The sequence below is a fragment of the Dactylosporangium sp. NPDC049742 genome, from assembly GCF_040674675.1.
Lineage (GTDB): Bacteria > Actinomycetota > Actinomycetes > Mycobacteriales > Micromonosporaceae > Dactylosporangium > Dactylosporangium maewongense.
This window is the reverse complement of the sequence record NZ_JBFANF010000004.1, coordinates 281,062-337,130: the sequence shown is the minus strand read 5'-3', so window position 1 is coordinate 337,130 and position 56,069 is coordinate 281,062. Positions and strand designations below refer to the sequence as shown.

General features: G+C 73.9%; 52 protein-coding genes, 1 pseudogene and 1 riboswitch (2 of these 54 only partly in view). Of the genes and pseudogenes, 18 read left to right on the top strand and 35 right to left on the bottom strand.

What is annotated here, in order from left to right:
- On the bottom strand, positions 1–76 hold the beginning of the coding sequence (locus AB0J72_RS08535; RefSeq protein WP_363396215.1) for a hypothetical protein. It extends 1,697 nt beyond the left edge of the window; the window shows 76 of its 1,773 coding nt (coding positions 1–76); the start codon lies at positions 74–76; its stop codon lies off the left edge, out of view.
- A gap of 1,552 nt (positions 77–1,628) precedes the next feature.
- Between AB0J72_RS08535 and AB0J72_RS08530 the strand changes: the two genes are divergently transcribed.
- Complete coding sequence (locus AB0J72_RS08530) at positions 1,629–2,054, top strand: cupin domain-containing protein (protein WP_363396212.1); 426 nt, start codon at positions 1,629–1,631, stop codon at positions 2,052–2,054.
- A 176-nt stretch (positions 2,055–2,230) separates the two neighbouring features.
- Here the strand turns inward: AB0J72_RS08530 and AB0J72_RS08525 are convergent, their stop codons facing one another.
- The gene (locus AB0J72_RS08525) at positions 2,231–2,917 is read right to left on the bottom strand and encodes a hypothetical protein (RefSeq protein WP_363396209.1); all 687 of its coding nucleotides are present in this window, start codon (positions 2,915–2,917) and stop codon (positions 2,231–2,233) included.
- A gap of 123 nt (positions 2,918–3,040) precedes the next feature.
- Here AB0J72_RS08525 and AB0J72_RS08520 point away from each other — a divergent pair, with 123 nt between their 5' ends.
- Positions 3,041–3,613, top strand: coding sequence for a dienelactone hydrolase family protein (locus AB0J72_RS08520; protein ID WP_363396206.1), 573 nt, complete (start codon positions 3,041–3,043; stop codon positions 3,611–3,613).
- Here the strand turns inward: AB0J72_RS08520 and AB0J72_RS08515 are convergent.
- The 6 genes from AB0J72_RS08515 to AB0J72_RS08490 form a co-directional block, all read right to left on the bottom strand.
- On the bottom strand, positions 3,582–4,160 hold the full coding sequence (locus AB0J72_RS08515) for a hypothetical protein (RefSeq protein WP_363396203.1): 579 nt from the start codon (positions 4,158–4,160) through the stop codon (positions 3,582–3,584). The two genes, AB0J72_RS08520 and AB0J72_RS08515, sit on opposite strands and share 32 nt — an antisense overlap.
- 21 nt (positions 4,161–4,181) lie before the next feature.
- A complete protein-coding gene (locus AB0J72_RS08510) occupies positions 4,182–5,063 on the bottom strand; it encodes an ADP-ribosylglycohydrolase family protein (RefSeq protein WP_363396200.1) in 882 nt (293 codons plus the stop codon).
- Positions 5,064–5,196: 133 nt separating this feature from the next.
- On the bottom strand, positions 5,197–5,601 hold the full coding sequence (locus AB0J72_RS08505; protein ID WP_363396197.1) for a VOC family protein: 405 nt from the start codon (positions 5,599–5,601) through the stop codon (positions 5,197–5,199).
- A gap of 23 nt (positions 5,602–5,624) precedes the next feature.
- Positions 5,625–6,614, bottom strand: coding sequence for an NlpC/P60 family protein (locus tag AB0J72_RS08500; protein ID WP_363396194.1), 990 nt, complete (start codon positions 6,612–6,614; stop codon positions 5,625–5,627).
- Positions 6,615–6,621: 7 nt separating this feature from the next.
- Positions 6,622–6,801: riboswitch (cyclic di-AMP (ydaO/yuaA leader) on the bottom strand.
- A gap of 121 nt (positions 6,802–6,922) precedes the next feature.
- Entirely contained in the window at positions 6,923–8,179 is a 1,257-nt protein-coding gene (locus tag AB0J72_RS08495; protein ID WP_363396191.1) for an MFS transporter, read from the bottom strand.
- Positions 8,180–8,249: 70 nt separating this feature from the next.
- Positions 8,250–8,852, bottom strand: a complete 603-nt coding sequence (locus AB0J72_RS08490) for a helix-turn-helix domain-containing protein (RefSeq protein WP_363396188.1) — start codon at positions 8,850–8,852, stop codon at positions 8,250–8,252.
- 65 nt (positions 8,853–8,917) lie between these two features.
- On the opposite strand from AB0J72_RS08490, the gene AB0J72_RS08485 reads away from it, so the two are divergent.
- Together AB0J72_RS08485 and AB0J72_RS08480 are read left to right on the top strand one after the other, a co-directional pair.
- A complete protein-coding gene (locus AB0J72_RS08485) occupies positions 8,918–9,910 on the top strand; it encodes a serine/threonine protein phosphatase (protein WP_363396185.1) in 993 nt (330 codons plus the stop codon).
- A gap of 63 nt (positions 9,911–9,973) precedes the next feature.
- Positions 9,974–12,130 (top strand): SNF2-related protein, encoded by a 2,157-nt coding sequence (locus tag AB0J72_RS08480; protein ID WP_363396182.1) that lies wholly within the window; start codon positions 9,974–9,976, stop codon positions 12,128–12,130.
- Here the strand turns inward: AB0J72_RS08480 and AB0J72_RS08475 are convergent.
- Positions 12,120–13,250, bottom strand: a complete 1,131-nt coding sequence (locus AB0J72_RS08475; RefSeq protein WP_363396179.1) for an Hsp70 family protein — start codon at positions 13,248–13,250, stop codon at positions 12,120–12,122. The two genes, AB0J72_RS08480 and AB0J72_RS08475, sit on opposite strands and share 11 nt — an antisense overlap.
- A 78-nt stretch (positions 13,251–13,328) precedes the next feature.
- Between AB0J72_RS08475 and AB0J72_RS08470 the strand changes: the two genes are divergently transcribed.
- Positions 13,329–14,375: a HEAT repeat domain-containing protein gene (locus AB0J72_RS08470; RefSeq protein ID WP_363396176.1), complete on the top strand. Its 1,047-nt coding sequence runs from the start codon at positions 13,329–13,331 to the stop codon at positions 14,373–14,375.
- Positions 14,376–14,387: 12 nt separating this feature from the next.
- Here the strand turns inward: AB0J72_RS08470 and AB0J72_RS08465 are convergent, their stop codons facing one another.
- The 3 genes from AB0J72_RS08465 to AB0J72_RS08455 are packed head-to-tail and all read right to left on the bottom strand — an operon-like array spanning position 14,388 to position 16,314.
- Positions 14,388–15,857, bottom strand: coding sequence for a hypothetical protein (locus AB0J72_RS08465; protein ID WP_363396173.1), 1,470 nt, complete (start codon positions 15,855–15,857; stop codon positions 14,388–14,390).
- Entirely contained in the window at positions 15,833–16,072 is a 240-nt protein-coding gene (locus AB0J72_RS08460) for a hypothetical protein (protein ID WP_363396170.1), read from the bottom strand. Before AB0J72_RS08460 ends, AB0J72_RS08465 begins: the two co-directional genes overlap by 25 nt.
- On the bottom strand, positions 16,069–16,314 hold the full coding sequence (locus AB0J72_RS08455; RefSeq protein ID WP_363396305.1) for a YciI family protein: 246 nt from the start codon (positions 16,312–16,314) through the stop codon (positions 16,069–16,071). The genes AB0J72_RS08460 and AB0J72_RS08455 overlap by 4 nt, the downstream gene beginning before the upstream one ends.
- A gap of 150 nt (positions 16,315–16,464) precedes the next feature.
- On the opposite strand from AB0J72_RS08455, the pseudogene AB0J72_RS08450 reads away from it, so the two are divergent.
- A pseudogene (locus tag AB0J72_RS08450) lies at positions 16,465–17,268 on the top strand (PAS domain-containing protein); the annotation flags it as partial.
- 157 nt (positions 17,269–17,425) lie between these two features.
- Entirely contained in the window at positions 17,426–17,845 is a 420-nt protein-coding gene (locus tag AB0J72_RS08445) for a response regulator (protein WP_363396167.1), read from the top strand.
- Here the strand turns inward: AB0J72_RS08445 and AB0J72_RS08440 are convergent, their stop codons facing one another.
- From AB0J72_RS08440 to AB0J72_RS08425, 4 genes are all read right to left on the bottom strand, one after another.
- Entirely contained in the window at positions 17,846–19,255 is a 1,410-nt protein-coding gene (locus AB0J72_RS08440) for a TerD family protein (protein WP_363396164.1), read from the bottom strand. It abuts the gene before it with no gap.
- 42 nt (positions 19,256–19,297) lie between these two features.
- Positions 19,298–19,927, bottom strand: a complete 630-nt coding sequence (locus AB0J72_RS08435; protein ID WP_363396161.1) for a hypothetical protein — start codon at positions 19,925–19,927, stop codon at positions 19,298–19,300.
- A 135-nt stretch (positions 19,928–20,062) separates the two neighbouring features.
- The gene (locus AB0J72_RS08430; protein WP_363396158.1) at positions 20,063–22,426 is read right to left on the bottom strand and encodes an EAL domain-containing protein; all 2,364 of its coding nucleotides are present in this window, start codon (positions 22,424–22,426) and stop codon (positions 20,063–20,065) included.
- A gap of 74 nt (positions 22,427–22,500) precedes the next feature.
- A complete protein-coding gene (locus tag AB0J72_RS08425) occupies positions 22,501–24,069 on the bottom strand; it encodes a putative Ig domain-containing protein (RefSeq protein WP_363396155.1) in 1,569 nt (522 codons plus the stop codon).
- Positions 24,070–24,237: 168 nt separating this feature from the next.
- Between AB0J72_RS08425 and AB0J72_RS08420 the strand changes: the two genes are divergently transcribed.
- A complete protein-coding gene (locus tag AB0J72_RS08420; RefSeq protein ID WP_363396152.1) occupies positions 24,238–25,845 on the top strand; it encodes an amidohydrolase in 1,608 nt (535 codons plus the stop codon).
- Here the strand turns inward: AB0J72_RS08420 and AB0J72_RS08415 are convergent.
- The 6 genes from AB0J72_RS08415 to AB0J72_RS08390 all read right to left on the bottom strand — a co-directional run bounded on the left by AB0J72_RS08415 (position 25,833) and on the right by AB0J72_RS08390 (position 34,458).
- Positions 25,833–30,140, bottom strand: coding sequence for an FtsK/SpoIIIE domain-containing protein (locus tag AB0J72_RS08415; RefSeq protein ID WP_363396149.1), 4,308 nt, complete (start codon positions 30,138–30,140; stop codon positions 25,833–25,835). The genes AB0J72_RS08420 and AB0J72_RS08415 overlap by 13 nt on opposite strands.
- Positions 30,137–31,285 carry a VWA domain-containing protein gene (locus AB0J72_RS08410; RefSeq protein ID WP_363396146.1) on the bottom strand — a complete coding sequence of 383 codons (1,149 nt, stop codon included), beginning with the start codon at positions 31,283–31,285 and terminating at the stop codon, positions 30,137–30,139. The genes AB0J72_RS08415 and AB0J72_RS08410 overlap by 4 nt, the downstream gene beginning before the upstream one ends.
- 3 nt (positions 31,286–31,288) lie before the next feature.
- Complete coding sequence (locus tag AB0J72_RS08405; RefSeq protein WP_363396143.1) at positions 31,289–32,230, bottom strand: MoxR family ATPase; 942 nt, start codon at positions 32,228–32,230, stop codon at positions 31,289–31,291.
- On the bottom strand, positions 32,230–33,471 hold the full coding sequence (locus tag AB0J72_RS08400; protein ID WP_363396140.1) for a serine protease: 1,242 nt from the start codon (positions 33,469–33,471) through the stop codon (positions 32,230–32,232). The genes AB0J72_RS08405 and AB0J72_RS08400 overlap by 1 nt, the downstream gene beginning before the upstream one ends.
- Positions 33,468–33,815, bottom strand: a complete 348-nt coding sequence (locus AB0J72_RS08395; protein ID WP_363396137.1) for a CU044_2847 family protein — start codon at positions 33,813–33,815, stop codon at positions 33,468–33,470. The genes AB0J72_RS08400 and AB0J72_RS08395 overlap by 4 nt, the downstream gene beginning before the upstream one ends.
- 103 nt (positions 33,816–33,918) lie before the next feature.
- Positions 33,919–34,458 (bottom strand): hypothetical protein, encoded by a 540-nt coding sequence (locus AB0J72_RS08390; protein WP_363396134.1) that lies wholly within the window; start codon positions 34,456–34,458, stop codon positions 33,919–33,921.
- 134 nt (positions 34,459–34,592) lie between these two features.
- On the opposite strand from AB0J72_RS08390, the gene AB0J72_RS08385 reads away from it, so the two are divergent.
- The 4 genes from AB0J72_RS08385 to AB0J72_RS08370 all read left to right on the top strand — a co-directional run bounded on the left by AB0J72_RS08385 (position 34,593) and on the right by AB0J72_RS08370 (position 37,279).
- Positions 34,593–35,036 (top strand): TlpA disulfide reductase family protein, encoded by a 444-nt coding sequence (locus tag AB0J72_RS08385; protein WP_363396302.1) that lies wholly within the window; start codon positions 34,593–34,595, stop codon positions 35,034–35,036.
- A 361-nt stretch (positions 35,037–35,397) separates the two neighbouring features.
- The gene (locus AB0J72_RS08380; protein WP_363396131.1) at positions 35,398–36,141 is read left to right on the top strand and encodes a hypothetical protein; all 744 of its coding nucleotides are present in this window, start codon (positions 35,398–35,400) and stop codon (positions 36,139–36,141) included.
- Positions 36,084–36,854 (top strand): ATP-binding cassette domain-containing protein, encoded by a 771-nt coding sequence (locus AB0J72_RS08375; protein ID WP_363396128.1) that lies wholly within the window; start codon positions 36,084–36,086, stop codon positions 36,852–36,854. Before AB0J72_RS08380 ends, AB0J72_RS08375 begins: the two co-directional genes overlap by 58 nt.
- Positions 36,851–37,279 (top strand): S26 family signal peptidase, encoded by a 429-nt coding sequence (locus AB0J72_RS08370; protein ID WP_363396125.1) that lies wholly within the window; start codon positions 36,851–36,853, stop codon positions 37,277–37,279. Before AB0J72_RS08375 ends, AB0J72_RS08370 begins: the two co-directional genes overlap by 4 nt.
- A 19-nt stretch (positions 37,280–37,298) precedes the next feature.
- Here the strand turns inward: AB0J72_RS08370 and AB0J72_RS08365 are convergent, their stop codons facing one another.
- Entirely contained in the window at positions 37,299–38,183 is an 885-nt protein-coding gene (locus tag AB0J72_RS08365; RefSeq protein ID WP_363396122.1) for a fructosamine kinase family protein, read from the bottom strand.
- A 173-nt stretch (positions 38,184–38,356) separates the two neighbouring features.
- On the opposite strand from AB0J72_RS08365, the gene AB0J72_RS08360 reads away from it, so the two are divergent.
- Positions 38,357–39,451 (top strand): hypothetical protein, encoded by a 1,095-nt coding sequence (locus tag AB0J72_RS08360; protein ID WP_363396119.1) that lies wholly within the window; start codon positions 38,357–38,359, stop codon positions 39,449–39,451.
- Positions 39,444–40,118, top strand: a complete 675-nt coding sequence (locus tag AB0J72_RS08355) for a DNA alkylation repair protein (protein WP_363396116.1) — start codon at positions 39,444–39,446, stop codon at positions 40,116–40,118. The genes AB0J72_RS08360 and AB0J72_RS08355 overlap by 8 nt, the downstream gene beginning before the upstream one ends.
- A 13-nt stretch (positions 40,119–40,131) precedes the next feature.
- Here the strand turns inward: AB0J72_RS08355 and AB0J72_RS08350 are convergent, their stop codons facing one another.
- Positions 40,132–40,797: a hypothetical protein gene (locus AB0J72_RS08350; RefSeq protein WP_363396113.1), complete on the bottom strand. Its 666-nt coding sequence runs from the start codon at positions 40,795–40,797 to the stop codon at positions 40,132–40,134.
- An 86-nt stretch (positions 40,798–40,883) separates the two neighbouring features.
- Between AB0J72_RS08350 and AB0J72_RS08345 the strand changes: the two genes are divergently transcribed.
- The gene (locus AB0J72_RS08345; protein ID WP_363396111.1) at positions 40,884–41,360 is read left to right on the top strand and encodes a hypothetical protein; all 477 of its coding nucleotides are present in this window, start codon (positions 40,884–40,886) and stop codon (positions 41,358–41,360) included.
- A gap of 2 nt (positions 41,361–41,362) precedes the next feature.
- Here AB0J72_RS08345 and AB0J72_RS08340 read toward each other — a convergent pair whose 3' ends face one another.
- Positions 41,363–41,770, bottom strand: coding sequence for a DUF6069 family protein (locus AB0J72_RS08340; protein WP_363396108.1), 408 nt, complete (start codon positions 41,768–41,770; stop codon positions 41,363–41,365).
- A 118-nt stretch (positions 41,771–41,888) separates the two neighbouring features.
- Here AB0J72_RS08340 and AB0J72_RS08335 point away from each other — a divergent pair, with 118 nt between their 5' ends.
- Positions 41,889–44,081, top strand: a complete 2,193-nt coding sequence (locus AB0J72_RS08335) for a DUF4132 domain-containing protein (RefSeq protein ID WP_363396105.1) — start codon at positions 41,889–41,891, stop codon at positions 44,079–44,081.
- Between the two features lie 27 nt (positions 44,082–44,108).
- Here the strand turns inward: AB0J72_RS08335 and AB0J72_RS08330 are convergent, their stop codons facing one another.
- Entirely contained in the window at positions 44,109–44,573 is a 465-nt protein-coding gene (locus AB0J72_RS08330; protein WP_363396102.1) for an isoprenylcysteine carboxylmethyltransferase family protein, read from the bottom strand.
- A gap of 56 nt (positions 44,574–44,629) precedes the next feature.
- On the opposite strand from AB0J72_RS08330, the gene AB0J72_RS08325 reads away from it, so the two are divergent.
- On the top strand, positions 44,630–45,298 hold the full coding sequence (locus tag AB0J72_RS08325) for a helix-turn-helix domain-containing protein (protein WP_363396099.1): 669 nt from the start codon (positions 44,630–44,632) through the stop codon (positions 45,296–45,298).
- A gap of 55 nt (positions 45,299–45,353) precedes the next feature.
- Here the strand turns inward: AB0J72_RS08325 and AB0J72_RS08320 are convergent, their stop codons facing one another.
- From AB0J72_RS08320 to AB0J72_RS08285, 8 genes are all read right to left on the bottom strand, one after another.
- Positions 45,354–46,415 carry a glycoside hydrolase family 11 protein gene (locus tag AB0J72_RS08320; protein ID WP_363396096.1) on the bottom strand — a complete coding sequence of 354 codons (1,062 nt, stop codon included), beginning with the start codon at positions 46,413–46,415 and terminating at the stop codon, positions 45,354–45,356.
- 191 nt (positions 46,416–46,606) lie between these two features.
- The gene (locus tag AB0J72_RS08315) at positions 46,607–47,599 is read right to left on the bottom strand and encodes an ABC transporter permease (RefSeq protein ID WP_360574339.1); all 993 of its coding nucleotides are present in this window, start codon (positions 47,597–47,599) and stop codon (positions 46,607–46,609) included.
- Entirely contained in the window at positions 47,596–49,101 is a 1,506-nt protein-coding gene (locus AB0J72_RS08310) for a sugar ABC transporter ATP-binding protein (RefSeq protein ID WP_363396093.1), read from the bottom strand. Before AB0J72_RS08310 ends, AB0J72_RS08315 begins: the two co-directional genes overlap by 4 nt.
- A complete protein-coding gene (locus AB0J72_RS08305) occupies positions 49,101–50,141 on the bottom strand; it encodes a sugar ABC transporter substrate-binding protein (protein WP_363396090.1) in 1,041 nt (346 codons plus the stop codon). Before AB0J72_RS08305 ends, AB0J72_RS08310 begins: the two co-directional genes overlap by 1 nt.
- 20 nt (positions 50,142–50,161) lie before the next feature.
- Positions 50,162–51,478, bottom strand: a complete 1,317-nt coding sequence (locus AB0J72_RS08300) for an enolase C-terminal domain-like protein (protein WP_363396087.1) — start codon at positions 51,476–51,478, stop codon at positions 50,162–50,164.
- 519 nt (positions 51,479–51,997) lie between these two features.
- Positions 51,998–52,489, bottom strand: a complete 492-nt coding sequence (locus AB0J72_RS08295; RefSeq protein WP_363396084.1) for a hypothetical protein — start codon at positions 52,487–52,489, stop codon at positions 51,998–52,000.
- A 25-nt stretch (positions 52,490–52,514) separates the two neighbouring features.
- Entirely contained in the window at positions 52,515–53,291 is a 777-nt protein-coding gene (locus AB0J72_RS08290) for an alpha/beta fold hydrolase (RefSeq protein WP_363396081.1), read from the bottom strand.
- 85 nt (positions 53,292–53,376) lie between these two features.
- On the bottom strand, positions 53,377–53,664 hold the full coding sequence (locus AB0J72_RS08285) for a hypothetical protein (RefSeq protein WP_363396078.1): 288 nt from the start codon (positions 53,662–53,664) through the stop codon (positions 53,377–53,379).
- A gap of 45 nt (positions 53,665–53,709) precedes the next feature.
- Here AB0J72_RS08285 and AB0J72_RS08280 point away from each other — a divergent pair, with 45 nt between their 5' ends.
- Positions 53,710–55,299, top strand: a complete 1,590-nt coding sequence (locus tag AB0J72_RS08280; protein WP_363396075.1) for a penicillin-binding transpeptidase domain-containing protein — start codon at positions 53,710–53,712, stop codon at positions 55,297–55,299.
- A 24-nt stretch (positions 55,300–55,323) separates the two neighbouring features.
- Here AB0J72_RS08280 and AB0J72_RS08275 read toward each other — a convergent pair whose 3' ends face one another.
- Positions 55,324–56,069 carry the 3' portion of a GNAT family N-acetyltransferase gene (locus tag AB0J72_RS08275; protein ID WP_363396072.1) on the bottom strand. It continues 169 nt past the right edge of the window, so only the last 746 of its 915 coding nucleotides appear in the window; its start codon lies beyond the right edge, outside the window; the stop codon is at positions 55,324–55,326.

Below are 56,069 nucleotides of genomic sequence, written 5' to 3'. Positions count from 1 at the left end.
CGGCCGAGGCCGGGCACGGTGCGGGAGTACTGCAGGAACACCTCGGCGGCCCGGTCGACGGCCGCGGCGCCGGCATCCGGGCGGTTCGCCGCGTCGAGCGCGACCGCCGGCGTCCGGCCGAGCCAGTCGTCGAGGTGCTGCCGGGAGCGGGGCGCGCCGTCGGGGCGGGTGAGCGTGGCGTGCGCGACGGCGGCGACGAGCGGCACCGGCACCGCGTCCACGCTGCGGGCGGGCGCCGCGGCGAGCCGGTCCAGCACCTTCTGCTGCACGTCGTGCTGGTCGGTCCAGGCGCGGCCGGCGCGGCCGATCGCGTCGGCGAACGCGGTCCGGTCCGGGTCGAGCGTCGCGCTGCGCAGCAGGGCCGGCCAGCCCGCCTCCCGCTGTTCGGCGCGGTGGCTGCGGGTCAGGGCGAGCAGCGGGTCGCGCACCTCCGCGTACGGCAGCAGCGCGAGCATCTCGGGATCCTCCGGGCGCCGCGCCAGGCGGTCCCGTGCCGCGGCCACCCGGTCGGCGTACGGCAGCACGCACAGCTCCGTCGTGAGCGCCTGGCCGTCGGGGGCCATGCGTCGAGGGCGGTCCGCCGGCGGGCGGGAGGGAGCGCGTCGAGCGGCGCGGCGCGGCCGTCGCCGTCGGTGCGGCGGGCGAGCCCCGCCAGGTCGGCAGCCGGCAGCGCGCGGACGATCCGGCGGGCGCGGCGGGGCAGCCGGCCCGGCCCGTGCGGCCGCGGCTCGACCGACCAGAACTGGCCCGCCCGCAGCGCGGCGCGGCCACGGCGTCCGGGGTGCCGTGATCGTGCCAGCGCAGCCCCGCCGCGACGATCGCGGCCGCCACCGGATCCCGCCGCACCGCCGCCTCGAGGTCGGCGCGCCCCGGCGACCAGCGCCGCCGGCCATCCGTGCCGCCGTCCTCGGCGAGCCGCCGCGCGACCGCGACCGGCGCCGTCCTGGCGAGCCGGCGCAGGTCGTCGATCGTCACCGGCAGCGCCGGCAGCCACCGCTCGACGACCCCGGCGGCGCAGGCCGCCAGCAGCAGCGGCCGGTCGCGTTCGGGCACCTCCGGCAGCAGCGACCCGGCGAGCCCGCGCCGTCCGGAGCGGCGCAGCACCGCGTACACCTGCCGCCTGGTCGAGAACGGCGTGGTCAACGCCAGCCGTCGCAGCGTCGCGTCGGACACCGGCAGGCGGATCGCCGCCGACAGCGCCCGCCCCCGCACCTCACCGTCGCCGAGCGCCCGCTCCACCGCGGCGACGTCCCGCCGCACGACCGCGACGAACAGCCCGTCGTGCCGCTCGTCGACGTCCCCGCCGTCCAGGCGCGCGTGCAGTCCCGGTACTCCCGCTGGCTCATGCTCAGCGCGATCCGGGCGATCGCCCGCCTCCGCGCCGGCGCGTCGAGACCGCCCGGAATGGCGTCGAGAAGGCTCAAGGCGCCCACGATACGGAGCGGCGGACGTCCGCACCGCACACGATTGGATCGGGCCCGCCGGGGTAGCCGGTGAACGGTCCGCCGGCATCGCGGGAAGGAGTTCACCGTGCAGCATCGACCGCTCGGCCGGACGGGCGTCTCATGCGGCGACCCCGCCGGCAACGGCTGGGCCAGCCCGTCCCTGCGGCCGGAGGCCCGCCGCCGATGATCACCCGCTACGGCTCGCAGCCGTCCACGCCCGGCCCGGCGGAGAACTTCACCGGCGAGGTCCGCGTCCAGCCGCTGTTCACGCCCGAGGAGACGGCGCCATACAGCGGCGCGTACGTCACGTTTCAGCCCGGTGCGCGCTCGGCCTGGCACACCCACCCGGCCGGCCAGCGGCTGATCGTCACGGACGGCGTCGGCCGCACCCAGCAGGAGGGCGGGCCCGTCGAGGAGCTGCGCCCCGGCGACGTCGTCTGGTGCCCGCCCGGCGTCAGGCACTGGCACGGCGCCGGGCCGGCGTCGCCGATGACCCACCTCGCCCTCACCGGCGTCCGGGACGGCCGGGCCGTCGAGTGGCTGGAGCAGGTCACCGACGAGGAGTACGACCCGGGGCCACCGGGCCCGGGCGGCACCGCAGCCGCGTGACGGGGGTCAGGCCACCGGGAACGCGACGTCGAAGACCTCGTCGCCGGCGTCACCACGTGCAGCTCAGGCACGTCCCGCAGCTGGATCTGCATGCTGGTCGTCTCCGCTCCCGGCGGGTGCCTCCCGCCGCCGCACGCCAGGATGTGCCCTGCCCCAGGGACAAGGTCAAACCGCCGTCAGATCAGGAACGACCGGCGGGTCTCCGCGCCCACGTTGATGGTGCCGACGAGCGTGCCGGCGTGGTCGTACACGTCCGTGCTCCGGTTGCTGCGCATCACCTCGCGGATGCCCGGCGGCAGCGCCGGCGGGTCGTCCTCGGTCAGGCGCATCCGGGTCGCGGCGGCGATGAGCAGCGACACGAGCCGGGCGGCGTCGGCGGTGGCCGGGACGCGGCCGTACTCCCAGCCGGACACGGTGAGGTCCAGCAGCTCCAGCGTGTGCACCAGGAGCAGGTTGGGGTCGGTCAGCACCATGGCCCGCTTGGCGTCGGCCTCGACGGCCGTCAGCGCCGCCGCCAGGTGCACGTACGGGAACAGCCCCGTCGGCAGCTCCGTCAGGCGGTACCGCAGGTGCGGCCCCATCTGCCGGTACAGCGCCCGGTAGTCGCGCCGGTCCACGCGGTGCCCGCGGACCTGCGCCTGCACGTCGGCGTACGTGTGCTCGGCCGTGTCGTGCACGATCCGGGTCGCCACCGACAGCCCGTCGTCGCCGGCGAACACCTGCGCCAGCGAGGCCGCCTGCTGCTGCCACCCGCCGGCCACGTGCGGCCCGTACCGCTGCCGGACGTCGGCCAGCAGCGCCTCCTGCCGTGCCGGGTCGACCAGGACAGCCCTGCCGGCCGCCTTGCGCCGGAACCACCGCATGCCCCGCTCCTCACCTCACGCCGATCGATCATGATGTCGGTACGACCAGTACACCATTCGACGCCGACGCATCCCTTGCCCGTCCACCCGTGGGCCGGGTGGCAACGCATATATGGTGGGGGTATGGCTGAGGTTGTCCTGTTCCACCACGCACAGGGACTGACGGCGGGCGTCGTCGCGTTCGCCGACGAGCTGCGCCGGGCCGGGCACACGGTGCACACCCCCGACCTGTTCGACGGGCGCACCTTCGACAGCATCGAGGCGGGCATGGCATACGCCACCGAGCTCGGCTTCCCCGGCGAGATCCTGGACCGCGGCGCCCGGGCGGTCGCGGACCTGCCGGCCGAGCTCGTCTACGCCGGCTTCTCCCTCGGCGTGCTGCCCGCCCAGCGGCTGGCGCAGACCCGCCCCGGCGCCCGCGGCGCGCTGCTGTGCTACTCGTGCGTGCCGGTCACCGAGTTCGGCGCCGCCTGGCCCGCCGACGTGCCGGTCCAGGTGCACGGGATGGACGCCGACCCGTTCTTCGTCGGCGAGGGGGACATCGACGCCGCTCGCGACCTGGTCGCCCAGGCGAAGGACGGCGAGCTGTTCCTGTACCCGGGCGACCAGCACTACTTCGCCGACAGCTCCCTGCCGACCTACGACCCCGAGGCGACCGCGCTGCTCATCCGGCGGACCCTCGACCTGCTGGGCTGACGGCCCGCAGCGCGTCGAGCAGCCAGGCGTAGGCCGGCACGGCCGCCGGTCCCGGGTCGGTGCCGTGCAGGACGGCGAGCAGCTGCCAGTAGCGCTCGACCCGGGGGTCGGCGACCAGCTCCAGCCACCGGACGAACGCGGCCCTCTCCTCGGCGGGCAGGTCGGCCGGGACGATCCGGTGCACGATCGCGCGCGCCTCGGGCGAGCCGGCGGCGACCCCGCGGTCGACGGCGCCGCCGGCGTGCTCGAGGACGAGCGGCCGGATGTTCAACCCGAACTCCAGCCGCGGGTCGCTCAGCACCATCGTGCGGACCTTGCGCCGGAACGCGGTGCCGGCGACCAGGTCGGCGAGCTCCTGCCATGCGACGGCCCGCGCGACGGACCGCGCGTCGGCCGGGTCGTCCGGGAGGTCGGTGGGCAGCTCCCGCATCCATCCGGCCACCACCATGCCGTCGGGGTCGGTCACACCGTCGAACACGGTCGCGACGAAGTCGTCGATGACGGCTTGCCGCTGCTGTACCGACAGCGGGTCTGGCGTGCTGGTCACGGTCACTCCTCGGTCGTGTCCCTACATGGGTGGGAGCGGTTCGCGGGCGTCGACCCACTCGGCGGGCACGCCGTCGAGGCCGGTGCGGGCGGCGACGATGCCGCCGGCGATGGCGCAGGTCGTGTCCATGTCGCCGCCGGCGCTGACGGTCGCCCACAACGCCTCGGCGAGGTCGTCCAGGTGCCGGGCGGCGCACCAGATCGCGTACGGCACGGTGTCGGGGGCGGAGATCAGCGTCCCGCAGCCGACCTCGCCGGCGATCCACCGCGGCTCCCGGTCGAACGGTCGCCGGCAGAGCCGGCGGAGCCGGGCGGCGACCTCGCTGTCGGGTGTGCGGTCGGCGACCCGCGGCAGCAGCTCGTCGGCGGGCACCCGCCGTGCCGCCAGGGCGGCCGCGACGGCCACGGCGACCGCGCCGGCGGCCGCCTCGGGGTGCGCGTGGGTGACCGCCGCGGACAGGGCCGCCTGCTCCACGACCAGGTCGAGGTCGTCGGCGAACCAGGCGCCGAGCGGGGCGACGCGCATCGCGGCGCCGTTGCCCCACGAGCCCTGGCCGTCGAACTGGGCGGCCGTGACCGTCTGCCAGGCCTCGCCGTCGCCGATGGCCTGGAGCACGCCGTGCATGGACGGGCCGTAGTTGCGGTACGGGTCGGCGGCGTACGCGTCGGCGAACCGGCGGGCCAGCTCGTCCTGCACGACCCGGCCGTGCTCGCGCAGCGTCCGGTACAGCGAGACGGCCATCGCGATGTCGTCGGTCCACGGCCACGGGCCCTGCGGCACCAGCCGCTCCTCGATCTGCCACCGCATCTGGTCGGCGGGCCGGAAGAACCAGGTCTCGCCGAACGCGTCGCCCAGCGCCGTCCCGTGCAACGAGCGGGTCGCGGCGTCGACGTCGGTGATCACCGTCCGATCGTGGCAGCCGGTCACCGCGCCTGTCGAACCGTTTCCGCGCACCACCCGCCGCGCTGTGCGACTGTGCGACCGTGCGGCCGTGCGGCCGTGCGGTTGGGTGGTGGGTGCACGGACAGGCCGGCGGTCAGGCGAAGTCGGCCGCGGTCATGCCCTCCGGATGGCCGGGCGGCCACTGTACGAGCTCGATGCGGTACCCGTCGGGATCGGTGAGCCAGGACGTGGCCATGCCCCCGCCGTGGTCGGTCGGCGGCTCGGCCGTGATGCCCCTGCCGGCCAGGTCGGCGACCGTGGTGCCGAGGTCGCCGACCTGGACGACGAGGTGGTTGACGGCGCCGGTGTCGGCGACCGGCCGGGCGGGGTCGTGCACCAGCTCGAGGCTGACGAACGGGTCGCCGGGCAGCTGCAGCATCGTCAGGCTGCCGAACCCGGTCTCCGGGACGTGGCCGACCTTGGCGTAGCCGACCGCGGTGTAGAACGCGAGCGAGCGCTCCAGATCCGTGACCCGCAGCCCGAGATGCAACATGCGCATGCCCGGCAGATTACCGTCCGTGACTACGCGACCCTGCCGTAGCCGTACAGCGTGTCGATGTCGACGGGAGCGACCTTGACGACCGTGCGGCTGTTCGGGGCGTGGATGATCTGGTTGTTGCCGATGTAGATGCCCACGTGCCCGAGGCCGTTGTAGAACACCAGGTCGCCGGGGGCGAGCTGGCTGCGGGAGATGTGGCGCACCTTCGACCACTGCTCCGCGGCGTTGTGCGGCAGCGTCACGCCGGCCGCCTTCCACGCCATCATGGTCAGGCCCGAGCAGTCGAACGTGTTCGGTCCGGCCGCGCCCCACACGTACTTCTTGCCGAGCTGAGCCCAGGCGTAGTTGACCGCCTTGCCCGCGTTGCCGGACACGGCCGGCGGCTTGGCCGGGGTCGTCGCCGGGGGCGGGGTGGTGGTCTTGACCTTCGCCGCCGCGGCGGCCGCCTCGGCCTTGGCCTGCAGCGCGTCGAGGCGGGCGATGTCACCCTCGATCTTCTTGCGGCGGGTCTCCAGCTCCGTCTTCTGCTGGCTCTGCGCGGCGAGGGTCTCGTCCAGGCGCCGCTGCTCGGCGTCGAGCGCGCCCTTCGCCGCCGTGTACGCGGCCAGGTCCCGCTGCTGGCTGTGCGAGATCTGCTGGAGGGTGCCGACGCGGGCGGCGAGCGTGTCGGTCGACGTCGCCCCCAGCATCAGCGACAGGGTGCCGAGGTTGCCCCCGGTCTTGTACGCGTTGACCGCGAGCGCCGAGGCGTCGTCCTGCGCCGTCGCCAGGGTCGCCTGCAGCGGCGCCATGTCGGCCCGGAGCTTCGTGATCGCCGCCTGGGTGGTCTCCAGGTCGCCGTTGACCTTGTTGTACAGCTCGACGACGTGCTCGACCTCTTGGTTGCCCTTGTCGATCTGGGCCTGGAGCTCCTGCGGCGTCGGGTCCGCCTGCGCGGCGCAGGCCGGGGCGATCATGGCCGCCACCGCCAGCGCGACGACCGAGGCGCGGAGCGTCGTACGTCCGTTGAACACGGCACAGTCCTTCTTCGCTGACCGCCTACCGGGTTAGCTGACGGATTCGGGCGAGAAGAAGGCGCGCCCTACCGCGCCCCGGTGTGGCGGGCGCGGATTCACCCCATGGGGAAGCCCCGGTTGGTTCCCCGGCTCGCCGGCCGCACGCATCGTGCCCGCGCGACCGACAACTCGGCGGTGGCTGCCCGGCCACCCCGGCGGGGCGGGCGATGTCCGGCAGGCCGGCCCAAACGTAACGCCGGACCACACTGCCAGCGCTCGATCTAAGCCACACTTAACGTAGACACAAGACTGACCTGCCCGGCGTCTCACCGGTGGCGGTCGGTGGAGCGGGCCATGACGGCCAGGCCGAAGACGGCCAGCAGGGCGAGGGCGGCCGGGATGAGGAACACCCGCGGGAGCCCGATGGCGGCGGCGCCGGTGCCACCGGCCGCACCGCCGAGGGCGGAGGCGAGCGCGGTGGAGCTCATGAAGATCGCGGACGCGGTGGCGACGGCGGTCGGCAGGAGCCGCTGGGCGACGATGATGCCGAGCGTGGCGAAGACGCCCCACACGCCGCCCATGAGGACCTGCCCGGCGAACAGCCCGGCGGCGTTGCCGGTGACGGCGAAGCAGACGTTGGCGGCGACCCCGAACCCGGCGCCGAGGACCATCAGCTCCATCATGCCGGTCCGGCGGGCCACGACCACGGCGACGGGCATCAGCACGATCTCGACCAGCGGCTGGATGCCGATGACCGCGCCGCTGAGGCCGGCCGGGAAGTGCAGCTGGTCGTTCATGTACAGCGGCAGGTACGCGTACTTGACCGGCTCGCCGGCGTACACGAGAACGTAGAGGCCGGTGAACGCCAGCAGCGGCAGCATCGCCCGCAGGCCGGGGCCGCGATGGCCGGCCCCCGGTGCGTCGCCGGCCCCGTCCGGTGCCGGCGGTGCTGTCCGGAGCGCGCCGAGCGGCACGATCTGGGCGAGCGTGCAGACTGCCGTGGCGACCAGCATGGTGCGCAGCGACGTCTGCGCCGCCAGGAACGACCCGGCCACCGGGCCGATGACCCAGCCGCCGGTCAGGGCCATCCGCACGACGGCGACCACCCCGTCGTTGTTCGGGCCGGGGTGCGCCTTGAGCTCGTCGTGGACGGCGGCGAAGAGCTGCGACGTCGCGGCGCCGCCGAACCCGCCGACGACGGCGCTGATGACGTAGGGCATCCACAGTTCGGTGGAGTACGCGATGCCGATCCAGCCCACGAACCCGGCGGCGGCGCAGATGCGGAACAGCCCGAGTCGGCGTCCGGTGCGGTCGGACCGCCGGCCGACCAGGAACCCGGCCACGGGCGCGGCCAGGTTCGTCAGGTAGAACAGCCCGGCCGCGGTGAGGGAGGCGTGCAGGTCGTTGACCAGGAACGTCGCGATCTGCGGGGCGGCGGCGGAGAAGCCGAGCGCGGACAGGAACACCGCGAGCGTGGCGCCCCGGTAGAGCGGTGAGGCGAGGGTCAGCCGCAGCGCCGACGCGTGCGCCGTGGGCTTGTCGAGCGCCGGATCCGCCGGCTCGACCTGCTCGGGAAGGACCATCGGCTGCGCCTCCGCATCGCGCTGCGGGGGGCAGCGGCTCGCCGAATTCTTCCAATGGAAGAATCTGTGGTCAAGTGCCCGGCGGCGATGGCAGCAGCCGCTCGAGCAGGGCCAGCGCGCGCCGTACGTCCACCGCCTCGGGATCGAGCAGCCACTGCAGCTGCAGCCCGTCGGACGCCGCGATGACCAGCGCCGCCGCGTCGTCGGGATCGATGTCCGCGGCGATCGCGCCGGCGCGCTGGCCGGCGCGGACCCGCTCGGCGAGGTGCGAGCGCAGCAGCCGGAAACGGTCCCGCACGAACTCGTGGGTGAGCGGGTGCTGCCCCGCCTGCAGGGCGTCCGTGGTCAGCGTGGCGTACAGCTCGACCAGGCCCGGGATCGTGCGGTTGCGCTCCGCGCTGCGCTCCATCAGCCGGACCGCCGACACCCCGTCCTGCGGCGCGCCGCCGTGCTCGACCTGCTCGTGCGCCCGGTACACCTCGACCAGCAGCTCGTCGCGCGACGAGAAGTAGTACCGCAGCGCCGCGTGCGACACCCCGATCGCCGCACCGATCGCGCGCAACGACGCGTCCACGCCCCGCTCCGCGAACAGCGCGATGGCCTGGGACAGGATCTCCGCCCGCCGCACCGCGGCCTTGCGGTAGGAGCGTCCCGCTGTGCCGTCGTTGCCCATGCGCGCATCGTACGGAGCACCGGCGCCGCCCCCTGCCGGCGCCGCGCACGGGCTAGGCTTCCGCCATGTCCCGGCTGAGCAGGTTCGGCGCGGTCTCGACGGAGCTGGCCCTGCTCAGCGACGCCAGGCTCGCCGAGCTCGTCGACAACGCCGAGGCGCTCGGCGTCGGCGTCGGTGGCGCCTCGGCCCTGCTGGACGTCGCCGGCACGCCGGTCTTCGTGAAGCGGCTCGCGCTGACCGACCTGGAGCGCCTCCCGCGGCACGTGCGCTCGACGGCGAACCTGTTCGACCTGCCGACGTCCTGCCACTACAGCGTCGTCGCGCACGGCGGCGGCGGCTTCGGCGCGTGGCGGGAGCTGGCGGCGAACACCATGACGACGAGCTGGGTGCTGGCCGGCCGGACCGAGGCGTTCCCGCTGCTCTACCACTGGCGCGTGCTGCCGGGCGCGCCGCCGCCCGCCGAGGAGCACCAGGACATCGACCGGGCCGTCGCGTACTGGGACGGCTCGGCGGCGGTGCGGCGGCGTCTTGAAGCGCTCGCGGCGGCGTCGGCGAGCGTGGTGCTGTTCCTCGAGTACGTCCCGCAGCGCCTGGACGCGTGGCTGCGCGAGCATCCGGACGCCGTCGGCACGGTGCAGCGCCGCCTGGCCGCCGCCGTCGCCTTCATGAACGCCAACGGGCTGCTGCACTTCGACGCGCACTTCGGCAACATCCTGACCGACGGCGACCGGCTCTACCTGACGGACCTCGGGCTGGCCACGTCACCCCGGTTCGAGCTGACCGCGCAGGAGCGGGCGTTCCTCGTGCACCACCGGGAACACGACGCGAAGTACGCCGTGCGGGAGCTGCTGAACTGGATCGTCGCCAACGTCGCCGGGATCACCGGGCCCGCCGAGCGCCACGCCTACCTGCGCCGGTGCGCGGCGGGAGCGGCACCCGACGGGCTCCCCGCACCGCACGCGGAGATCGTCGCGCGGCACGCACCGGTCGCCGCGGCCATGAATGACTTCTTCTGGCAGGTGTACGGGGTGACCCGCACCCCGCCGTTCCCGGAGTGACCCGCCGAGCGGTGGCGGCGCTGTATCGGTACCTTCAAGCACATGTATGCCGGCGCAGCGAGCATGAGGCCGCGGGAGGCGCGTGCCCTGCTGGCGCGGGCCGGCCAGATGCAGGACGACGCCGAGACGGTCACCGGGACCGTGGCGGCGGCGCGGCAGGAGGTCGTCGCGGCGTACGAGGTGGCGCGCGAGCCGCAGGTGTGGGACGCGCTCGGCAAGATGTCGATCGAGACGGTCAAGGACACCGTGGACGGCCGGGCGCGGCTCGACGAGCTGCCGGCGCACGGGATCTGCTCGGTGGCGGACGTGCTGCGGGCCGGGCCCGAGCGGCTCACGAAGGTGCCGGGGATCGGGGCGGAGACGGCCCGCAAGACCATGACCGCCGCGGAGCAGCTCAAGCGGGCGGCGACGGACTCGCTGCAGTTCAGGATCGAGTTCGACCCGAAGAACGCGGACATGACGCGGCTGGTGCGGGCCCTCGCGGTGTGGCGCGGGGTGTGGCAGGCGGCCGGGGCGCAGGAGACCGACGCGCAGCGGTGCCAGGAGCGGCTGGCGGCGCAGCGGCCGATGGCCGGGCCGGCCGGGGCGGGCCCGTGGCGCCGGATGTTCATGCGGGCCGCGCACAGGACCGCCGCGGCCGAGGCGGCGCACGCCGTACAGGCGACGCTGCACGAAGCGGAGCAGGCCGGCCTTCCTGAGGCGGCGCGGGAGGTGCGCAAGGTCCGCACGCCCGGCGACCGGTGGGTGTGGCGGGACTTCGAGCGCCACTCGGCGGACTACTACGGCCTGCTCAGCCAGGTTGTCGGGCTCGGCGGCGACGTCGCGGCCAGCGAAGGGTTCCTGCCCGCCGACATCGTCGAACGCGTCGGCGCGCAGCAGCTGGACACGTCCCGGCTCAGCGACGGCCTGCGGCTGCGCGGCTACCAGTCGTTCGGTGCGCGGTTCGCGCTGGTGCAGCGGCGGGTCGTGCTCGGCGACGAGATGGGGCTGGGCAAGACGGTGCAGGCGATCGCCGCGATGGCGCACCTGGCCGCCCGGGGAGCGACCCACTTCCTGGTCGTCTGTCCGGCGAGTGTACTGATCAACTGGTCCCGCGAGATCGCCCGCCACTCGACCGTCCCCGTCGTCACGTTGCACGGCAACGGGCGGGCGCGGGCGGCGGCCCGGTGGCGGGCCCAGGGCGGCGTCGGGGTCGTCACGTTCGGGTCGCTGGGCGCGGTCTCGCTGCCGCCGCCCCGCCCGGCGCTGCTGGTCGTCGACGAGGCGCACTACGTGAAGAACCCCGACGCGAAGCGCTCGCAGGCGGTGAACCGGGTCGCGGCGGAGTCCGACCGGGTGCTGTTCCTCACCGGCACCCCGATGGAGAACCGCATCGACGAGTTCCGGGCGCTGATCGAGCACCTGCGGCCGGAGATCGCCGCGGACATGGGGCCGGAGCACGCGGCGATCAGCGTCGAGGCGTTCCGCCGGGCGGCGGCCCCGGTGTACCTGCGGCGCAACCAGCCAGACGTGCTCACCGAGCTGCCGGAGCTCGTGCAGGTCGACGAGTGGGAGGAGTTCGGCGCCGAGGACGCCGCCGCCTACCGCGTCGCCGTCCAGGAGGGCAACTTCATGGCGATGCGGCGGGCCGCGTTCGTGACCCGCCGCCCGCGGGACTCGGCGAAGCTGACCCGGCTGCTGGAGCTGACCCAGGAGGCCCTGGCGGCCAAGCGGCACGTGGTGGTCTTCTCGTACTTCCGGGACGTCCTGGCCGTGGTGCACGCGGCGCTCGGCGCCGACGCCCGCGGGCCGATCACGGGGTCGACGCCGGTGGCCGACCGGCAGCGCATCGTGGACGAGTTCACCGCCTCCCGCAAGCCCGCCGTGCTGGTCTGCCAGATCGAGGCGGCCGGCGTCGGCGTGAACATCCAGGCCGCCTCCGTCGTGATCCTGTGCGAGCCGCAGGTGAAGCCCTCGATCGAGGCCCAGGCGATCGCCCGCGCCCACCGCATGGGCCAGGTCCGCACCGTCCAGGTCCACCGCCTGCTCATCGCGGACTCCGTCGACGAGCGCATGATCGAGATCCTCGGCTCGAAGGCCCAGCTCTTCGACGCGTACGTGCGGCACAGCACCATCGCGCAGGCCTCGCCCGGCGCCGTGGACATCTCCGAGGTCCAGCTGGCCCGGATGATCGTCGCCGAGGAGCAGCAACGCCTCGCCGGCGCCCTGGTCAACCGGTGACGTCCGGCTGTTCGGCCAGGCCGCGGAGCCGGCGCTTGATGCGGTGGGACAGCGTGGCGTTGCGCTGGGCGACGTGCGCGAGGCGGTCGCGGGCCTTCGCCGCCAGCAGGCTGTCATCACCGAGCAGCCGGGGGAGCGCCGCCGCGGCGTCCCGGTAGATCTGCTCGGCCTCGTCGGTGTCGCCGCCGCCGGTGCGCCGGGCGGCCAGCTCCAGCCGCAGCTGCCACGTGCGGGGCCGGTCGCGGCCCATGACCTCGTCGGCGGTGCGCAGGGCGGCGCGCAGCTCGGCGATCCCGGTGGCGGGGTCGCCCGCCTCGATCAGGCAGTCCCCGAACCGGAACCGGGCGAGGACCGTCCGGGGGTGGGTGTCGCCGTTGAGGTCGCGGTGCTTGCCCAGGGCGGCCCGGGCGATGCGGACCGCGTCGGCGTGGATGGCCCTGACCTCGTCGGCGCGGGCCGGACCGGCGGGCACGGCCCGCGCCTGCCGGGTGCGGAGTTGGCAGTACGCGTCGGCGGCCGCCAGGCGCAGCGGGTGGCCGTCGCCGTGCTCGCGGAGCTGCCGGTTGAGCGCGGCCGCCTCCGCCTGATCGATGTCGAGCCCGCCGGCGTCCGGCAGCCCCGCCGAGGCCAGCACCGTCAGGTGCTCGTCGCAGCGGATGACGGACGCGTCGAACGTGCCGCCGCCGAGGTCGTAGACGAGCACCCGGGCCCCGGGCCGGACGCCCACGTCGTGCCGCACCAGGTGCGTCCCGGCCGCGACCGGCTCCGCCACGAGGTCGACCTCCGCCGCGCCGGCGCGTCCCGCCGCCGCCCGCAGCACGTCCTGCCGGAGCCGCCCCCAGCCGGCCGGGTGCGTCAGCGTCACCCGCCGCGGGCGCTCGCCCCCGGTCAGCTCGGCCGCCGCCCGGAACACCCGCCCCAGCACCGCCCCGACCAGGTCCTCCACCCGCACCTCGTGCGCCCCGAGCAGCACCCTGCCGTCGTCGACCCGCTTCTTCGGGTGCGGCTCGAAGCACTCCGGCCGGATCCTGGCCGCCCGCAACGCATCCCGCCCGACCAGCAGGCTCCCGTCCTCCTGCGCGCACACCGCCGACGGCAACAGGGTCGATCCGGCATTCACCGGTCCCGGCGACCCACCGTTCTGACGCCGGCCGGTATCCATCGACCACGCCGGCAGCCCAGGGCCTATCGTTGCCAGGTGCCCGACGCCGACCGCGCCCGCCTGGCCAGGATCGCCGCCAAGCTGACAGCGGCCCGCGCCCTGCCCGCGCTCCCGGCCGCGTTCGGCGTGGAATCACACGGGTGCGTCCTTGAACCGCCCGTGCCCGAGGCGGCCGTGACCGCGTTCGAGGAGCGGCACGAGGTCACGCTTCCCCCGGCGTACCGGCTGTTCATCACCGAGCTCGGCGCCGCCGGCGCCGGCCCGGGCCACGAGATGCCCGGCCTTCCGCAGAAGTGCTGGGACGGAGGGTGCCGGCCGGGGCATCTGGCCGAGCCGAGCCCGTACCTGCCCGGGCCGCGGTACTTCGGCGACTGGCAGCAGCGGTACGAGGATCCACCGGGCCCGGTCAGGAACTTCCTGCGGGGCACGGTGTCGGTCGCCGCCCATGGGTGCTCGCTGCTCACACAGTTGGTCGTGACGGGCCCGGCGCGCGGCCGGTTGTTCAATGTCGACTTTGAGAGTGAGGTCGGCCCATACGTCGTCGAGGACGCCGACTTCCTCGCCTGGTACGAACGGTGGCTGGACGAGGCGGTCGCCGGCCACTACGTCGGCTGGTTCGGCGAACGGTCCGAGCCGGACGACGAGGTGACCATCGCCGAGGACGCCGCGAGGTACACCACGTCGCGGACCGCGCCGGACCTCGTGGTGCTCGCCGTGCTGGGCAGGCTGACGCTCGCCGACGTGCTGCCGGAGCTGGCGCAGGAGGAGGTCGAACGCCGCCGCCGCGCCGCATACGCGCTCGCATGGACCCCATGGGGGGCCAAGACCGAGGCCATCGGCAGCCAGGTCAGCGAGGACGTGACCCGCGAGCTGCTGCACGACCCGGACCCACTGGTCCGTTACCACGCTGTCGCAGCGGTGCGCTGGTACTCCCAGGGGAAGCTGAACGCGGTGCTGCGCGAGCGCCAGAAGACCGAAACGGACGGCTGGGTCCGGCACGTCCTCGACTGGAGCCTCGACGGACCGTACAGCGACCCGTGGATTCAACGGGCGTTCACCGGCGCGGACGACCCGCCGTTCTGATCCGGGGTGGCGTCAGCGGTTGAGGAGGCGGGACAGGCTGGCGACGACCGCGGTGGTGAGGACCCAGCCCATGATGATGAGGGCGGCCGCGACGTACTGGGTGGAGCCGGTGGCGTGCCAGGCCGAGTCGTGGCCGAGGTCGATGATGGGGAGCAGGAGGTCCAGCGCGTAGAGCGCGGGGTTCCAGTCCGGGGAGTCCGCCGGGGTACGGGCGACCGGCGGCCACACGGTGAAGGCGAGCGCGCCGAGCACCCAGCAGGCCAGCAGCCACAGGGCGGCCAGCCAGGTGCGGTAGCCGTACCCCACGAGCGCGTCGAGCAGGTAGCCGGCGAGCCGGCCGGGCCAGTGCTGCGTCGCGCGGCGGCGGCGGTGCTGCTCCAGCAGGACGCGGCGGGCCTCGGTGTCCTGGCCGGCGGCGCGGTACGCCGAGGCGAGCTGCTCGTAGGGCTGCGGCGCGTAGCCGTCGGGGCTGCGGCGCAGCCAGCCGAGCCGCTGCCGGACGTCGACCGTGGCCAGGCGGCCGGGGTCGTCGGCGCCGTCGTCGAAGGTGCGCGGGATCAGCAGCCGGTACGTGCAGCCGACGAGATCCAGCCGCTCCGGCCACACCCGCGGGTCGTCGAACAGCGTGTCCACCTTGAGCCCGGACAGCCGGACCCGCCCGTCGGGAGGGGTGCGGAAGCACATCCACAGGCTGCCGGCGGTGGTGCCGCCGAGGTGCAGCGCCCAGCGGTCCGGGCTGCGGACGGTCGCGTCGACGAACCGGACCTGCCCGCCGACCTCGGCGTGGATGAGCAGCAGGTCGCCGTCGGCGGTGAAGCCGCCGCCCGCGCGCAGGTTGCCGCCCACGCACAGCCGGTCGGCGCCGATCGCCCGGCCGCCGGGGTTGGTCAGCGTGGCGCCGTCGAGCAGGAGGTTCCCGCCGAGCTGGGCGCCGCCCAGCCACAGCTCGCCGGCGGCGTGCAGGCCGTAGCCGCGGAGGCTGCCGCCGACGGTGAGGCGGGCGGCGGCGAGCGCGTTGCCGCCCGGGTTGTGCAGCCGTGCCTCCGACAGGTCCAGGTCGCCGCCGACCCGGGCGTCGCGGAGGTCGAGCGCGCCGCCGACCTCCGAGGCGGCGCAGCTGACGTCGCCGCGCACGGTCGCGAGCCGGGCCTGCAGGGCGGGCAGCCGGCAGCGCACCAGGTGCAGGTCGACGAGGTCGGCGCCGGAGACGTCGACCGGTGCGTCGAACGTGCAGTCCTGGAACTCGACCGGCACCGCCACCACGGCGTGCGCGACGTCGAGCGGCCCCGTGACCGTGGCGCCGCGCAGCCGGAGCGCCGCCCGTGGGTGCGCCGCGCGGTCCGCCGGCCGGCTCAACAGATCGGCGAGCGCCGCCGCTCGTACCGACGCCGCCGCCGCTGACAGGTCGACCACGTCGCCGGCGAGGAACCCCGCCCGGACCTGCCGCTCGGATGACGTCAGCGAGTGCGGGGGCCGGCGCATCCAGCGATGATCGCAGATGCCGCCGGCCGGCGCTCACCCAGCCACGGCGACGATCCGGTCGCTGGGGACCGTGCCGAGACCTTGGCCGTGAACCGCTGACCCGCGCTGAACTTCGGCTTCATGGCGCCGGTGGCCATCGTGTGCTCGACGCGCTCGTCCGCGGCGGTGCAGCCGGCCAGCAGCAGCGCCGCGCAGTGCAGGATCCGCGGGGTCACCGGCGTCCCCGCAGCAGCGAGACGCGGAACTCCCGCAGCTCGCCGGTCGCGAACCCGCCGGCGATCGCGGGATCCTCGTCCATGATCCGCCGGGCCGCCGCCTCGTCGGGCGCCTCGAAGACCGCCACGCCGGTGTTGGTCTCGCCGAGCGTCGGGCCGGCCAGGATCAGCACCCCGTCGGCCAGGAGCCGCTGCAACCGCTCGAAGTGCAGGCCCCAGGCGGCCCGCTCCTCGTCGGTCATGGTCGCCGCGAAGTTGGCCCGCGGCGGGTGAATGAAGTAGATCCATTCGGCCATGGCACCGATCGTCCCATGGGCTCGTCGCGCGGCATCTCCGCACCTCGGGCGAGGCGATAAGCGTAAAATGTCCAAGTACAAGGCGCGACGGGGGCGATGCCGGTGGAGACGACTGCGACGGTCGGCTACCGGTTGCTGTTCCAGCACGCGCCCGCGCTGCTGCTGGTGCTGGACCCGCAGCTGACGATCGTCGAGGCCAGCGACGCGTACCTGGCCGCCACGATGTACACCCGGGAGGGCCTGATCGGGCGGGACGTGTTCGACGCGTTCCCCGTCAACCCCGACGACCCGGACGCGGCCGGGGCCGTGACGCTGGAGGCCTCGCTGCGGCGCGTGCTGCGGGACCAGACGACCGACGTGATGGCGATCCACCAGTACGACATCCCGCGCATCGGCGGCGGCTTCGAGAAGCGGTTCTGGGCGCCGGTCAACGAGCCCGTCTGCGACGGGGACGGCCGGCTGCGCTGGATCGTGCACCGCGCCGACGACGTCACCGCCTACGTGCAGTCCCGGCAGGACGGGCTGCGGTTCGCGCGGCTGGCCGAGCAGCTGCGCACCAGCAACGCCCGGGCGGAGGCGGAGGTCTTCGCCCACCAGCGGCTGCACCAGGAGCATCAGGTGCTGCAGGCCCTGCTCGACAGCATCGACGCGGCCGTGGTCGGCTGTGGCCACGACGGCCGGGTGGCGCTGGCCAACGACGCCGCCCGCGACCTGCTCGGCGCCCAGATCGCCGTGCCGCCCACCGAGTGGGGGCCGGCGCTGCACCTGCACCACCCGGACGGCCGCCCGATCGCCCCGGACGAGCTGCCGCTGGTGCGGGCGCTGCGCGGCGAACGGGTGCGCGACGCCGAGATCGTGCGGCGCACCCCGGGCGCGCCGCGCCGACACTTCCGCGTGAACGGCCGGCCGGTGCTCGGGCAGCCGGGGCTGGCGGCGGTCGCCGCGATCCACGACGTGACCGTGCACCGCCGGACCGCGGCGCTCAAGGAGTGCGAGACCCCTGGTCGGCCAGGCCATCAGGGGGCCGGGGCCGGTCGACGGCATCCTCGCCCGGGTCGTGGAGCTGGTGGGTTCGAAGACCGAGTGGGCCGCGGCCGAGTTCTGGACCGTCGACGACGTGGCGTATGTGCTGCGCCGCGCCACCCACTGGGTCGACCGCGGCCACGCGCTGCCGCGCCCGGTGCGCGACCCGCTGGCGTGCGGCGAAGGCATCCCCGGCCGGGCCTGGCAGGCCGCCGCGCCCGTGCACGAGGCCGACCTGCTGCTGGACCTCGTCATGCCCGGGCTGAACGGCCTGGACGTCTGCCGCGCGCTGCGCGCCGACCCGGCCACCGCCGACGTGCCGATCCTGATGCTGTCGGCCTACGCCATGCCCGCCGACCTGCAGGCCGGCCTCGACGCCGGCGCCGACGACCACATGATGAAACCGTTCCAGAGCGACGAGCTGATCGCCCGCTGCACCGCGCTGATCAAGTGATCAGACCTCGTACGGCTGCACCACCACGAAGTGGCCCTGCATCCCCATGAACTGCAGCGCGAGGCCTTCGCCGCTGTCGCCGGCGTAGAGCTGCCGCGACACCCTGACCTGCGTCGTCACCGACACCCGCAGGCCGGACGTCCAGGCGACGACGGCCTTCATGTCGGCGAACGTCGGCCCCTGGCACAGCAGCGTCACCGGCGTGCCCCGGGTCATGACCACGATCGCGCCCTGCCCGGACACCACCAGGTGGAACATGCCGCCGCCCGGGATGCCGGGGCTCTCGATCCGCGCGATCTCCGTCTGCAGGGTGGCGTCGAACGCGAGCACGTTGTCGGCATTGACGCACAGCGACTGGCCGTTGAGCTCGACGATGTGCAGGTCGGTGGCGTTCTCGGCGAGGAACACCTCGCCCTGGCCCTTGCACGTCATCAGCTTCAGGCCCTGGCCGGTGACGGCGCCCTCGAACATCGCCCGCAGGCCGCCGGAGCCCTTGTAGATGAACTCGACGTTGCCCTGGTAGGCGACCATCGACCCGCGCCGTGCGTGCACCTCCGGCCCGAGCGTCACCTTCACCATCTTGCTGCTCTGCTTCGTCCACCGGCCGGTGGTCGGCGCCTCCCGGTACTTGTCCAGGCTCGTCATGACCCCGGGCCGGACCCGCTCGGGCTGCGGCGGCACCGGCCCACCGTGTGGCGGCGGCAGGTGTTGTACCGGTGGCGCCTGTACGGGCTGCGGCGGCGGCGCGAAGGACGGTGGCGCGAAGGACGGCGGCGCCTGGACGGGCCGCGGCGGCGCTGCCTGCACGGGCGGCGGCGCCTGTACCGGCGGCGGCGCGAACGCCGGCGGCGCCTGCACGGGCGCCGGTGCCGGCTCCGGCTCTTCGTCCACGGTCCCGCCGTAGGAGCGGATCAGGTCCGCCAGCCCGCCGGCGAACCCCTGCCCGACGGCCCCGACCCGCCAGACCCCCTTGCGGTACACGTCGCCGATGATGATCGCCCGCTCGGCGCCGAAGTCCGCGCCGGTGAAGCCGTACCGCACGACCTCCTGCCCACCGGCCACGATCCGGATGTGCCCCGACCGCAGCTGCCGGGCGGTGCCGGCCCCGTCGATCGACGCGCAGAACGACAGCTTCGCGATCTTCTCCGGCACCCTGCTCAGCACGGCCCGGAACCCCTCGGTGTCCCCGCCCTGCGCGCCGACCTTCTGGATCGACCCCTCCGGCGAGCTCGGCTGGTTGAAGAAGATGAAGTACGCGTCGTCGGCCATCCTGTTGGCCGCGTCGAGCCCGAAGCACGAGATGTCCCAGGTCAGCCCGGGCCCGTCCAGGAACACCCCGACATACAGCTCGTCCGCGCTGGTCAGCGCCGACAGCGGGCTCTTCTGTCCCCGGGTGAACACCTGAGCCACGTGCTCCTCCTCGGCCTCAACATCATCGCGTCCCTGAAGAACCTACCGCGCACCACGGAGGCGCTGCAGCAGCACGTACAGGCCGCGGTGGGCGACGAGCGCGGCCCGCGCCTGCGGCGGTGCGGCGCCGTCCCGCGCGTAGTCCCGCCACCGGACGGCCGCCTGTTGCGCGGCCACGGCGAGCTGGTCGCGCCCGGCGCCGGGCAGGTCGAGGACCCAGGCGGGGTCGTCGGACAGGGCCAGCCGGAGCAGCTCGCCCGCCATCTGCTCGGGCAGCTCGACCTCGCCGGCCGCCACGAGCCGCGCGACCTGCACCACCCGCAGCCGGTGCGCCTCGGGCCGCTGCAGCAGCCGGTCGAGCGCGTCGTGCAGCAGCTCCCGGTCCCCGGGCAGCGCGGCCCGGCCCGCGATCAGCTCCAGGCTCGCCAGCGCCCACCCGGCCTTGACCGCGTCGTCCAGGTCGTCCGCGGGCACCCCGGACGGCACGCCCCGCCGGCCGACGAGCGCGTCGACCAGCGCCGAACCGTCCGCGAGCGGCTCGCCGAGGCGCCGCCGCACGTCGAGCACCTGGCCCCCGGCGGCCGGCGACAGCCGCGGCCCGAGTTCCTCGCACAGCCCGGCCACCCAGGCGCCCAGCGAACGAGCGCCGGGACGGGGCGAAGGATCGGTCATGCGGGCAGCTTAGAGCGCGGGGCGGGCGTCGCGGTGGCGGCGCAGGGCGTCCGGATCCGGCCAGACGCGGGGGTCGATCGGCAGGTGAAGAGGCTGGCCGTGCCAGTGGTGGTAGGTGGCGTCCCTCCTGGGCGGTCAGGCGTGGGCGGGGCGCCGCACGGCGTGGCGTTCGAGGTCGGCGGGGAGCAGCGGGCGGGCGTAGTGGTAGCCCTGGGCGTAGCGGTAGCCGAGGCGGCGCAGCTCGGCGGCCTGTTCGGCGGTCTCCACGCCCTCGGCGACGGCGCGCAGGTGCAGGCCGCTGCTGATGTCGATGAGCGCGGCGGCGATGACCGCGTGCTCGCCGCCGTGGGTGACGGTGTCGACGAACGACTTGTCGACCTTCAGCAGGTCGACGGGGCAGGTGCGCAGCAGGCCGAGCGAGGAGTGGCCGGTGCCGAAGTCGTCGAGGGCGACCGCGACGCCGAGCGCCTTGAGCGCGTGCAGGGTCTCCACGGCGGTGCCGCCGTCGAAGACGGCCGTCTCGGTCACCTCGATGGTGAGGTGGTGGGCCGGCAGGCCGGTGCGGTGCAGGACGGCGGCGACGTCGGCGGCGAAACCGGCCTCGCGCAGCTGGCGGGCGGAGACGTTGACGCTGACGATGGCCGGGGCGTCCGGGCCGAGCTCGAACTGCCAGCGGGCCGCCTGCGTGCACGCCTCGGCGAGGATCCACGCGCCGAGCGGCACGATCAGGCCGGTGCGCTCCGCGGCCGGGATGAACTCGGCCGGCGAGATCGGGCCGCGCTCGGGGTGGTTCCAGCGGACGAGGGCCTCCACGCCGTACAGGGACCCGTCGGTCATGTCGACGATCGGCTGGTACACCAGGTGCAGCTGCCCGGTGTCCAGCGCGGTCCGCAGGTCGGCGGCGACGCGGGCCTGCTCGGCGCCGCGCTGGTCCATCGCGGACGTGTAGACGCTGAAGCGGCCCTTGCCCTGGTTCTTCGCCTCGTACATCGCCACGTCGGCGCGGCGCAGCAGCTCCGCGGCGGTGTCGCCGGGCCGGGCGCCGGCGAGGCCGATGCTGGCCTCGACGACGAGGTCGTGGCCGGCCGCCTGCAGCGGGCGGCGCAGCTCCGCGGTGAGCGTGTTCAGCGCCGACTCGTGCGCGGCCTGGTCGGTGCCGTGCAGCAGCAGCGCGTACTCGTCGCCGCCGAGCCGGGCGACGGTGCTGCCGGCGGGCACGTGCGCGGTGAGCACGGCGGCGACCGCCTGCAGCAGCGCGTCGCCGACCGCGTGGCCGAGCTGGTCGTTGATGCCCTTGAAGTTGTCCAGGTCGATCACGGCGACGCCGAGCGCCACCGACCCGCCGCCGAGCGCCGCTGTGGTCGCCTCGGCGAAGACCGTCCGGTTGGCGAGGCCGGTCAGCGCGTCATGGCCCGCCTGGTGGGCGAGCTTGCGCTGGTACGAGTGGAGATCGCGCAGCCGGGAGTCGAGCTGTTTCACGAGCCGGGCGTTGTCGTGCAGCCGGGCGTCGAGCTGCTGCAGCAGGGCGGCGTTGTCGCGCAGCGCGATGATCTGCCGGGCGGCGACGAGGACGGTGACGGTGATCGCGCCGACGGCCACGACGACGACGTCCGCGGAGTCCTGGATCGTCGACAGCAGCAGTAGCGCGCCGGTGGCGACGACCGCCGCGTACGGCATGACGCTCAACCGCCGGCCGGGCAGGCGGTCCGGGGGCGGCGGGGCACCCAGCGCCCGCACCTGCCGGTCGGCGGCCAGGCACAGCACCAGGCAGGTCGCCGGCAGGATCAGGTGGGAGGTGTTGAGGTGCGGCCGGGACGCCAGCAGCGGCGCGAGGGACCCGCCGCCCGCACCGACCGCGCCGGTGAGCGCGAGCAGGTGCAGCGCCCGCCGGTCGATCGGCCCGGTGCCGGTGAACGCGACCTTGATGAACGCGAAGACGCAGATGAAGCCGCCGCCGACCACGGTGAGCGCCGACCAGGTGTCGCCGGCGCTGCCCGCGAACCACGACTCCCACCGCGGGTACACCAGATGCCAGGCGAACGTGATGGTGGTGACGATCACCGTGGCGATGTCCAGGCCGAAGCGGGTCCACGCCCCGCCGGTCCGCCGGACGCCCGGGATGCGCAGCAGGCCGATCATCATGACCAGCAGCCCGCTCAGATAGATCGCCGAGGTGACGCCGCTGACGTGCTGGTTGCGGTCCACGCCGACCAGGTTGTCGCGGGCGTTGCTCATCGCGCCGCAGCCGACGAGCACGAGGCCGACGCTCACGTACCGCCAGAACGTCCGCTGCGGCCCGCCGGCCCGCCACGAGCTGGCGGCGGCGACCGGGACGCTGACCAGCAGCGTCGACCATCCGAGCAGCGCCGGCGTCCGGTACACCAGACCGACCGCGAACCAGAGGGCGGCCACCACCACGAGACCGGCGGTGATCGCCAGGGGTGCGGTCAGCCGCAGCGGCGTCACCGAACCGTCAGAGGGCGGGGACGTCACGTTCATGGCCGCACCATCGGTCCGTGACCGCCCGGCATGAGGCCCGCACCCGGTTTACTCCGGGTGCGGGCCCCCGCGGGTCAGCTGACCGTGACGGCCAGGTCGTCCAGGACGAAGGACGTCTGCAGCGACGAGTCCTCGGTGCCGTTGAACTTGATGGTGACGGTCTGGCCGGCGAAGGCGTTCAGGCTGTAGGTCTTGGCCTGGTACCCGGTGGCCTTGTTCAGGTTGGAGAGTGTGCCGAGGGTGGTGGAGCCCGCGGTGACGGTGAGCTTGTCGTACGCCGTCGTGGTGGTGGTCTCGGCGGTGTCGATGTGGACGTAGAAGGTCAGGGTCGCCGAGCAGCCGGCGGGGATGGTGACCGCCTGGGAGATGGACTCGGTGTGGGTGGAGCCGTAGCCGAGCAGCCAGGCGGAGTACGTGCCGGTGCGGGCGGGCTGGCCCTGCGAGGCCCACTGGCCGATGGCGCCGGTCGTGCCGGTCCACGAGGTGGCGCCGGACTCGAAGCCGGGGTTGAGCAGCTTCTGGCCGCTGCACGTGCCGCCGCCGCCACCGGTGACCGTCCAGCCGAACGACGCCGTGCCGCTCGCGCCCGTGGTGTCCGTCGCCGTGACCGTCGACGTGGTGGTCTGGGCGGTCGTCGGGGTGCCGGAGATGAGGCCGGTGCTGGCGTTGATGGTGAGACCCGCGGGCAGGCCGGTCGCCGAGTAGGTCAGCGTCTGGCCCGAACCGGACGACGAGGCCGAGATCTGCAGCGACTTCGCCGTGCCGACCGTCGCGGTCTGCGCGCCCGGGTTGGTGACGGTGACCGTGTTGCCGGTGCCGGCGGGCTTGGTGAGCAGGCAGCCGGCGATTGTCAGGTCGATGGCCCGCGACGAGTTGAGGCAGGTGGTGAACCAGTAGGTCTGCTCACCGTAGCTCTGGCCCTGCACGACCGTGACGTTGCCGTTCGCGTCGACCTCGCACGGGTTGTTCAGCGTGCAGCGGGCACCGTCGTCGTTACCGGTGTTGTTGATGCCGATGACCGTGTTGTTCGCCGACGACACGATCGGCGAGCCGGACGTGCCGTGCGTGGTCTGGCAGCCCGTGTTGTAGCGGATCGAGTCGTGCCAGGTCCACTGGTCCTCGCGCAGCGTCGGCACGAAGCCGTTGATGGTGCAGGTCCAGACCTGCTTCCAGTAGCTGGACGGGATCGTCATCGCCGCGCCGTCGGCCGGGTGGGTGCCGGCGATCGTCAGGGCGGTGGTGTTGAAGCTGGTCTTGATCTGCGCGAACGTCTGGGTCAGCTGGTACAGCGCGACGTCCGTGTTCGTCATCGTCGCGTAGATCAGCTTGTCGGCGCGCACGGTGCCCAGCGAGTTGCCGGTGTTGCCCAGCAGCGTGCCGGTGCGCGAGCTGGTCCGGTTCTGCAGCACGACGCCGGCGTTGATGAAGCCGCCCTCGTAGCAGTGCCCGTTGGTGAGCAGCATCGCCCGGTCGCTGTCGACCGACGTGGGGTACCGGACCAGAGCACCGGAGCAGTTGTTCAGGGCGATCGTCGCCGTCAGGCCGGTGACCTGGACCGCCTGGGCGGGCGCCGGCCCGGCGACGACGCTCGCGGCGACGGCGAGCATGGCCGCGCCGATCGCGATGACCCGTCTTGTGCGCATGGGTGGGTGGTCCCTTCGGGTTGGGGGGAACGCAGCGGGCGCCCGCGGGGATACCGCGAACACTTCGCCGACCGTCGATGTGGTGATGGCACCATCACATCGACGGGCATGGAGGTCAACGGGGCGGACCCTTTGCGTACCCCCACCGTTGCCGTCATGCTGCGCTGCATGAGTGCGCTGTTGTTCATCGGCGGCCGGGTGTTCGGCGCCGGTCCTGCTTCCGCTGTCGCGGTCCGTGACGGGCGGATCATCGCCGTTGGTGATCGCGCCTCCGTTCTATCCGAATTGTCCGGTACTGCGTTCGACGTCGTCGACCTGGACGGCCGCGCGCTCGTCCCCGGCCTGCAGGACGCGCACATCCACCCCGTCTCCGGCGCCCTGGAGCGGCTGCGCTGCGACCTGACGCCGTGGCACACGAAGGCCGAGTACCTCGCCGCCGTCGCCGCGTACCCCGGCTCCGGCTGGATCACCGGCGGCGGCTGGTCGATGGCCGCGTTCCCCGGCGGCCTGCCGCACCGTGACGACCTGGACGCCGTCGCCCCCGACCGGCCCGTCTTCCTGCCCAACCGCGACCACCACTCGGCATGGGTCAACAGCCGCGCGCTGTCCCTGGCGGGCATCTCCAGCGCTACGGCGGATCCTCCGGACGGCCGGATCGAGCGGGACGCCGCCGGGGAGCCGACCGGGGTGCTGCACGAGGGTGCCATGGACCTGGTCACGGGCCTGCTGCCGGCCGACACCGCCGAGGACTACGACCGCGCGCTCGCCGAGGCCCAGCGGTACCTGTTCAGCCTCGGCATCACCGGCTGGCAGGACGCGATCGTCGGTGCGTATGCCGGCGCCCGCGACCAGTTCGACACCTACCTGTCCGCGGATGCCGCCGGTGTACTGCGCGCCCGCGTCACCGGCGCGCTCTGGTGGGACCGCGCGGGCGACGAGTCGCAGATCGCCCTCTTCGAGTCCCGCCGCGCCGCCGCCTCCCACGGCCGCTTCCGCGCCACCGCCGTGAAGATCATGCAGGACGGTGTCGCGGAGAACTTCACCGCCGCGATGATCGACCCGTACGTGGGTCAGGGCGCCCACTGCGGCCACTCCAACGTCGACCCCGCCCACCTCGCCCGGTACGTCTCCCTGCTGTCCGCCGCCGGCTTCGGCGTCCACTTCCACGCCATCGGCGACCGCGCCGTCCGCGAGTGCCTGGACGCCGTCGCCGCCGCAGGCCCCTCGCGGGCCCGCCACCACCTCGCCCACCTGCAGGTCGTCCACCCCGCCGACGTGCCCCGGTTCGCCGCCCTGGACGTCACCGCCAACATCCAGGCCCTCTGGGCCACCCATCACGAGCAGAACGACACCCTCTGCGTCCCGTTCTTCGGCCCCGAACGCTCCGGCTGGCAGTACCCGTTCGGCTCGATCGCCCGCGCCGGCGGCCGCCTCGCCGCCGGCAGCGACTGGCCCGTGACGACCCCGAACCCGTGGTGGGCCATCCACGTCGCCGTCCACCGCACCGAACCCCCGGTCTCCGCCGAGGCCGACTGGCCGACCTCCCAGGTCCCGATGCTCCCTCGCGAGGCGCTGACCCTGGACCAGGCCCTGATCGCGTACACCCTCGGCTCGGCGTACGTGAACGGCACCGACGACGTCACCGGTTCCATCGAGGTCGGCAAGGCCGCCGACCTGGTCGTCCTGGACCGCGACCCCTTCGAACCCGACGCCAAGCTCTACGACACCGCCGCCGACCTCGTCTTCATCGACGGCCAGGTCGTTCACGAACGCTGAACGCCCAGCCTGAACCGCCGATCCGGCTCGTTCGGCACCGACAGCACGCCACGGCCCCGAATGTCAGGGTCGAAGCGGATCGTCGGGGCGCCGCGCTGCTGGAGTGACCGGGCCAGACCGTCCGACGCCAACGTCGGCGAAGGGAAGGCGATGATGTGCAGCCGCATGTGCTGGGCCTGTGGCAGGACGTCGACCAGCACTCGCAGCCGCCCGGCGTCATCGCTGTCGGCGAACACCCACAGTTCGGGGCCCGTCGATCCGAGCCGGACCGATCGCAGCCAACCTTCGGCGTCTTCCGGGACCTCGCCGAGTCCGATGACCGATCCCGGCACTGCCTGTTCGATCGTCCACCGCAGCACGCGGCGCTCGAAGGGTGAGGCGCCGATGACGACAAGGTGCCAGTCCGCGACGAAGTCCACGGCGAACTCGCCGCCGTCGGGCTCGAACGATCCGAGCCGGATCCGCTTCGATCGCCGGTCGGTCGGCGGACTCGCGATCTGCACGTGCCCCCCGCCGCCCAGCAGCCCGCGACCGGGCGTCGCCGGCGGCACCAGCCGCGCGGAGGAGACGGAGATCCTCGAGGTTTCCGGGTCGGCGAGCCGGAGTTCGACGATCGAGGCGAACCGTCCGAGATGGTTCTCGCGGAACCCGGTCCAACGCTCCTCGGCCGCCACGACCACCGCCTGCTGGCCGGCGACCAGCACGTCCAGCTGTGGAAACCGTTGAAGGGTGCGGGACCACTCGTCAACGACGAGCACCGCATCGCCCGTGGTGTCGCTCAGGAGGAAACTGATCAGCCTGACGGCCATGTCGTAGGCGCGGTCGGGATCGAGCACCTCCATCACGATGGGCAGGTCGCGGAGCGGGCCCAACTCGGCGCCGATGCAATAGACCCTGACCCGCCGTGACGTGCGGGACAGCGCGGTGACCAGGGTCCGGAGCGCGGTCGTCTTGCCGCTGCGCGGTCCGCCGACGAATGCGATGTGCCCGGACCCGGACGACACCTCCATCGCGAGTGGCGCCTGGCGGTGTTCGCGGGGGAAGTCCGCCACCCCCGTCGCGACCCTGTCGGCCGGCAGCTCGTCGAGTGCGACGAACCGCGGCAACGGTTGAAGCCAGATCTGGTGCACCGGCCCGCCCTCGCCGTCCATGCGGGTGGCGCCGCGGTCAGGGACAGGCGTGGTGCGGAACCGGACGAGGGCGTCCGTGGTCTTGTCCCGCAGATAGGCCTCTCCCGGCCCGCCGGTGCCGGCGTAGGCGTCCGGAGCGCCGATGACCTCCTGGGACTCGTCGCGGGTGGAGGTGGCCACGGCAATGCGGAACGTCAGGTACGGGTCCAGGCCCAGCAGCTGGCGCGGTCGCAGGCGGTGGGTGGTCAGCAGCAGGTGGACGCCGACCGCCCGGCCGAGCCTGCAGATCTTGAGGAGCGTGTTGACGATCGACGGATGAGCGTCCAGGAGTTCACTGAACCTGTCGATGACGATGAGCAGGCGCGGGTGCTGTCCGGTCGGCTGTCGCCGCCGGCGGGCGATCTCGCCGTCGATGACGTCCTTGAACCGTTCGATGAGCACCGGGTCGTCGCCGGAACCGAACGCGAGGCCGGCCAGGTGCCGCAAGGGCCCGAGACCGGCGAGCGTGCCGGCGTCGTGGAGGTCGACCAGGAGCAGGTTGAGGTCGGTGGGGCTGTGGGTGGCGGCGAGACCGAGGATCAAGGTCCGGAGCAGGTCGGCCCTGCCCGAGTCGGTCGCGCCGACGATGATGCCGTGCGGGCCCATGCCTCCCAGGCCCGGGTCGCGCAGGTCGAGATCGACCGGCCGGCCGTCGGCGTCAGTGCCGAGCCGGACGGTCAGGCTCCGGGGCGCGATGGTCTCGTCGGCGGAGTCGGATCCGAGGTCAACCCGCGGGGGCGGCCCCGCGACCCCGGTGGCGGTGAGGTCGCGCACGTAGGCGTCGTGGGAGCCGCCGAGCTGCTGGATTGGCAGGGCGACCTGCAGGCGCCGGGCTTCGCCGACCACGGCGCGGCCGCGGCCGGCGCGGCGCAGCCCGCGGGCGTCGGCGGCGGAGACCCTGGAGGTCTCGGGGTCGGCGAGGAGCAGCTCGATGATCGTGCCGAACGTCGCGAGGTCGTCGTCGCTGAACTGGTCCCAGCGTTCGTCGGCCGCCACGATCACCGCATGGCCGGACTGCGCCAGCTCTTCGAGGTCAGGGCACCGGTCACGGACAGCGGACCAGCCGTCGACGACCAGCACCGTGTCGGGGAAGGGCGACGGGTCGCGCAGCAGCGCCGCGACCGTCGTGGCGACCAGGGTGTCGTCGGGTTCGAGGACGGTGACCACCGGGGGCAGGCCGGCCAGCGAGCCGAGACCTCCGCCGACGCAGTACACGCCGACCGGGCGCGACGTGCGGCTCAGCGCGGTGACGACGGTCAGCAGGGCGGTCGTCCTGCCGGTGCCGCGGGCGCCGACGACGGCGACGTTCCCCGATGCGCGCGTGAGGTCGATGGCGAACGGTCGGCGGCGGTGTTCGCGGGGGATGTCGACCTCGCCGATGACGACGCCGTCGGCCGGTAGGTCGCCGAGGGCGAGCTGCTTCGGCAGGGGCGGGAGCCACACCTGGTGCACCGGGCCGCCGTGCCCGGCCATGGCGGCGACGAGGACGTCAAGCAGCGTGTCCGCGCGCGGTCCCCGGTACGGGTCGAGGACGTCGTCCCAGGTCGGGGGCGTCGGCGGGTACGGGCCGGAGACGTACGCGGCACGGAAGCGGAGTGGCGCGTCGTCGTCGAGGGTGCGCAGGTAGCCGTGGCCCGGGCCGTGCGGGAGGGCGGACGCGTCAGGGGTGCCGATGGCGTCCTGGGACTCGGATGCGGAGGAGGTGCGCAGGGCGATCCGGAAGGACAGGTGGGCCTCGAGGCCGCGCAGCAGGCCCGGCTGGAAGCGCTGGCCGGCCAGCAGGAGGTGGATGCCGAGGGCGCGGCCGTGCCGGCCGATCGTCGCGAACGTCTCGATGAGCGACGGGTCCGTGGTGAGCATGGCGTCGAACTCGTCGACGACGACGAGCAGGTGCGGGCGGCGTTCGGTGAACGGCTCCTGGCGGCGCATCACCTCGCCCTGCACGACGTCCTTGAACCGGTCGAGGAGGGACAGGTCGTCGCCCAGGTCGAGGGCCAGGCCGGCGAGGTGGGGGAGCGGGTCGAGTCCGGTGAAGGTGGCGCCGCCGCGGAAGTCGACGGGAAGGATGGTGAGGTCGGCCGGGCTGTTGGTCGCGGCGAGGCCGAGGATGAGGGTCCGCAGCAACTCGGACTTGCCGGAGCCGACCGCGCCGACGACGAGGCCGTGCGGGCCCGCGCCGCCGTGCCCGGGTTCGCGCAGGTCGAGCAGCACCGGGCGGCCGTCCGGGTCGGTGCCGATCGGCACGGTCAGGTTCCCCCGTGTCGTCCACGCCGTGGCGGGGTCGAACGCCGGCGGGTCGATGCCGTGCAGCTGCGGGAACGGCACGGCCTCGTAGCCGCCGGCGGCCTCCTGGACGGCCTGGCGCGGCGGGGGTGGGGGGACGACCTGGACGAGGGTTCCGAGGATGGTGCTCGCCAGGCTGCGGCCGGCCGGGTCGCCGGTGCGGGCGGCGTGTTCGAGCTCCACCGCGATGCGGCGGACGTCCGCGCCCGGCAGCAGGGCCAGCTCACCCAGCTCGGCGAGGGCCGACAGCCGGGTCAGGCCGTCGACCGACCGGGTGTCGGCCAGCGCCGCGTCCAGGCGGTCCTGCAACGAGGTCCGGGGGCGCAGCCGGCCGGTCATGGCGACGAACCACTCGTGGGTCAGGGCGGGGCCGCCGGCGGAGGTGCGGTTCGCGGCGAGCCAGTCGGTGGCGCGGGCCGGGTCGACCAGGTTCAGGGCGGTGAGGCGCTGGGCGTGTTCGAGTTCCGGCTGGGTGTGCCAGGTCGGGTGCTGGTCGGTGTACTGCTCCAGCAGCACCGCGACGCGGGCCGGTCGTTCGGGGCCGAAGCGGGCCACGAGGGAGGCGAGCAGCGCGTCGCGGAGGGTGGGGTCGATCTCGTACAGGTCCTCGCCGACCTCGCGGAACAGCGGCGACAGCAGCAGGGCGGCCTCGGTCTCGAACGGCAGGACGGCCGGCGGGTCGAGGAAGAAGTTGATGCGCAGCAGGTGCAGCAGGCCCGCGTCGACGGCGACCGGGACCGCCGCGTGGCAGGCCAGCTCCAGCGCGCCCGCGGGCAGGCGGGACCGGGCCGCGGCGAGGCCGGCCGCGACGGGGGAGGAGCGCACCCAGGAGCCGGCGGTCACAGCGGCCTCGGCACGGGGTACGGGCGGCCGCGCAGCACGTCGACCGCGTGGTACATGCCGGCGCGGGTCAGCGGGAACATCGGCACGTGCCGGGCGACCTGTTCGGCGGTGCTGCGCCGCCAGCGGGCCGCGGGGACCGGGTTCAGCCAGGTGAGGGCGCCCGCGGCGGACCGCAGCGCCTTGCCGAGCGCGACCGTGTCGAGCAGCCGGGCTGGGCTCAGCGTGCCGCGGGCCGCGCCGGCGTCGCTGATGACGGCGGCGCCGGTGGTCGCGGTGACCGTGTCCAGCACCTCGCGCAGGGGGAGCGGCGAGGTCAGCGCGGGATCGCCGTACACGGTGCCGTCCAGCAACGGCTCGACGGACGGCAGGACCGCGTCGAGCGCCGGGTCGAACGGGTCCGGCACCGCGGACAGCAGCGCGGGATCCGCCGCGCCGGCCGTGTTGTGGAAGTAGACGACGGTGAGCGCGCTGAGCCGCCCGGCGCGCCGGACGGCCTGCTCGACGTGCTCGACGTACCGGTGGAAGGGGGCCATCGAGCCCTGCCGGTCCACGAGCAGCAGCAGCCGGGTCGTGTTGCGGCGGGCCGGCACCAGGACCGGGGGCACGGGCACGCCGAGGCGCGCCGAGCGGCGCAGGGTCTCGTCGACGTCGAGCTCGACGGGTGGGCCGTGCCGGGTCGGGCGCCGCAGCCCGCGCCACACCTGGACGATCTCGCGTTCGGTCAGCGGGTACTGCGGGGTCAGCACCAGCGTCGTGTCGACGCGCCCGGTGCCGGGAGGAGCCGCGGGAAGGTCCCGGTTCGGCGCGGCGACCGGCGGCGGCGACGGGGCGGCGACCGGCTCGTCGGCCGCGCCATCCGCGACGGACGGGGCGGCGACGGTGAGCGACGGTGCCGCCTCAAGAACGACAGCGGGCGCCGCCAGAGTCCACTGTGGAGCGTCGATCCGGGCGAACGCCGCCCGCACCATGTCCGCCTCCGCCGCGGTCTTCGCCCACAGCGTCACGCACAGCTCCGTCAGCGCGGCGCCGGACGTCCAGCCGAACCCGGCGGCGAGGGCGCGGCGCAGCGCGTCGCAGTCGTCGACGCCGAGCGGCAGCCCCCGGCGGCGGAGCTGGTCGATGAGCGCGTGGACGAACGGCGGCACGGCTCAGCGCTCCAGCCGCAGCGCGTCCGACTGCTGCTTGACGAGAGCCCCGGCGAAGGGCAGCCGGCCGTCACCGGGGCGCGCGCCGACGGCCTGCAGGTAGCTGACCCAGTCGAGCAGCTCGCTGAGGCCGGGCTTCTTGGCCAGGTCCAGGGACCGCAGCCGCAGCAGCGTGTCGATCGCCTCCGCGCGCAGCTGGACGTCGCCGATGCCGTGCAGGGCCAGGATCGCGTCGAGCTCCGCGGCGGCGTCGGGGAACCGCACGTGGTGGAACACGCACCGGCGCAGGAACGCGGCCGGCAGCGCCTTCTCCTCGTTGTTGGTGACGACGATGACGGGCCGCAGGTCGGGCCGGTCGGCGGGCACCGCGTGCCGCTCGCCGTGCGCCTCGGGCACGTCGAACGCCAGCTGGTCCAGCTCGCGCAGCAGGTCGTTGGGGAAGTCGATGTCGGCCTTGTCGATCTCGTCGATGAGCACCATCGACCGGCGGCCGTGCCCGGCGCGCACGATCGCCCGGCCGAGCGGCCCGAGCCGAACGTAGTCACGTTCGTCCGGAGCCGAACGACCGAGGCGGCCGACGCCGCGGCCGAGTTGGGTGTCGTACAGGCGGCGCACCGCGTCGTACACGTACAGCAGGTCCTGCCCGCGGCTGGTCGACTTGATGTACGCCTCTTCCAGGGGCAGCGACAGGGCGTAGGAGACGGCGTGCGCGAGGCGGGTCTTGCCCGCACCCGGGTCACCCTGCAGCAGCAGCGGCCGGCCGAGCGCGATCGCGACGTTCACCGCCTCCTCCAGCTCGGTGGAGGCGCGGTACGGCTCCCGCTGCCGCGTCTCGAACCGCGGCTGGGGACCGGAGGACCCGGCGGCCTCGATGTCACGCCGGTCCGGCAGCTCCGCGAGCCGGTCGAAGCGCAGCGACGTGTCGACGCTGTGGCGGGTGAGCATCAGGCCTCCTGGTCTTCGAGGTCTTCGAGGTAGCCGCGCAGCTCGTCCGGCTGGAACCGGACGCGGTCGATGCACTCGGCGAGCTCCTCGTACGTGTACCGCACGTCGAGGTCCTCGCCGATCCGGGCGACGATGTCGCTCGTCCACGCCGCCGCCAGGGGCCGCGGCCAGCGCTTGTACACGGTGACGTGGGCCGCCCACCGCTCGACGTCGCGGTGCGCGAACCGCGGCCGGGGCAGCGCGGTCACGCCGTCCGGGAACCCGCCGTCGGGCACGCCGAGCAGGAACAGCATGCACCAGCGTTTCGGCTGCCCGTACGCCTCCCGCACCCGCCGGGTGAGCTCGGCGACGTCGTCGGCCCGGGTGCCCCGCACCGACACCGGACAGATCACGTTGCGCGCCCGGAGCACGCCGGTGTACCGCGTGACCGCCCGCACCGCGGTGTCGACGGAGTGCAGCTCGGCGCTCAGGTCCAGCCAGTGCTGCCGGGCGATGTCGCCCACGTACTGCCGCAGCCACGCGCACAGGTTCTCCACCACGGCCTGCTCGCCGGCGTCGACGCCGAACGCGAGGAACCGCCCGCCGGCCGCGGCCATCGCCTCGAGGATCGCGGTCTTGAGCAGGTCGAGGTCGAAGTACGCCGTGTCCAGCAGCTGGTGTACGGGCAGCGCCCGGTCCGACCGGCCGACCGCGACGCCGAGCCGGAACCGGCGCACGATGTGCGCGACGGGCACCGCGTACAGCACGTTCGCGGCCCGGCCGCCCTCGACCCGCTCCCGCACCTGCTCGATCAGCACGCCGACGACCGCCCCGTCGACGGTCACCGCGCTGCCGGAGTACCCGCGGTAGTCGTGCAGCGCCTCCGCCACGTGCAGCTGCAGCACGGTCATCTCGTCGCCGCCCTGGTTGACGATGAGGTGGTCGGTGGCGGTCACGGTGCCCGTGAGCTGCGCGTCGTGGTCCCGTGGCCGGGCCGTCACCCGCCAGTCGGCGCGCAGCACGGCGTGCGTCAGCGCGGGCACGATCGCCAGCGACTCCGCGACCCGGAGAGTAGCGACGTCGAGCGTCGGCTCCGCCTGGACCGCCTCGACCGGTAGCCGTACACCTGCCGCCGTGACGAACTCGAGGTCCTCGGCGGACCGGTCCCGCACCACGTGCGCCGCCGTGGCGACGATCCGGTCCGTCAGGACGAACCCGCTGCCCAGATCCCTGCCACCGGCGACGATGCGCCCGTCGATCATCCTGTCTGGCCGCCGGCCGCGTCCGCCTGCTCGGCCGGGGGCTTGCGCCGCAGCGTGACGGTCACCTCGAACGTCGCGCCGGTCGTGGCCCGCGACACGACGACACCGGCCTCGGCGGTGAGCGTCACGCCGAACTTCGCCTGCAGCTCCGCGACCTCCCAGCCGGAGAGGTCAGGCGTGACGTTCGCGGCGACCGCCCGCACCCCGGCGACGACCGCCGACTGCACGTCGCCGAGCCGGTCCCGCAGCCGCTCGACGGCGTTGTCACCCCACGAGATCTCCCGCCCGCCGCCGACCTCGACCACCTGCACCACAACACCGTCAGCCACCGCCGCGTCGCTCATGGCCACACCGTACCCGGGCATGCATGACGCTCACTATCGGCGCTCCGGCCGCCCGGATCGCACCGTTCAGCGCCCGGCTGGGCGGTTCGGTGTGCGGTCGTGTTCAGCCGCGCCGGAGCGCGCCGGCGAGGGTCGACACGGCGTAGCCGAGCAGCGCCAGCCCGGTCCCGGCGCCCGCGAGGAGCCCGGCCTCGACCGCGGTGGCGAGCCCGGTGACCAGCGCGGCGGCCGCGACGGCGCAGACGACCGCGCCGAGCACCCGCAGGCGCGGGTCGCGAAGCACCGGCACCAGCGGGAAGAAGTGCGCGCCGACCACCGCCGACACCAGCACCGGGATGTACTCCCGCGGCCCGGCGACGGCCAGCAGCCACGCCCCGAGCCCGGCCGCGGCGAACTCGGGGACCACGATCAGCAGGTACCGCCGGTCCGCGGCCCGGTCCCGCTCCACCGCCGGCTCCCGCCTGGCCCGGCCGAGCACGGCCATGCCGCAGACCGCCGTGGCCAGACCCGCCACACTGCCGATCACCAGCAGCGTCCGCAGCAACCCGTCGGACTTCGGCACGCTGAACCAGACCGTCGCGAACACGCCGAGATACAGCCCGGTGAGCCCCGCCTGCTTCAGCGAGCGTTCCTCCACCACCACCGACGACACCACAACAACATCCCTCCCCCCGATGACCGGCGACCCGCGGCGCGACACCATGACGACCGCCGCAGCCCCACAGGCTGCTCGACCGCCTCGGCGCCAACCTCGGCGACGCCGAGGACCCCGTCGTGATGCTGCCCGCCGGCTCGGCCGTCGAGGAGTACGCCGCCACGACGCTCGACGGCGCCACCGTCTCGTCCGGCGACGCCGGCGGCGTCCTGCTGGTCGGGTTCTTCTCCATCGGCTGCACGCACTGCACGACGCAGCTGCCGAAGTTCGCCGAGCGGGCCCGCGGCCATGCCGGCGGCCGCGACCTGGTCCTCGCCGTCGTCGTCGCCGACGAGACGCAGGATCCGAAGCCGTACGTCGGGCCGCTCACCGGCGTCGCGCGCGTGGTCCATGAGGGGCCCGCCGGGCCGGTCGCCCACGCGTTCGGCGTCACCGGCTTCCCGGCGATGGGCCTGGTCGACCCCGACGGCACCGTGCGCGCCAGCGGCTCGCAGGTCACCGCGCTCCCGCAGGACGCGCCGTCTGCGCGGGTCGCCGCGCCGGCCGAGGCGACCGCGGGCGTATGAGCCTGCTGCGCGACGCGCGGCACGCCGTCCGGCTCGGGGTGCGCGCCTGCCCCGGCCGGCTGGCCGCCGACGCCGCCGTGACCCTGCTGAGCGCGCTCGTCCCGGTCGCCACAGTGTGGCTGCTCAAGCGTGTCCTCGACGTCCTCGCCGGAGACCCGCCGCGGCCCGGTCTCGCCCCGGCCGTGGCCGGCCTGGTCCTCGCCGGCGCGCTGGCCGCCACGTTGCCGTCGCTCAGCCAGTACCTGCAGGCCGAGGTCGGCCGCGTCATCGGCCGGAAGGCCCAGTCGGACCTGTTCCAGGCCACCGCCCGGCTCGGCGGCCTGGCCCGCATCGAGGACCCGCCTTCCACGACCGGCTGCGGGTGGCCCAGTCGGCCGGGCGGTCCGGCCCCGGACGGGTCGTGCAGGGCGCGCTCGGCACCGGTCAGCTGGTCGTCACGCTCGGCGGCCTGGTCGCCGTGCTCGCCGCGATCAGTCCGCTCATCGCCGCCGCCACCCTGCTCGGCCTCGTGCCGGCCCTCGTCGCCGAGGTGCGGCTCAGCCGCGAGGAGGCGGCGATGCTGTGGAGCATCAGCCCGCACGAGCGCCGCGAGGCGTTCTACGCCGAGCTGCAGACCAGCCTCCCGGCGGCCAAGGAGGTCCGGCTGCTCGGCCTGTCGGAGCTCTTCCGCGTGCGCATGCTCGACGAGCTCGCGGTGGCCGACGGGCAGCGCCGGCGGCTCGACGGACGGCAGCTGCGCACCCAGTTCACCCTCGCGCTGGCCTCGGCCGCGCTGCTCGGCGGCACCCTCGCCTGGGCCGTGCGCGGCGCCGGCCGCGGCGAGCTCAGCATCGGCGAGGTGTCCGCGCTCGTCGCCGCGATCGCCGCGCTGCAGGGCACCCTGGCGTCGCTCGTCGGCCGGATCTCGCTCGTCCACCACGCGCTGCTGCTGTACCGGCACTACCGCGCCGTGCTGAGCGCCGAGCCCGACCTGCCGGAGCCCGCCGAGCCCCGGCCGGCGAGCCCCGGCCGGTGCCCGCGCTGCGGCGGGGCATCGAGCTGCGCGGCGTGTGGTTCCGTTACGGGCCCGACCAGGACTGGGTGCTGCGCGGCGTCGACCTGCTGATCCCGCACGGCACCACGGTCGGGCTCGTCGGCCTCAACGGCGCCGGCAAGTCCACGATCGTGAAGCTGCTCTGCCGCTTCTACGACCCCGAGCGCGGCGCGGTCCTGTGGGACGGCGTCGACCTGCGCGAGCTGTCGCTGGCCGGGCTGCGCGAGCGGGTCGGCGTGCTCTTCCAGGACTACATGAGCTACGAGCTGACCGCGGCGGAGAACATCGGCCTCGGCGACGTCGCCGCCCTCACCGACGACGCGCGGATCCATGCCGCGGCCCGGCGCGCCGGGATCGACCCCGTGCTGCGGGAGCTGCCCGCCGGGTACCGCACGATGCTGTCGAAACTGTTCGCGCCCGGCGACGACGACAGCGCCGGCGTGCTGCTGTCCGGCGGGCAGTGGCAGCGGCTCGCGCTCGCCCGCACGTACCTGCGCGACCGCCGCGACTTGCTGATCCTCGACGAGCCGAGCTCGGGCCTGGACGCCGAGGCCGAGCACGCCGTGCACCGCGGGCTGCGCGCGCACCGCGAAGGGGCGACCAGTCTGCTGGTGTCGCACCGGCTCGGCGCGCTGCGCGACGCCGACACGATCGTCGTGCTCGCCGGCGGGCGGGTCACCGAGCGGGGCACCCACGCGGACCTGGTCGCCGCCGACGGCGAGTACGCCCGGCTGTTCCGGCTGCAGGCCGCCGGCTACCGGCCGCCGGAGGAGGTGCCGGCGTGAGGCTCGCCCTGCTCGCCGCGTTCCTCGCCGCGGGCGCCGGTGCCCTGCTCGTCCTGCGGCGGCGGTTCCTCGCCGTCACCGTGACCGGCGTGAGCATGGAGCCGACCCTGCGCCCGGGCGACCGGGTGCTCGTCCGCCGGGTGCCGCTGCACCGCGTGCGGCGCGGGCAGCTCGTCGTGATCCGCCCGCCCGCCGGCCTGCCCCACCCGCAGGACAGCCCGCCCTGGATGGTGAAGCGGGCCGTGGCACTGCCCGGCGACACCGTGCCGATCGAGGTGCCCGCGCTGGACGACGGCTCCGGGGTGGTGCCACCCGGCCGCTTCGTCGTCCTCGGCGACAATGCCGGCCGCAGCTACGACTCCCGCCGCGCCGGCTGCTTCCGGTCCGATGCGCTGCTCGGCGTCGTGGTGCGGACGCTTCGCTGAGCACTCCCGGCGGTCCGGATCAGGTGCGCGTCCGGAACGGGGCCACGGTGGCCCGGATGTGCTCGGCCGCGCCCCAGTCGTCGTCGAACTGGGCCAGCACGGCGAGGTGCTGCCGCAGCTGGATGATCGGCATACGGTCCGGCCAGCCGGCGTCGAGCGCGGTCAGCTCCGCGTACACCTCGAAGAACCGCCGCGCCTCGGGCGGGGGCGCGGTGGACCACACATGGGCCAGGTCGACCTCGGCCCACGTGTACGACACGGCCGGGTCGATCACGGCGGGCCGCCCGTCGGGAGTGGCCATGATGTTCTGCGCCCACAGGTCGCCGTGCGTCAGGCAGGCGGGCCGGTCCGGCAGCAGCTCCGGCAGCCGGTCGCAGAGCCGCTCCAGCGCCGCCCGGTCCGCGGGTCCGAGCGCCGCGTCGACCCGCGGCTCCCCGAGCCACCGCAGCAGCCGGTGCTGCGCGAAGAACGCGAAACCGTCGTCGTCCCAGGCGTTGCGCTGCCGGCGGCGGCCCAGCCAGTTGTCGCGGTGCCACCCGAAGCGGGCCTGGGTCGTGCCCGTGTGCAGCCCGGCGAGCGCGTGCGCGAACCGCTCCCAGAACGCCTCGGTGTGCGGCCGCGGCGCCAGCACCGACAGCACGAGCAGCTCCCGGCCCGCCAGGACCACGTCGGGCGTCGCCAGGCCGCCGAGCTCGCGCAGCGCGGCCAGCCCCTCGGCCTCGGTCTCGAACACGTCGTCGCCCGGCGCGTCGGCGAAGGCCTTCACGAACAGCGGCGGCCCGCCCCGGCGGGTCGCGATGCCCGCGAGCGCCGCGAGCCCGCCGCCGGCCGGCTCCACGGCGTCGACGTCCCGCAGCCCGGCCCGGTGCAGCCCTTCCAGCAGCAACGTCGTGGGCGCGGTCATGCACGTGCCTCCTGTGCCCGCTGGTTGGTCCGCATGTGATCATCATGATCGATCGCGGCTCGCCGGAGAAGGGCAGGTTCGCCGGCCGGAGGTCGGGGGACTGCGCGAGCCGGCTGATCATTGCGGCGGCGGAGAACGCCCGGGCCACGGCGGTGGTCGCTACGATCGCTGGCATGGACGCACCGAAGGCGCCGCTCGCCGATCAGGTCGACGCGCTGCTCGCGGCCCTGGACGGGCAGGATCTCGACGGCTTCAACGCCGCGCTGCCGGGCATCGCGGGTGCCGTGCCCGGCGCCACCCCCGACGAGGTGCAGGCCGCGCTCGCGCGCATCGAGCCGTACCTCGGTCGCCTGCCGTTCTTCATCGGCGGCGACCTGGCGCCGCTGGTCGGCGGCATGGCCGGCCACGGCACCGACCCGGGCGTGGTCGTGCCGGCGCTCGTCGACCGGGCCGCGGCGGCGATGGAGGCGGCCGCGCGCTTCGCCGAGCTGCACCGGGCCGCGTTCGGGGAGCCGCCGTCGCCCGGCGCGCACGACGAGATCGACGCGACGCTGGAGCGGTTCGTCGGTCCGGGCGGCGGGCACGGCCTCGCCGAGCACGACGCCGCGGCGCTGGTCCAGGCGTGGTTCTGCGCCGACGATCTGGTGCAGCCCGTGCTGTACCTGTGTCAGCACGCCGACGTACGGGCGGGGCTCCCACAGCGGGACCGGCTCACGGCGGCGGTCGAGGGCGTCGCCGAGACCCACGGCGCGCCGTCCTGGCTGGGCGGCCTCCTGCGGGTGCTCGACGACGAGCAGCTGCTGGTCCTCGACCGGGGATTCGCCGGCACGGGCCGCGGGTTCCGCGTGACCATCGGCGGGATCGGCGACAACTTCCAGCTGCACACCCTGCTCGCCACGGCCCTGATCGGCGACCCCGCCGAGGGTCTGCTCCCCGGCCGCCCGCCGACGGCGGTGGAGGCGGCCGCCGCCGGCACCGGCGAGGACCTGCAGCCCGCCGGCGGCCTGCGCGGCAACTGGAACCTCGCCGACGCCCACGGCGGGTGGATCTGGAACGAGGGCACGCCCGCCGACATCCCGCACCTCGACGGGGTCCGGGTGGTCGTGCTCGACGCCGAGCCGTACTCGCGCAGCTGGGACACCGGCCGCGCGTATCCGCTGATGACACCGCTGCTCCGGGTGGACGGCGCGGTCCCGGCCGAAGAGGCCGCGACGTGGCTGAGCCGGGTGAAGCCCGCACCCGGGTTGGGCGGTCGCCGCGATGGCTGACACGACCGTCGCCGAGGTGCTGGCGGAGCTGGCGGCACTGGAGGACCCGAAGGCGCGCGCCGTGAACGAGAAGCACGGCGACGACCACGGCGTGAACCTCGGCAAGCTGCGGGCGGTCGCCAAGCGGCTCAAGACGCAGCAGGACCTCGCCGTCGGGCTCTGGGGCACGGGCGACACGGCGGCCCGCCTGCTGGCGCTGCTGATCTGCCGGCCGAAGGCGTTCACCGGCGACGAGCTCGACGCGATGCTGCGCGACGCCCTGGCCCCCAAGGTGCACGACTGGCTCGTCGGCTACGTGGTGAAGAAACACCCGGCCGTCGAGACGCTGCGGGTGGCCTGGCTGGCGGACGGGGACCCGGTCGTGGCGAGCGCCGGCTGGGCGCTGACCACCGACCGGGTCGCGAAGCGGCCCGCCGGCCTCGACCTCTCCGCGCTGCTCGACACGATCGCGACGCAGATGAAGGACGCCCCGGACCGGCTGCAGTGGGCGATGAACCACTGCCTCGCCCAGATCGGCATCGAGCACCCCGACCACCGCGCCCGCGCCATCGCGATCGGCGAACGCCTGCAGGTCCTCAAGGACTACCCGACGCCACCCAACTGCACGTCGCCGTTCGCGCCGGTCTGGATCGCCGAGATGGTCCGCCGCCAGCAGCCCGCCGTCTGATGGTTCCCGGCGGTCAGGCGCGGGCGTCGGCGGCCTCGAGGGCGGCCCGCATCGCCTCCCGGTCCGCGGCGGGCCAGGGGCCGGAGCCGGCCAGGGGGATCTCGGTCATGAAGCGCCGCTCGGACGCCGGGATCAGGGCGGCGACGCGGTCCGGGTCGCCGGCCGCGGTCGCGTACAGGTTCGGGCCGTCGGCGTAGTACGGGTCGACCAGGACGATCCGCCCGTCGGCGGCGCGCATGACGTTGGCCGGGTTGGTGTCCAGCGGCCCGCACCACGGCAGGGCCCGGCAGGCCCGGTCGTGGACCTGACGCACGACGTCGACGAGCGCGGCGACGTCAGGTGTACGGGCCGCGATGGCGCGATGGAAGGCGGCGGCCTCGTCCCCGCCGACGGGCCGCAGCCATTCGAGCACCTGCAGGTCGCCGCCGCCGGCGAGGCGACGATGCGCGAACAGCGCCGGGACCTGCCGGGTGTGGGCCGCCTCCCGGTACAGCGCGGCGGCGTACGGCCCCGTCGGATCGAACGGGCTGATCCGCGCGACGACCCTGCCGTCCGGCGAGCGGAGCGCGACCGCCCAGTCACCCGCACCGCACCAGACCCACCCGTCCGCGAGCAGCGCCCGCTCCACGTCCCGATGATCGGCGTCCATCCCCAGCGACGCGATCACGTCCCCCGTCATGCCCCGAGGATAGACCCGTAGCATTGCGTCATGATCGACCTGGCCGCGGCGGCGTGGTCGTTGACGACCGAGCCGGAGGTGAACGCGTGCCGCCCTGCATGGATGTGTACGTCTGGGTGCCGGACTGCGAGCCGGCGACGCTGAGAGCGTTCATCGCCCGGTACGTCGACGCGGCCGACCCGCGCGACGATCGGCTGTCCGCGTTCATCCGGGCGTACGTCGAGGACACCGCCGGCGACGCCGACCGCGCCACCCTGGCAGAGCTGCGCCGCGACGCGTCCGACGAAGGTTTTTCGCTGTATGTCAGGTCGCCCGTGTACTACGGAGCCATCATCACGGTGACCCGGGAGCGGGCGCTGGTGCTCGGGGTGAGCCTCGACGACCCGGACGGGTCCGCCGAGGTGGCGGCCCAGGCCCGGGAGCTGCTCGACGCGCTGCGTGAGGAGTTCCGCGCGCCGGCGGGGTGCGCCGGGGTGGAGCTGGCACCGGCGCACTCCCGGCAGGAGTGGGACGACGACGCGCTGGTCCAGATCCGGGCCGGCGCACTCCCCGTCAATCCGTAACCTCAGGCGCTCAGGCGGCGGGCGATCGCCGGCACGACGATCGCGGCGGCGACGAGGTGCGTCAGCATCAGCAGCGCCTTCGTCGCGGTGGCGGCGTCGGCGGTCAGGTCCGGCACGAGCGACAGCACGGTGAGCGCCACGGTGGTGCGCACGAACGTGAGCCGCGGCCGCCGGGCCTTGTAGGACAGGACGATCGCGAGCGCCAGCCCGATCAGCGAGAAGAACGCCGTCAGCATCGCGAACCCGGCCACCGGGATCGGCGCGCCGCTGACGTCCAGGCTGATCCCGGCCGCGTTCCCCGCCGCGGCGACGGCGGCCGTGGCACCGCTGGCCAGCGCGATGGCGACGAGCCCGGTGCCGACGAGCGAGCCGGTCGTCGAGGTGCGGGTGGTGGTGACGGTCGCGGACATGATGACCTCCGGTGCTGGTCCGACCGGCCCGGTGCCGGTTCCTGCACATAGGTCGGGCCGGACGGCGCCGGATCGACAGCTCCGCCGGAAAAGTTCAGCCGGGCCGGGGAGTACGGTCGTGCGGCGGGCGTACATGGGAGGCGTGATGGCGGCGGGCAAGCCGGTGGTGGTCGAAGGGCTGGTCTGTGCGGAGCCGGCCGGCATGGCGTGGGAGGACGGGGAGCGGGACCGGTGGTGGGCGCGGGCCGCGGCGCTCGAACACGGGCGGGAGCAGGACGACTGGGCGGCGGCGGTGGCGGGTGCTGACCACCTGTCGGACCTGACCCCGGAGCAGCAGTCGTGGCTGCTGGTGCGCGGGCCCGAGTCGTCCGCGCGGGCGCTGCTGGGCAAGTCGCTGGTGCTGCTGCGGCACCGGCAGCAGGCCGACGTGGACCGGGTCGCGGCCGCACGGTTCGAGCTGGACGCGTGGCCGCTGGTGCTGCGCGACGCGGGGACGAACGCGGACCGGCTCGGCTTCCTGGTGCTGCCGTTCCGGGGGCCCGAGGTGGCCGCACTGGTCGCCGGGTGGCTGCGGCATCTCGGCTCGGCGCGGTTGTGGGCGCGGCTGTGGCTGGAGCGGCACGCGCGGTCGGCGGCGTCGGCGCTGGTGCCGGCGGCGGTCGGCCGCCCGGGCCGGGCCCGGCAGCAGGCCGAGGACGCGCTGCGGCACCTGGTCGCGAAGGGCCACGAAGCGACCGTGGTCGAGGTCGCCGAGCGGTACGGCACCGGCGTCCTCGCGGCGCTCACGGCGCTCAGCGAGGAAGGCGCGGCGCGGCCGGCCCGCAAGGCGAAGGCGTGGACGCTGCCGGAGATCCGGCTGGCCACCGGCGACGCCATGCCGCAGGAGGACACCGGGCGTCTCGTCGAGGCGCTGACCTGGTCGCGGCTCGAGGCGGCACCCGAGCCCGCGCCGGGCGATCCGGCGCCGGACACCGGGGACGTGCCGGTCGGTGTGGAGTCGGCGGAGGCGCCGCAGCCGTTCGTACACCACGCGGAACCGGAAGCGGAGAAGCTCATCGCCGACTGTGACCGCGGCAGCCTCGCCGCCTTCGGTCGGGCGCTGCTGGACGCCTGGCTGGCCGACGGCATGCAGGCGGCGGACGCGTGGGTGGTGCTGGCGCAGGCCCACGTCGGCGACGACACAACGATGGACGTGCTCGCGCCGCTGGTGCGGTCGTGGCCCCCGCGCAGCCGCTACGCGCGCGCCATCGACGGGCTCGCGGTGCTGGCGACCGTGGGCACCGACGTGTCGCTGCGGCACCTGCTCGCGATCGAGGAGAACATGTCGGGCGGACCGACGAACGACCGCGCCACCGCGTACCTCACGCAGGCGGCGGCCCGGCGCGGACTGTCCGTGACGCAGCTGGCGGACCGGCTCGCCGTCACCTGCGGCCTCGACGGCGGCGTCACGTTCGACTACGGGCCGCGCGCGTTCACCGTGGTCGCCGACGAGCACCTGACGGCGTTCGCGGTCGACGAGAGCGGCAAGCGGCTGGCGCGGCCGCCGAAGCCGGGCGCCAAGGACACCAACCCCGAGGCGTACCAGCAGTTCCTGCAGTACAAGAAGGACCTGCGGGCCACCGCGGCCGCGCACACCGCGCGCCTGCAGCGTGACATGCTCGCCCGCCGCCTCCGCCCGGCCCGGGACGTGCGGGAGGTGCTGCTGCCGCACCCGATCCTCGGGCCGCTCGCCCGCCGGCTGCTGTGGGGCGAGTACGACACCGCCGGCCGGCTGGCACGGGCGCTGCGGGTCGCGGAGGACGGCAGCTTCGCCGACATCGACGACGCGACCGCGACGACCGACGGCATGCTCGGCATCGTGCACCCCGCGGACCTGGGCGGCGACCTGAAACGCTGGGCGCGGATCGTCGCGGACTACGAGCTGCTGCCGGCGTTTCCGCAGCTGGGCCGGCCCATGGTGACGCTGACCGGGGAGCAGCGCGCCGCGACGAGCCTGGCGGGCTTCCGCCCGGTGCCGTCCGATCGGGTCGTGGCGCTGCTGGACCGCGCCGGCTGGCAGGGCAACGGGTTGTCGCAGCGCCTGCACACCCAGCTGGCCCACGCCCTGCCCGGCGGCCTCGCCCTGGTGGTCGAGATCTCGCCGGGCGTCACCACGTACAGCATGAACAACCCGGACGAGCAGCGGATCACCGAGATCTGGGCCGACGACGCCTGGTCGAACCACCTGCGGCTGGTCCGCCGCATCCCGCTGGGCGCCTGCGACCCCGCCGCACTGTCGGAGCTGCTGGTGGCCCTGCACCAGGCGCCCTGACCGCCGGGTCACGCAGGCCGGGAGCGGTCAGAGCCAGCGCCGTACGCGGGACTGGTAGTCGGTGTAGGTCTGGCCGAAGCGTCCGGTGAGGTACCGCTCCTCGGGCCGGATGACCAGCAGGCGCACGGCGAGCAGCACGAGCGGCAGCAGGACGAGCGGCCACCAGGAGCCGAACAGCAGCGTCAGGCCGAGGTAGACGACGGCCAGGCCGGTGTACATCGGGTTGCGGGACAGCCGGTAGGCGCCGCCGGTGACCAGTGTCGACACCGGGTGGTGCGGCACGATCGTGGTGCGGTGGCGGACGACCGCGGCCACGCCGCCCGCGGCCAGCGCCAGCCCGGGGACGGCGACGACAACCCCGACGGCGGGGTGCACGCCGAGCGGGGCCGCGACGGCGCTGTCGATCGCCATGCCGCCCGCCAGCCCCGCGGCGTAGTACGCCGGCGGTGGGATGAAGATGACCCGCGCGCCCCGCGCGGGAGATGCGGTCATCGGACGACTCCTTCGGTAGAGCGAAGCTCTAACGAATAGAGGACTACACTCACCCGATGGCCGTCAAGCGGCGTTACGAGTCGGCTCACCGACAGGAGCAGGCGAAGCAGACCCGCGGGGCGATCCTGCGGGCGGCCGCGGTCCTGTTCGTCGAGCCGGGCTACGCGGCCACGCCGCTGACCGCCGTCGCGGCCGAGGCGGGGGTCGCGATCCAGACCGTCTACAAGGTGTTCGGCAGCAAGCAGGCGCTGCTGTCCGCGCTGGTCGACGTGATGGTGGCCGGCGACGACGAACCCGTGGCGCTGCCCGACCGGCAGTTCGTCGCCGACATCCAGGCGCTGTCCGACGCCCGGGCGAAGCTCGAGCGCTACGCCCGGCACCTCGCCGAGACCCTCGCCCGGACGGCTCAGGTGATGCTCGCCCTCGCCGCCGCGGCGACGGCCGACGCCGACGCGGCCGCGATCTGGCGCAAGAACGTCGACGACCGCCGCGCCGGCATGGGCATGTTCGCCGCCGAGCTGGCCTCGACCGGTCAGCTGCGGCCCGAGCACACCGCCGGCACGGCGGCCGACGTGCTGTGGCTCGCCATGGACGTGCGCAACTACGACTGGCTCGTCCGCCAGCGCGGCTGGCCAGCGGAGCGGTTCCAGCGCTGGTACGTCGACACCGTCGCGGCGGCCCTCCTCGTCCCGCCGGCGTCGCGTACACCCGCGAACCACGACTGAGCGCGAGCCCCGCGACGGGCCGCGCCGGGACGGGAACCCGGCGCGACCCGGACCGTCAGCGGCAGGCGGCGCCGTTGAGGGTGAACCCGCTCGGCGCGCCGGCGTTGCCGGTGTGGTTGGCCTGGAAGCCGATCGTCGTCGAGGCGCCCGGCGCGAGGGAGCCGTTGTAGCTGACGTTGGTCGCGGTGACCTGGCCGCTGCTCGGCGCGAACGTGGCGCTCCAGCCGGAGGTGATCGTCTGCCCGGCCGCGAGGTTGAACCGCAGCGACCAGCCGTTGATCGGTGCCGTGCCGGTGTTGGTGATGGTGATGTTGTCCGTCAGGCCGGTGTTCCAGGCGTTGACGGCGTTCGTCACCTGGCACGCCGCGGTGCCGCCGGGCGGCGGGGTCGACGTGACCTGCGAGGGCCGCGGCGACGTCGTGGTCGGGCCGGGGCCGGGGCCCTCGCTGACCGTGATGCTGGAGCTGCCGCTGCTCTGGTAGCCCTCGGTGGCGAGGATCTGGTAGTCGTGCGTGCCGAGGTTCAGCCCGAGGCCCGCCCAGGCGTTGAAGTGGTTGGCGGTGGTGATCGTGCCGCCGGTCCGCTTCTGCTGCCGGACGCTCCAGTACTGGTAGAACGTCGCGGTGCCGATGATGGACGGCTGGTTCACGCGCTGCGTGCGGTAGATGTCGTACGTGCTGCCGTCGGTCGTCACCGAGCCGAGCCGCTGCGCGCCGGTGCTCGGGTTGTAGCTGCCGAAGTTCTCCACCACGTAGTACTCGATGAGCGGGTTGAGCGTCCACCCGTACAGCGCCAGGTAGCCGTTGCCGTTCACGTTGAACGTGCCGGAGTAGTTCACGCTGTGGCTGGATCCGGGCTTCCAGCCCTTGCCGACGACCGTGTTGTTCATGTTGCTCCACTGGACGCTGTACGAGCCGCCGGCGCCCAGCGTCATGCTGACGTTGCCGGTGTCCTTCCAGTAGGAGAAGAAGTAGCCGTTGTGCGTGCCGGTGGTGTTGGCGGTGACGGTCCGGTCGGCCTCGGCGCTGGCGGTGCCGGTGGTCAGCGCGACCACGCCGGCGGCGACGAGCGCGACGCACGCCCCGCCGACCAGCAGCAGGCGTCTGGAATGGTGCATGTCTGCTCCCTTCGATGCAGTCAGCGCAAACTGTCGCCGAATGCGGGAGCGTGCTGTGGGATCGGGTATTTCGAAAGTGCGCGGCGGTCCTGAGCAGCGAAAACGGCCGCAGTACCGTGAAAGTTTCCGCAAAAGGCGTGGTGGGCGGTGACCGCCAAGACACCGCCCACCACGCCGGTCCAGAGGTGTCGCTAGGAGTCCTGTGCCTTGCCCGTCGTCACGCGGGCCAGGATCAGGGCGACGAGGATGATCAGGCCGTACACCGCCTGGATCCACTGCGCGGAGACGCCCGCGAGGGTCAGGATGTTGTTGATGAGGCCGAGGACGAGCACGCCGCACAGCGCGCCGAACAGGGTGCCCTTGCCGCCGTCCATGCTGACGCCGCCGATGACCGCCGCGGCGAAGACCGTGAAGATCATGCCCTGGCCCTGGGCGGCGGCGACGGAGCCGAGCCGGCCGGTCATCAGCAGGCCGGCGAGCGCGGCGAGGGTGCCGCCGACCATGAAGACGATCCAGATGACCCGGTCGCTGCGGATGCCGGCGGCGCGGGCCGCGTCGACGTTGCCGCCGATGGCGTAGACGGCGCGGCCGTGGCGGAACCAGCCCAGCGCGGCGATGCCGATGGCGAACAGCAGCCCGCACAGCCAGATCGACAGCGGCAGCCCGAGCCACGTCGCGTTGCCCAGGTACAGCACCGACGGCGGCAGCTCGAACAGGTTCTGCCCGCCGGTGATGCCGATCTGCAGGCCGCGCAGCACGATGAGCATGCCGAGCGTGACGATGAACGCCGACAGGCCGAACCGCAGGATCAGCAGCCCGTTCAGCGCACCGACCAGGAGCCCGACGAGCAGGATGATCGGCACCGCGAGCGCCGACGGCCAGTCGGTGCCCAGCCCGTTGCTGGCGGCCGGGATGACCAGCGCGACGCCGAGCGCGGGGGCGAGCCCGACGGTCGACTCCAGCGACAGGTCGAACCGGCCGCCGATGAGGATGATCGTCTCGGCCAGGACCAGCAGCGACAGCTCTGTCTGCTGCTGCAGGACGTTGACGATGTTGGCGCTGGACAGGAAGACGGGGTCGACGATCGCGCCGACGACGAGCAGGAGCAGGATGGCCGGGACGAGGGTGAGGTCCCGCATCCTGGCCAGGCGGATCCCGGACAGACGGGCCGGGACTGTGGTCATCGGTTGACTCCTTCGACGGCGGCGACCACGTCGGTGTCGCTCCACCCGGCGGGCAGGGCCGCGACGACGCGGCCGTGGAACATGACGAGCACCCGGTCGCAGTGGCGCAGGTCGTCGAGCTCGTCGGAGACCATGAGCACCGCCGTGCCGGTGTCGGCGGCGGCCCGGACGGCGCCGAGCAGGGACTCCTTGGAGCGCACGTCGACGCCCGCGGTCGGGTTGATGAGGACGAGCACCGACGGCGCGGTGCTCAGGGCGCGGGCCAGCACGACCTTCTGGGCGTTGCCGCCCGACAGGCTGCTCACCGGCGCCGACGGGCCTTCCGCGTGGATGTCGTAGCGGTCGATGAACGACCGCGCGGTGTCCCGCAGCCGGCCGGGTGCGACGTAGCCGAACCGGCCGAACGACCCGGCGATCGGCAGCGTCGCGTTCTCCGCGATCGACAGCAGCGGGATGAGCCCCTCGCGGTGCCGGTCCTGGGGCACGAGCCCGATCCCGGCGGCGAGCGCGGCCGGTACGCTCCCCGGCGCCACCGGCTGCTCGCCGACGTTGACGCTCCCATTCGTCGGGCGGCGAAGCCCACCCACCGTCTCGGCGAGCGCGACCTTGCCGCTGCTGCCGGAGCCGGTGACGCCGACGATCTCCCCGGCGCGCACGTCGACGTCGATGCCACTGTACGAGCCGTGCAGCGTCAGGTCCTTCAGGCGCAACGCGACACGGGTGGCGTCGCCGACGGGCGGGCGGGGCTCGACCTCGGTCAGACCGACCGCCTCGCCGGTCATCGCGGCAACCAGTGCGTCGTGGTCCACGTCGGCCACCGGCGCCGTCAGTACGTGCCGCGCGTCCCGCAGCACGGTCACGGTGTCGCAGACCGAGTAGATCTCCTGCAGGTGGTGCGAGATGAACAGCATCGTCACTCCGGTCGCGGACAGCGCCCGCAGCCGGCCGAAGAGCCGGTCGATCGCCGTCGCGTCGAGCCGGGCGGTCGGCTCGTCGAGGATGATGAAGCGGGCGCCCTGCGACAGCGCGCGGGCGATCTCGACGAGCTGCCGCTGCTCGACGCCGAGGTCGCCGGCGCGGGCGGCCGGGTCGACGTCGACGGCGTACTCCTGCAGCAGCTCCGCGGCCTTCCGCCGCAGCGCGCCCCAGCGGACGACGTCGCCCTGGCGGTTGAGGAACAGGTTCTCGGCCACCGACAGGTCGGGGATGATGGTGGAGCGCTGGAAGACGCACGCGACGCGGCGCCGCCACGCGGACCGGTCCGCGACCGGCGGGGCCGGCTTGCCGTCGAAGGCGATCGCGCCCGCGTCGGGGCTCTGCAGGCCGGTGAGCAGCGACACGAGCGTCGACTTGCCGGCGCCGTTGCGGCCCACGAGGGCGTGGGTGCTGCCGGACGCGATCGACATGGAGACGTCGTGCAGCGCGGTGGTGGCGCCGAAGCGCTTGCTCGTGTGGACGGCCTCCACCGCCGGGACGGTGGAGGCGCCGGTCGCGTCGGTCATCACTTGCCGATCTGGTTGCCCCACAACGCCGAGTCGTCGACGTTGTCCTTGGTGACGAGCGGGGCGGGCAGCTGGTCCTCCAGCAGACCCTCACGGACCTGGACGATGGTGCTGTCGTGGTCGGTCTTGCCGGGCTGGAACGTCTTGCCGTCCACCGCGGCCTTGGCGTAGAAGAGGGCGTACTTCGCGTACAGGTCCGCGGGCTGGGACACGGTCGCGTCGATCTCGCCCTTGCGGATCGCGTCGAACTCCTGCGGGATGCCGTCGTTGGACACGATGAAGATGTGCTTCGGGTCGCTCGGCGGCACGAGCAGGTTCTTCGTGCGCAGCAGCTGCAGCGTCGGGGCGAGGAACACGCCGCCGGCCTGCATGTAGATGCCGTTGATGTCGGGGTGCTGGGCGAGGCGCGTCTGCAGCGCCGCGGACGCCTTCGCGCCCTCCCACTCGGTGGGCTCGGCGAAGACGGTGATGCCCGGGAACTTGCTGGACATGCACTCCGCGAACGCCTCCGACCGGTCCCGGCCGTTGACGCTGGACAGCGAGCCCTGGAACTCGATCACCTTGCCCTTGCCGCCGAGCTTGGTGCCGAGGAACTCGCAGGCCTTCTGCCCGTAGGCGCGGTTGTCGGCGCGGACCACCATGAAGACGTTGCCCTTGTCGGGGCGGGTGTCGACGGTGACGACCGGGATCTTCTTCTGCTCCAGCTGGGTGAGGGTGGTCGCGATCGCGCCGGTGTCCTGCGGCGCCATCACGATCGCCTTCGCGCCCTGGCTGGTGAGCGCCTGCGTGTTCGCGACGAGCTTGGCGATGTCGTTCTGCGAGTTCGTCGGCGTCATCAGGTTGATGCCGGAGTCCTTCGCGTACTGCGGGATGTACTTGGCGTAGGAGTTCCAGAAGTCGGAGTCGGCGCGGGGCAGGTCGACGGCGATCTGCCCACCCTTGGCGTCGGTCTTGTCGGCGCTGGGCGTCGTGGACGAATCGCAGGCGGTGAGCGAGACGACCAGGGCGGTGGCCAGCAGGGCCGGTCGTAACAGCTTCATGGCGGATTCCTCAGGTTCCTTCAGGGGGTGTTCCAGACGGGGCCGTCCGGGAAGGCGTAGCGGGCCCGGCTCTCGGCCCGCATAGTGGAGCTGAACCCTGGCTGGAGGGGCGCCAGGTAGTGCCCCCGGTCCATGCGCACCGGGTCGGTGAAGTGTTCGTGCAGGTGGTCGACGTACTCGATGACCCGGTCGTGCATGGTCCGCGACACGGCGACGTAGTCGAACATCGACAGGTGCTGGACGAGCTCGCAGAGCCCGACCCCACCGGCGTGCGGGCAGACCGGCACGCCGAACTTCGCCGCGAGGAGCAGGATCGCGACGTTCTCGTTGACCCCGGCGACGCGGGCGGCGTCGAGCTGGACGAACGAGACCGCGTTGAGCTGGAGCAGTTGCTTGAACACGACCCTGTTCTGGACGTGCTCTCCGGTCGCGACGGGGATCGGGGCGATCCTGCGCGCGATCTCGGCGTGCCCGACGACGTCGTCGGGGGAGGTGGGCTCCTCGACCCACCACGGGTCGAACGGCGCGAGCGCCCGGACCCAGTCGACCGCGGTCCCGACATCCCATCGCTGGTTGGCGTCGACCGCGATCCGCACGCCGGGACCGCAGACCTCCCGGGCGATCCTCATCCTGCGCAGGTCGTCCTCGAGGTCAGCGCCGACCTTGAGCTTGATCTGCGTGAAGCCCGCGTCGAGCGCCTCGCGGCAGCGCATGGCGAGCTTCGCGTCGTCGTAGCCGAGCCAGCCGGGTGACGTGGCGTACGCGGGGTAGCCGCGCTGGAGCAGGGTCTGGATCCGCTCCTCCCGGCCGTCCTCGCCGCGGCGGAGCAGCTTCAGCGCCTCCTGGGGGGTGAGCGCGTCCGACAGGTACCGGAAGTCGACGAGGTCGACCAGCTCCTCGGCCGGTATCGACGACAGCAGCCGCCACAGCGGCAGCCCGGCCCGCTTCGCCTTCAGGTCCCACAGCGCGTTGACGACCGCGGAGATCGCCATGTGCATGACGCCCTTCTCCGGGCCGAGCCAGCGCAGCTGCGAGTCGTAGACGAGCTCGCGGTACAGGCCGCCGAGGTCGTCGAGCACCTCCTTCACCAGACGTCCGACGAGATAGGGGGCGAGCGCCTGGATCGCGCGGGTCTGGACCTCGTTGCCGCGCCCGATGGTGAACGCGAACCCGTGCCCCTCGCCCTGCTCCGCCTTGCCGGCCCCGTCGTCGGTACGAATGACCACGTAGGCGGCCGAATAGTCCGGGTCGGGGTTCATCGCGTCGGAGCCGTCGAGCGCTCTCGAGGTCGGGAACCGTACGTCGTAGGTGTCCAGCGACACGAATCGGTTGGTCATGGCCCCTCCCTCTTTCCGGTACCGCAAGCCGTGCGAAGACATCCGATGTCTAGCAGGCTTCGCCACCGCTCTGCAAGGCCCAAAATCTTGGAGCCTGTCGCTTTTGTTCGTGCGGACAGAAGTTCGGCACCGTTCTTGACGAACCGATACCTCCGATGTTCACTCGGTGTCGAGGGTTGTCCATGGTTGGATGAGCGGACCCACCGCTCGCAGACCTGCGGACGACACCCTGCAAGGCGACGCCGACGCTGAGCAGGGTAGGCACCCCGGTCGCGGAAGGCGCCTTCCGCGGCCGGCGTGCGCTGTCATGCTGCTCTGTGCCAGCTGCGCGCCTCCGGCGCGCGGCGGGGGTTCCCACCCGCGGCCCCCATGCTCGCTGCGCTCACACCGCCAGCGCGCTGCGCTCCCGCGCGCCTCCGGCGCGCCGCGGCGGCCATCGCGCCTGCGCGCAGCATCCCGTGGCTCGCGCAAGATCGAGTCGCGGATCTGGCCGTCATGGCGGCCGGATCCGCTGTTCGATCAACTGGATGCGGCCCAGTCGGTTGGTTGCGGCAGGCCTGCGTCGGCGCGCCAGGGGAGCGGGTGGAAGGGGCCGTGGTCCAGGACTGGTTTCAGCATCGCGATGCCGGCGGCGAACGCGTCGACGAGGTCGGCGCCGCCGGTGACCTGCCAGGTCTGATCGCGGACATAGTGCGTGTTGTGGTCCGGCCGGCACCAGCAGGCGACCTCCACCGCCGCATTGACCGTCAGGTCCGGGCTCCAGGCCAGGTCGAGGGTCAGCGCCAGCCAGTCGGCGTCGGCGTTGAACAGCGTGATCGACGCGTCGAGCAGCACGTCTCCGTGGCCCGCGGGGCGGCTGTGCTCCGGAAACCAGTGCCACGCGACGCGGCCGGCGGCGTGGGTGTCGAGCTCACCGGCCAGGCGGCGGATCTCCCCGACGGCCGCCGCGCAGTCGCGCGGGAGCACTTCGAGCAGCGGGACCTCGACGATCGACTTCCCCGGTCCGGCCACCCGCCAATCCTGGCACGAGTCCGGGTCAGCCCTTGAAGAAGGCCCTCAGGACGGGGGCGAGGACGGCGGCGTCGACGTTGTGGGGCTGGCCGTCGAGGAACTGAGCCTCGCCTGCCGGGAGGAGTTCGGCGAGGGCCGCCGCGGTGTCGCGCATGAACGGCATGTCCCTGCCGCCGGCCAGTACGAGGGTCGGCAGCGTCAGGTGCTTCGCGTGGTCGACCGGGAGCCGGTAGTCACCGAGGATGCGGGCGTCGTAGGCGAGCGTGTGCGCGAGCGCGACGGTCTCGGCCCAGAAGGGCTTCCGGCGCATGTCGGCGACGGCCTCCGGTGGCAGGCCCACGACCGTCGACATGAAGTACTCGACCGCGGCGTCGCGCCGGTCGTCGACGACCATCGTCTCGAGCTGCTGGACGTGGTCCGGCGGCGGCGCCGGCATGGTTTCCGGCAGGTACGGCGGCTCCCACATCGCGAGCTTCGTGACCGGGAGGCCGGCGCTCGCCGCGAGCAGCGCCAGGGCCGCGCCTGAGGACCCCCCGAACAGGCCGGCCTCGCCGCCGGCCGCGTCGATCACCGCGGCGATGTCCTCGATCTCGCGTTCGACCGCGTAGGGCTGCGTGTCGCCGCTGGGGCCACGGCCGCGGCGGTCGTAGTTCAGGACGGTGAAGTCGGCGGCGAGGTACTCCGCCAGGGGAGTCTTGTCCGAGCGGTCGGAGGCCGACCCGGCGACCAGCACCACCGCCGGTCCGTGCCCGATCCGGTCGAACGCGATCGTCGTGCCGTCCTTCGAGGTGATCTGTTCCATCGTCATCCCTCCTCGTCCTTTCCGACCCTACGAGGAGAACGGCCGGCCCGCTCGGTGCGGCGGCGGGCCGGCGGTCGCGCGACGGTCAGTAGTCGGCGTAGTCGGTGCCGGCGTCGGAGTAGGTGCCGTTCGAGTTCTGCACCTGTAGGACGGCGTGGGCGTGGGTGATGGTGGAGCCGGCCGGGGCGGCGAAGTAGACGATCCGGGAGTGCAGCGCGCCGTTGGGTGCGCAGAAGGTGCCGTCGTTGCGGCTGTTGACGAGGTTGTGGTTGGCGTCGTAGGACTCCAGCCGCATCCGGGCGCAGGTGCCGGAGGCGTTGTTGATGTACGAACCTTCGGCGGGCAGCGGGGCAGCGGTGTGAGTCGATAACATCCGACCTTCACGACGAAGCGAACGACGAAGCGAACGACGAAGTGAATGACGAAGCGGACGACGAAGCGGACGACGGAGGCTGTGGTGGCGGGGGACGGGCCGAACGTGTCGATCATCGAGTCGGCGCACCAGGACAGGCCGGGCGGGCGGCGGACGGTGCTGCTGGCGGCGGTCCTGGTCGTCGCCGCGGTGGTCGGCGTCGTGGTCTGGCGGTCCAGGGACAGGGACGCCGACCCGCCGAAGGGCACGCCCGCGCCCGCCGCGCGGGCCTCGGAGCTGTTCGCGGCGGACGGCACGACGCTGATCGCGCGGTTCGACACGGAGGACCCGCGGGAGAGCTGCCTGCGGGCGCCGGTGAACGACTGGGGCTTCTTCTGCGACTCCGTCGTCACCTGGTGGCAGGGGCAGGAGGCGTTCGGGGCCGACAAGGCGGAGCGTACCGGCCGGCTGCGGCAGGGTGGGTACCGCATCGTCGGCTCGCTCGATCCGAAGCTGCAGGCCGCCGCCAAGCAACGGGTCGACGCGGTCGTGCCGGTCACCGACCCGAACGTGTTCTCCGTCGCGTCGATCGAGCCCGGCACCGGGCTGATCCGGGCGATGGCCGTGAACCGGAACTTCCGCCGCGCGGCCGCCGCCGCCGTGAGCCCGGGCGTGTCGTCGGGCGACGGTCCGCCGGCGTGGTCGTACACGGGGCCGGACGCCACGGACGCGCTCGTCGCCGGCGACGACAACATGCCCGGCACGCAGGCCGGCGCGCCGTTCATGATGTTCACCCTCGCCGCGGCGCTGGAGGGCGGGCTGAAACTGGATCACGCGATCGACACGAAGAAGGTGTACCAGTCGAAGTTCCGCATCGACCCGCAGAGCCCGCTCGCCTGCAACGGTGGGTACTACTGCCCCACGAACACCGGCGACAAGGCGTACCAGTCGGGGCGGCGGACCATGTGGGACGCGTTCGGGCACACGGTGGTGACCTACTTCGTGGAGCTGGAGGAGCGGATCGGCGTGGAGAAGGCCGTCGCCCTCGCGCAGCGCCTCGGCATCACGTTCCGCGCCAAGGAGGACCAGGCGCTGGGCAAGAACAGCGCGGGGTGGGGCGCGTTCACCCTCGGCGTCTCGGCGACCAGCACGCTGGACCTGGCCAACGCGTACGCGACCCTCGCCGCCGACGGCACCCACTGCGACCCGCTGCCCGCCGCCAAGGTCACCGACGCCACCGGCGCGCAGGTGCCCGGCGTCGGGCCGAACTGCGAGTCCGTGCTGCGCCCCGAGGTGGCCCGCGCCGCGATCGACGCCGCCCGCTGCCCGGTCGGTGACGCGTCCGCGTTCGGCGACCGCTGCGGCGCCGGTGCCGTGCCGGCCACCACCGTCCGGGCCACCGTCGGCCGCCCGGTGGCCGGCCAGTCAGGCGTGATGGACAGCCGCCGCGCCTGCTCCGTCGTGATCACCGGACCCCAGCTGGCCACCGCCGGCATGATCGCGACCGCGCCGTGGGCCCGCACCGGCCAGGCCGGGATCCCCGCCGGTGTGCCCGAGGCAGCGATCGGCGCGGTCGCGACGGTCCAGCGCGACGGCCTCGCCCCGCTGCCGGTCCGCGACTTCACCGCCCCGCCGCGCGAGGTCGCGTTCGCCTAGCGCGCGTTCGTGAGGGCGTTCAGGTCAGCCGGCGAGCTTCACGTCGATGACCGTCAGGTCCAGGTCGAGGTACACGACGATGGAGTGCTGCCCGAAGAGGCCGCCGTCGTCGAGGTACACCGTGACGTCCTCCTCGGTGACGTCGACGGCGGTCGGGGTGATGCGGGCGGTGAACGCCGGCTCGTCCAGCTCGGCGTCGTCCTGCCGCCAGGTGTTGTTGTACAGCTCCAGGCAGGCCTCGGCGACGGTGCGCCGCAGCGCGTGCGGGTCCAGGCGGCGCACGACGCCGGCCGCCGTGTCGAAGAGCGGGCCCTGGCCGTCGTCGACGCCGGCGATCGGCGTCAGGACGAGCGTCACCTCGTCCGTGCCGGCCAGCCGCACCGGCGACAACGCGCGCCACTCGAACGGCGACGCCTCGAACGCGCCGAGCTCGGGGTGCCGGTGCAGGCGGCGGACCATCCGGATCTCCCGGACGCCGTCGTCGTCCTGGGCGGTCCCGTCGGCGGCGAAGCCGTGCCGGCGGTAGAACGCCTGCGCGCGGGGGTTCGGGTCGGCCACCCACAGCGCCGCGGACTCGCCGGGGTCGAGGACCGCCTCCAGCAGGGCATGCCCGGCGCCCGTGCCGTGGTCCTCCGCGTGCACGTAGAGCACGTACAGCTGCCGCGCCCACGCCGCCGCGGGGTCCGTCGGCGGCCCGGACATGGCGACGCCGATCAGCGAGCCGTCCCGCTCGGCGACGGCCACCCGGTTGCCGCGGTAGCGCTCGTCGG

Bases quoted from the DNA above. Each gene is read 5' to 3' on its own strand.
- AB0J72_RS08530 (WP_363396212.1), top strand. From the start codon at position 1,629: ATGATCACCCGCTACGGCTCGCAGCCGTCCACGCCCGGCCCGGCGGAG.
- AB0J72_RS08525 (WP_363396209.1), bottom strand. From the start codon at position 2,917: ATGCGGTGGTTCCGGCGCAAGGCGGCCGGCAGGGCTGTCCTGGTCGAC.
- AB0J72_RS08520 (WP_363396206.1), top strand. From the start codon at position 3,041: ATGGCTGAGGTTGTCCTGTTCCACCACGCACAGGGACTGACGGCGGGC.
- AB0J72_RS08505 (WP_363396197.1), bottom strand. From the start codon at position 5,601: ATGCGCATGTTGCATCTCGGGCTGCGGGTCACGGATCTGGAGCGCTCG.
- AB0J72_RS08495 (WP_363396191.1), bottom strand. From the start codon at position 8,179: ATGGTCCTTCCCGAGCAGGTCGAGCCGGCGGATCCGGCGCTCGACAAG.
- AB0J72_RS08490 (WP_363396188.1), bottom strand. From the start codon at position 8,852: ATGGGCAACGACGGCACAGCGGGACGCTCCTACCGCAAGGCCGCGGTG.
- AB0J72_RS08485 (WP_363396185.1), top strand. From the start codon at position 8,918: ATGTCCCGGCTGAGCAGGTTCGGCGCGGTCTCGACGGAGCTGGCCCTG.
- AB0J72_RS08480 (WP_363396182.1), top strand. From the start codon at position 9,974: ATGAGGCCGCGGGAGGCGCGTGCCCTGCTGGCGCGGGCCGGCCAGATG.
- AB0J72_RS08465 (WP_363396173.1), bottom strand. From the start codon at position 15,857: ATGCGCCGGCCCCCGCACTCGCTGACGTCATCCGAGCGGCAGGTCCGG.
- AB0J72_RS08455 (WP_363396305.1), bottom strand. From the start codon at position 16,314: ATGACCGACGAGGAGCGGGCCGCCTGGGGCCTGCACTTCGAGCGGTTG.
- AB0J72_RS08435 (WP_363396161.1), bottom strand. From the start codon at position 19,927: ATGACCGATCCTTCGCCCCGTCCCGGCGCTCGTTCGCTGGGCGCCTGG.
- AB0J72_RS08430 (WP_363396158.1), bottom strand. From the start codon at position 22,426: ATGAACGTGACGTCCCCGCCCTCTGACGGTTCGGTGACGCCGCTGCGG.
- AB0J72_RS08425 (WP_363396155.1), bottom strand. From the start codon at position 24,069: ATGCGCACAAGACGGGTCATCGCGATCGGCGCGGCCATGCTCGCCGTC.
- AB0J72_RS08420 (WP_363396152.1), top strand. From the start codon at position 24,238: ATGAGTGCGCTGTTGTTCATCGGCGGCCGGGTGTTCGGCGCCGGTCCT.
- AB0J72_RS08405 (WP_363396143.1), bottom strand. From the start codon at position 32,230: ATGCTCACCCGCCACAGCGTCGACACGTCGCTGCGCTTCGACCGGCTC.
- AB0J72_RS08400 (WP_363396140.1), bottom strand. From the start codon at position 33,471: ATGATCGACGGGCGCATCGTCGCCGGTGGCAGGGATCTGGGCAGCGGG.
- AB0J72_RS08395 (WP_363396137.1), bottom strand. From the start codon at position 33,815: ATGAGCGACGCGGCGGTGGCTGACGGTGTTGTGGTGCAGGTGGTCGAG.
- AB0J72_RS08385 (WP_363396302.1), top strand. From the start codon at position 34,593: ATGCTGCCCGCCGGCTCGGCCGTCGAGGAGTACGCCGCCACGACGCTC.
- AB0J72_RS08365 (WP_363396122.1), bottom strand. From the start codon at position 38,183: ATGACCGCGCCCACGACGTTGCTGCTGGAAGGGCTGCACCGGGCCGGG.
- AB0J72_RS08360 (WP_363396119.1), top strand. From the start codon at position 38,357: ATGGACGCACCGAAGGCGCCGCTCGCCGATCAGGTCGACGCGCTGCTC.
- AB0J72_RS08355 (WP_363396116.1), top strand. From the start codon at position 39,444: ATGGCTGACACGACCGTCGCCGAGGTGCTGGCGGAGCTGGCGGCACTG.
- AB0J72_RS08350 (WP_363396113.1), bottom strand. From the start codon at position 40,797: ATGACGGGGGACGTGATCGCGTCGCTGGGGATGGACGCCGATCATCGG.
- AB0J72_RS08340 (WP_363396108.1), bottom strand. From the start codon at position 41,770: ATGTCCGCGACCGTCACCACCACCCGCACCTCGACGACCGGCTCGCTC.
- AB0J72_RS08330 (WP_363396102.1), bottom strand. From the start codon at position 44,573: ATGACCGCATCTCCCGCGCGGGGCGCGCGGGTCATCTTCATCCCACCG.
- AB0J72_RS08325 (WP_363396099.1), top strand. From the start codon at position 44,630: ATGGCCGTCAAGCGGCGTTACGAGTCGGCTCACCGACAGGAGCAGGCG.
- AB0J72_RS08320 (WP_363396096.1), bottom strand. From the start codon at position 46,415: ATGCACCATTCCAGACGCCTGCTGCTGGTCGGCGGGGCGTGCGTCGCG.
- AB0J72_RS08315 (WP_360574339.1), bottom strand. From the start codon at position 47,599: ATGACCACAGTCCCGGCCCGTCTGTCCGGGATCCGCCTGGCCAGGATG.
- AB0J72_RS08310 (WP_363396093.1), bottom strand. From the start codon at position 49,101: ATGACCGACGCGACCGGCGCCTCCACCGTCCCGGCGGTGGAGGCCGTC.
- AB0J72_RS08305 (WP_363396090.1), bottom strand. From the start codon at position 50,141: ATGAAGCTGTTACGACCGGCCCTGCTGGCCACCGCCCTGGTCGTCTCG.
- AB0J72_RS08300 (WP_363396087.1), bottom strand. From the start codon at position 51,478: ATGACCAACCGATTCGTGTCGCTGGACACCTACGACGTACGGTTCCCG.
- AB0J72_RS08290 (WP_363396081.1), bottom strand. From the start codon at position 53,291: ATGGAACAGATCACCTCGAAGGACGGCACGACGATCGCGTTCGACCGG.
- AB0J72_RS08285 (WP_363396078.1), bottom strand. From the start codon at position 53,664: ATGTTATCGACTCACACCGCTGCCCCGCTGCCCGCCGAAGGTTCGTAC.
- AB0J72_RS08280 (WP_363396075.1), top strand. From the start codon at position 53,710: ATGACGAAGCGGACGACGAAGCGGACGACGGAGGCTGTGGTGGCGGGG.